Annotated in this window: 49 protein-coding genes (2 of these 49 running past the window's edge); 22 read left to right on the top strand and 27 right to left on the bottom strand. The window is 60.6% G+C overall.

All coding sequences use genetic code 11. The features are described 5' to 3' along the window. The 3 genes from HB780_RS22005 to HB780_RS21995 form a co-directional block, all read left to right on the top strand. A protein-coding gene (locus tag HB780_RS22005; protein ID WP_183696537.1) for a 2-dehydro-3-deoxy-phosphogluconate aldolase crosses the window boundary here: on the top strand, positions 1 to 516 show its 3' portion. It extends 123 nt beyond the left edge of the window; the window shows 516 of its 639 coding nt (coding positions 124-639); its start codon lies beyond the left edge, outside the window; its stop codon occupies positions 514 to 516. Between the two features lie 129 nt (positions 517 to 645). Then, positions 646 to 1,350 (top strand): tellurite resistance TerB family protein, encoded by a 705-nt coding sequence (locus HB780_RS22000; protein WP_183696535.1) that lies wholly within the window; start codon positions 646 to 648, stop codon positions 1,348 to 1,350. Between the two features lie 67 nt (positions 1,351 to 1,417). After that, a complete protein-coding gene (locus HB780_RS21995) occupies positions 1,418 to 1,660 on the top strand; it encodes a hypothetical protein (RefSeq protein WP_183696533.1) in 243 nt (80 codons plus the stop codon). 4 nt (positions 1,661 to 1,664) lie between these two features. Here the strand turns inward: HB780_RS21995 and HB780_RS21990 are convergent, their stop codons facing one another. The 3 genes from HB780_RS21990 to HB780_RS21980 form a co-directional block, all read right to left on the bottom strand. Further along, positions 1,665 to 2,768 carry a nickel/cobalt transporter gene (locus HB780_RS21990; RefSeq protein ID WP_183696530.1) on the bottom strand — a complete coding sequence of 368 codons (1,104 nt, stop codon included), beginning with the start codon at positions 2,766 to 2,768 and terminating at the stop codon, positions 1,665 to 1,667. Continuing rightward, the gene (locus tag HB780_RS21985) at positions 2,762 to 3,418 is read right to left on the bottom strand and encodes a DUF1007 family protein (protein WP_183696528.1); all 657 of its coding nucleotides are present in this window, start codon (positions 3,416 to 3,418) and stop codon (positions 2,762 to 2,764) included. Before HB780_RS21985 ends, HB780_RS21990 begins: the two co-directional genes overlap by 7 nt. A gap of 90 nt (positions 3,419 to 3,508) precedes the next feature. Next, the gene (locus HB780_RS21980) at positions 3,509 to 4,402 is read right to left on the bottom strand and encodes a LysR family transcriptional regulator (protein WP_183696525.1); all 894 of its coding nucleotides are present in this window, start codon (positions 4,400 to 4,402) and stop codon (positions 3,509 to 3,511) included. Positions 4,403 to 4,932: 530 nt separating this feature from the next. On the opposite strand from HB780_RS21980, the gene odc2 reads away from it, so the two are divergent. Together odc2 and HB780_RS21970 are read left to right on the top strand one after the other, a co-directional pair. Beyond that, entirely contained in the window at positions 4,933 to 6,066 is a 1,134-nt protein-coding gene (gene odc2 / locus HB780_RS21975) for an ornithine/lysine decarboxylase (RefSeq protein ID WP_183696522.1), read from the top strand. A gap of 96 nt (positions 6,067 to 6,162) precedes the next feature. Then, positions 6,163 to 6,753 (top strand): GNAT family N-acetyltransferase, encoded by a 591-nt coding sequence (locus HB780_RS21970; RefSeq protein WP_183696519.1) that lies wholly within the window; start codon positions 6,163 to 6,165, stop codon positions 6,751 to 6,753. A gap of 40 nt (positions 6,754 to 6,793) precedes the next feature. Here HB780_RS21970 and HB780_RS21965 read toward each other — a convergent pair whose 3' ends face one another. The 6 genes from HB780_RS21965 to HB780_RS21940 form a co-directional block, all read right to left on the bottom strand. Then, positions 6,794 to 8,179 (bottom strand): cytochrome c peroxidase, encoded by a 1,386-nt coding sequence (locus HB780_RS21965; protein ID WP_183696516.1) that lies wholly within the window; start codon positions 8,177 to 8,179, stop codon positions 6,794 to 6,796. Positions 8,180 to 8,199: 20 nt separating this feature from the next. Continuing rightward, on the bottom strand, positions 8,200 to 9,828 hold the full coding sequence (locus HB780_RS21960) for a phospholipase C (protein ID WP_183696512.1): 1,629 nt from the start codon (positions 9,826 to 9,828) through the stop codon (positions 8,200 to 8,202). 467 nt (positions 9,829 to 10,295) lie between these two features. After that, entirely contained in the window at positions 10,296 to 11,111 is an 816-nt protein-coding gene (gene cysE / locus HB780_RS21955) for a serine O-acetyltransferase (RefSeq protein ID WP_183696511.1), read from the bottom strand. Between the two features lie 16 nt (positions 11,112 to 11,127). Further along, positions 11,128 to 12,117, bottom strand: a complete 990-nt coding sequence (locus tag HB780_RS21950) for a WD40 repeat domain-containing protein (RefSeq protein WP_183696507.1) — start codon at positions 12,115 to 12,117, stop codon at positions 11,128 to 11,130. After that, positions 12,117 to 13,229: a CobW family GTP-binding protein gene (locus HB780_RS21945; RefSeq protein WP_183696504.1), complete on the bottom strand. Its 1,113-nt coding sequence runs from the start codon at positions 13,227 to 13,229 to the stop codon at positions 12,117 to 12,119. Before HB780_RS21945 ends, HB780_RS21950 begins: the two co-directional genes overlap by 1 nt. A 138-nt stretch (positions 13,230 to 13,367) precedes the next feature. Beyond that, positions 13,368 to 14,159, bottom strand: a complete 792-nt coding sequence (locus tag HB780_RS21940) for a creatininase family protein (RefSeq protein ID WP_183696502.1) — start codon at positions 14,157 to 14,159, stop codon at positions 13,368 to 13,370. Between the two features lie 86 nt (positions 14,160 to 14,245). Here HB780_RS21940 and HB780_RS21935 point away from each other — a divergent pair, with 86 nt between their 5' ends. The 3 genes from HB780_RS21935 to HB780_RS21925 all read left to right on the top strand — a co-directional run bounded on the left by HB780_RS21935 (position 14,246) and on the right by HB780_RS21925 (position 16,902). After that, positions 14,246 to 14,758: a MarR family winged helix-turn-helix transcriptional regulator gene (locus HB780_RS21935; protein ID WP_183696499.1), complete on the top strand. Its 513-nt coding sequence runs from the start codon at positions 14,246 to 14,248 to the stop codon at positions 14,756 to 14,758. 121 nt (positions 14,759 to 14,879) lie between these two features. Beyond that, a complete protein-coding gene (locus HB780_RS21930; protein ID WP_183696496.1) occupies positions 14,880 to 15,902 on the top strand; it encodes a LacI family DNA-binding transcriptional regulator in 1,023 nt (340 codons plus the stop codon). A 31-nt stretch (positions 15,903 to 15,933) separates the two neighbouring features. Beyond that, positions 15,934 to 16,902: a 2-hydroxyacid dehydrogenase gene (locus HB780_RS21925; RefSeq protein WP_183696493.1), complete on the top strand. Its 969-nt coding sequence runs from the start codon at positions 15,934 to 15,936 to the stop codon at positions 16,900 to 16,902. Here the strand turns inward: HB780_RS21925 and HB780_RS21920 are convergent, their stop codons facing one another. Beyond that, positions 16,903 to 17,691 (bottom strand): gamma-glutamyl-gamma-aminobutyrate hydrolase family protein, encoded by a 789-nt coding sequence (locus HB780_RS21920; RefSeq protein WP_183696490.1) that lies wholly within the window; start codon positions 17,689 to 17,691, stop codon positions 16,903 to 16,905. 296 nt (positions 17,692 to 17,987) lie between these two features. Here HB780_RS21920 and HB780_RS21915 point away from each other — a divergent pair, with 296 nt between their 5' ends. From HB780_RS21915 to HB780_RS21880, 8 genes are all read left to right on the top strand, one after another. Next, positions 17,988 to 19,094: a TRAP transporter substrate-binding protein gene (locus HB780_RS21915; protein WP_183696487.1), complete on the top strand. Its 1,107-nt coding sequence runs from the start codon at positions 17,988 to 17,990 to the stop codon at positions 19,092 to 19,094. Positions 19,095 to 19,323: 229 nt separating this feature from the next. Then, positions 19,324 to 21,627: a putative bifunctional diguanylate cyclase/phosphodiesterase gene (locus HB780_RS21910; protein ID WP_183696484.1), complete on the top strand. Its 2,304-nt coding sequence runs from the start codon at positions 19,324 to 19,326 to the stop codon at positions 21,625 to 21,627. Positions 21,628 to 21,860: 233 nt separating this feature from the next. After that, positions 21,861 to 22,085 (top strand): aa3-type cytochrome c oxidase subunit IV, encoded by a 225-nt coding sequence (locus HB780_RS21905; protein ID WP_183696481.1) that lies wholly within the window; start codon positions 21,861 to 21,863, stop codon positions 22,083 to 22,085. A gap of 110 nt (positions 22,086 to 22,195) precedes the next feature. Continuing rightward, complete coding sequence (locus HB780_RS21900) at positions 22,196 to 23,359, top strand: Re/Si-specific NAD(P)(+) transhydrogenase subunit alpha (RefSeq protein ID WP_183696478.1); 1,164 nt, start codon at positions 22,196 to 22,198, stop codon at positions 23,357 to 23,359. Continuing rightward, complete coding sequence (locus tag HB780_RS21895; RefSeq protein WP_183696475.1) at positions 23,360 to 23,758, top strand: NAD(P) transhydrogenase subunit alpha part 2; 399 nt, start codon at positions 23,360 to 23,362, stop codon at positions 23,756 to 23,758. It abuts the gene before it with no gap. A 10-nt stretch (positions 23,759 to 23,768) separates the two neighbouring features. Continuing rightward, the gene (locus tag HB780_RS21890; protein WP_183697358.1) at positions 23,769 to 25,163 is read left to right on the top strand and encodes an NAD(P)(+) transhydrogenase (Re/Si-specific) subunit beta; all 1,395 of its coding nucleotides are present in this window, start codon (positions 23,769 to 23,771) and stop codon (positions 25,161 to 25,163) included. Positions 25,164 to 25,236: 73 nt separating this feature from the next. After that, positions 25,237 to 25,491 (top strand): hypothetical protein, encoded by a 255-nt coding sequence (locus tag HB780_RS21885; protein ID WP_183696472.1) that lies wholly within the window; start codon positions 25,237 to 25,239, stop codon positions 25,489 to 25,491. After that, positions 25,488 to 25,931 (top strand): hypothetical protein, encoded by a 444-nt coding sequence (locus HB780_RS21880; protein WP_183696470.1) that lies wholly within the window; start codon positions 25,488 to 25,490, stop codon positions 25,929 to 25,931. The genes HB780_RS21885 and HB780_RS21880 overlap by 4 nt, the downstream gene beginning before the upstream one ends. 9 nt (positions 25,932 to 25,940) lie before the next feature. Here HB780_RS21880 and HB780_RS21875 read toward each other — a convergent pair whose 3' ends face one another. From HB780_RS21875 to rpsU, 5 genes are all read right to left on the bottom strand, one after another. Beyond that, positions 25,941 to 27,602 (bottom strand): sensor histidine kinase, encoded by a 1,662-nt coding sequence (locus HB780_RS21875; protein ID WP_183696468.1) that lies wholly within the window; start codon positions 27,600 to 27,602, stop codon positions 25,941 to 25,943. Between the two features lie 7 nt (positions 27,603 to 27,609). Then, positions 27,610 to 27,849 carry a hypothetical protein gene (locus tag HB780_RS21870; RefSeq protein ID WP_183696465.1) on the bottom strand — a complete coding sequence of 80 codons (240 nt, stop codon included), beginning with the start codon at positions 27,847 to 27,849 and terminating at the stop codon, positions 27,610 to 27,612. Then, positions 27,846 to 28,928 (bottom strand): NAD(P)/FAD-dependent oxidoreductase, encoded by a 1,083-nt coding sequence (locus HB780_RS21865; protein ID WP_183696462.1) that lies wholly within the window; start codon positions 28,926 to 28,928, stop codon positions 27,846 to 27,848. The genes HB780_RS21870 and HB780_RS21865 overlap by 4 nt, the downstream gene beginning before the upstream one ends. A 118-nt stretch (positions 28,929 to 29,046) precedes the next feature. Beyond that, positions 29,047 to 29,922: a tetratricopeptide repeat protein gene (locus HB780_RS21860; RefSeq protein ID WP_183696459.1), complete on the bottom strand. Its 876-nt coding sequence runs from the start codon at positions 29,920 to 29,922 to the stop codon at positions 29,047 to 29,049. A gap of 137 nt (positions 29,923 to 30,059) precedes the next feature. Beyond that, a complete protein-coding gene (gene rpsU, locus HB780_RS21855; protein ID WP_077500520.1) occupies positions 30,060 to 30,272 on the bottom strand; it encodes a 30S ribosomal protein S21 in 213 nt (70 codons plus the stop codon). Between the two features lie 336 nt (positions 30,273 to 30,608). Between rpsU and HB780_RS21850 the strand changes: the two genes are divergently transcribed. From HB780_RS21850 to HB780_RS21825, 6 genes are all read left to right on the top strand, one after another. Then, on the top strand, positions 30,609 to 30,884 hold the full coding sequence (locus HB780_RS21850) for a hypothetical protein (protein WP_183696456.1): 276 nt from the start codon (positions 30,609 to 30,611) through the stop codon (positions 30,882 to 30,884). A 162-nt stretch (positions 30,885 to 31,046) separates the two neighbouring features. After that, positions 31,047 to 32,300 carry a sarcosine oxidase subunit beta family protein gene (locus HB780_RS21845; protein WP_047457069.1) on the top strand — a complete coding sequence of 418 codons (1,254 nt, stop codon included), beginning with the start codon at positions 31,047 to 31,049 and terminating at the stop codon, positions 32,298 to 32,300. Continuing rightward, positions 32,300 to 32,719 carry a hypothetical protein gene (locus HB780_RS21840; protein ID WP_435693916.1) on the top strand — a complete coding sequence of 140 codons (420 nt, stop codon included), beginning with the start codon at positions 32,300 to 32,302 and terminating at the stop codon, positions 32,717 to 32,719. Before HB780_RS21845 ends, HB780_RS21840 begins: the two co-directional genes overlap by 1 nt. A gap of 16 nt (positions 32,720 to 32,735) precedes the next feature. Then, positions 32,736 to 33,101, top strand: a complete 366-nt coding sequence (locus tag HB780_RS21835) for a sarcosine oxidase subunit delta (RefSeq protein WP_183696454.1) — start codon at positions 32,736 to 32,738, stop codon at positions 33,099 to 33,101. Next, complete coding sequence (locus tag HB780_RS21830) at positions 33,098 to 36,091, top strand: sarcosine oxidase subunit alpha (RefSeq protein ID WP_183696451.1); 2,994 nt, start codon at positions 33,098 to 33,100, stop codon at positions 36,089 to 36,091. The genes HB780_RS21835 and HB780_RS21830 overlap by 4 nt, the downstream gene beginning before the upstream one ends. Then, a complete protein-coding gene (locus tag HB780_RS21825; RefSeq protein ID WP_183696448.1) occupies positions 36,084 to 36,632 on the top strand; it encodes a sarcosine oxidase subunit gamma in 549 nt (182 codons plus the stop codon). The genes HB780_RS21830 and HB780_RS21825 overlap by 8 nt, the downstream gene beginning before the upstream one ends. A 489-nt stretch (positions 36,633 to 37,121) precedes the next feature. Here the strand turns inward: HB780_RS21825 and HB780_RS21820 are convergent, their stop codons facing one another. The 12 genes from HB780_RS21820 to HB780_RS21765 form a co-directional block, all read right to left on the bottom strand. Next, positions 37,122 to 37,610, bottom strand: coding sequence for a MaoC family dehydratase (locus tag HB780_RS21820; RefSeq protein ID WP_183696446.1), 489 nt, complete (start codon positions 37,608 to 37,610; stop codon positions 37,122 to 37,124). A gap of 68 nt (positions 37,611 to 37,678) precedes the next feature. Continuing rightward, positions 37,679 to 39,652 (bottom strand): glycogen debranching protein GlgX, encoded by a 1,974-nt coding sequence (gene glgX / locus HB780_RS21815; protein ID WP_183696443.1) that lies wholly within the window; start codon positions 39,650 to 39,652, stop codon positions 37,679 to 37,681. A gap of 83 nt (positions 39,653 to 39,735) precedes the next feature. Then, complete coding sequence (locus HB780_RS21810; protein ID WP_183696440.1) at positions 39,736 to 41,364, bottom strand: alpha-D-glucose phosphate-specific phosphoglucomutase; 1,629 nt, start codon at positions 41,362 to 41,364, stop codon at positions 39,736 to 39,738. Between the two features lie 4 nt (positions 41,365 to 41,368). Further along, positions 41,369 to 42,811: a glycogen synthase GlgA gene (gene glgA / locus HB780_RS21805; RefSeq protein WP_183696437.1), complete on the bottom strand. Its 1,443-nt coding sequence runs from the start codon at positions 42,809 to 42,811 to the stop codon at positions 41,369 to 41,371. 3 nt (positions 42,812 to 42,814) lie between these two features. Continuing rightward, positions 42,815 to 44,077, bottom strand: coding sequence for a glucose-1-phosphate adenylyltransferase (gene glgC, locus HB780_RS21800; protein WP_183696434.1), 1,263 nt, complete (start codon positions 44,075 to 44,077; stop codon positions 42,815 to 42,817). Between the two features lie 26 nt (positions 44,078 to 44,103). Then, positions 44,104 to 46,311 carry a 1,4-alpha-glucan branching protein GlgB gene (gene glgB, locus HB780_RS21795; protein WP_183696431.1) on the bottom strand — a complete coding sequence of 736 codons (2,208 nt, stop codon included), beginning with the start codon at positions 46,309 to 46,311 and terminating at the stop codon, positions 44,104 to 44,106. Beyond that, the gene (locus HB780_RS21790; RefSeq protein WP_183696428.1) at positions 46,308 to 48,770 is read right to left on the bottom strand and encodes a glycogen/starch/alpha-glucan phosphorylase; all 2,463 of its coding nucleotides are present in this window, start codon (positions 48,768 to 48,770) and stop codon (positions 46,308 to 46,310) included. The genes glgB and HB780_RS21790 overlap by 4 nt, the downstream gene beginning before the upstream one ends. A 299-nt stretch (positions 48,771 to 49,069) precedes the next feature. Next, a complete protein-coding gene (locus tag HB780_RS21785) occupies positions 49,070 to 50,320 on the bottom strand; it encodes a vWA domain-containing protein (protein WP_183696425.1) in 1,251 nt (416 codons plus the stop codon). Between the two features lie 105 nt (positions 50,321 to 50,425). Beyond that, entirely contained in the window at positions 50,426 to 51,310 is an 885-nt protein-coding gene (locus tag HB780_RS21780; RefSeq protein WP_183696422.1) for a transglutaminase family protein, read from the bottom strand. A 4-nt stretch (positions 51,311 to 51,314) separates the two neighbouring features. Continuing rightward, positions 51,315 to 53,732 (bottom strand): circularly permuted type 2 ATP-grasp protein, encoded by a 2,418-nt coding sequence (locus tag HB780_RS21775; protein ID WP_183696419.1) that lies wholly within the window; start codon positions 53,730 to 53,732, stop codon positions 51,315 to 51,317. A 13-nt stretch (positions 53,733 to 53,745) separates the two neighbouring features. Beyond that, complete coding sequence (locus HB780_RS21770) at positions 53,746 to 57,069, bottom strand: transglutaminase family protein (RefSeq protein WP_183696416.1); 3,324 nt, start codon at positions 57,067 to 57,069, stop codon at positions 53,746 to 53,748. A gap of 179 nt (positions 57,070 to 57,248) precedes the next feature. Next, a protein-coding gene (locus HB780_RS21765; RefSeq protein ID WP_183696413.1) for a mannose-1-phosphate guanylyltransferase/mannose-6-phosphate isomerase crosses the window boundary here: on the bottom strand, positions 57,249 to 57,671 show its final stretch. The gene runs 1,005 nt beyond the window's last position; the window shows 423 of its 1,428 coding nt (coding positions 1,006-1,428); its start codon lies off the right edge, out of view; it ends in the stop codon at positions 57,249 to 57,251.

Here is a 57,671-nt window from a genome sequence, read left to right as displayed (position 1 = left end):
AAGGCTATCGAGATCACGCTGCGCACGGCCGGCGCGCTCGATGCCATCCGCGCCGTTGCCGAGGAAGTCGAAGGCGCCGAGGTCGGTGCCGGCACGATCCTGAACGCTGCCCAGTGGGATGCCGCCATCGAGGCCGGCTCCAAATTCATCGTCAGCCCCGGTACGACACAGGAATTGCTGGACATTGCCCGCACCTCCGACGTGCCGCTGCTGCCGGGTGCGGCAACCGCGAGCGAGGTCATGGCGCTGCGCGAGGAGGGCTATAAGGTCCTGAAGTTCTTCCCGGCTGAGCAGGCCGGCGGTGCCGCCTATCTCAAGTCGCTGTCCTCGCCGCTCGCCGGCACGCTGTTCTGCCCGACCGGCGGGATTTCGCTGAAGAACGCCCTTGATTACCTGTCGCTGCCGAACGTCATCTGCGTCGGCGGCTCCTGGGTCGCGCCGAAAGAGCTGGTCGCTGCCGGCGATTGGGCCGGGATCACCAAGCTCGCCGCCGAGGCGGCCGCGCTGAAGGGCTGAGCTCCCAAAAAGTTTGATCGAAGGGCGTGCATGGGTTCCATGCGCGCCCTTTTTGCATCCGATGGATTTGTATTTGCGGCCGCACTTCCTATCTCACTCTGGCTATAACAAGGACGGAGGACCACCCATATGATCGACGCCCGCAAGCTTTTGGACCAATTTCTGGGATCGCAGGTTCCGGGACTGCAAGGAAGCGTGAAAGACAAGGCGACGCAGGCCATCAATATCGCCAGGGACAACCCGATGGCGACCAGCGCGATCGCCGGTGTGCTGCTCGGAACCAAGACCGGGCGCCAGGTTGCCGGTAATACGCTGGTTCTCGGCGGGCTCGCCGCCATCGCCGGGCTCGGCTACCAGGCCTACAAGAATTATCAGGCCGGCAATGCGCCGGCGCCACAGCCCACGCAGCAGCAGGCGGAGCCGCAATTTCTGCCGCCGCCGTCGAATTCCGGCTTCAGCACCGCTCCGGCGGTTGCCAGCAATGATTTTGCCCTTTCTCTCGTCAGCGCCATGATCGCGGCGGCGCGCGCCGATGGGCATGTCGACGATGCGGAGCGGCAGCATATCCTCGGCAAGGTGCAGCAGGCGGGTGTCGGCTCGGAGGCGGAAGCCTTTTTCGAGCGCGAGCTTGCCAACCCCGTCGATCTCGACACCATCGTCGCCTCGGCTCAGACCGAGGAGCAGCGCGTACAGATCTATACCGCATCGCGCCTGGCGATCGAGCCGGATTCGCGTGCCGAGCGTGGCTATCTCGATCTTCTCGCCGGCAGGCTCGGTCTTGCCGATGCGCTGGTCGATCATATCGAGGCGACAGTCTCGAGCGCCAAGGTCTGATCGTAGGCGTGAAACAGGGCCGGTTGCCTTTCGTGGGCGGCTGGCCTAAGCCTTCGCCCGACAATAAATGGCGATGCGCGAGGGATTGGTCATCTTGACGGATAAGAACAGCGAAACCCGCTCAACGGCCATCGCCGCCGCGATCATCCTGCTGGTGGCCATGGCGCTCTTGTACTTCATGCCGGATGTCATCGTTCGGCTCGGCGATATCTCGCCCTGGCTCGGCACCGGCTTCGGTGTCCTGGTGATCCTCGCCTTCTTCCTGGTCTTCTGGCTGAGAGCCCGTTACCAGCGGCGCAGGGACCTGTAATCGATCAGGTTTGCAGCGAGGCGCCGAGCAGCACGACGCCGGTGCAGATCACCAGCAGCGCACCACAAATCTCTATGCCATTGCCGACCCATGCCGAGAGCTTCGAACCACGTCCGGTGAAGTGCACCGCCGCGCCCTTGGCGAAGACAGCGATGATGGCGAGCAGCGAGACGGTTAGCGCTGTGCCGATCGACATGGCAAGGACGGACAAAAGGCCGCCGAGATAAAGCCCGTTCAGCATTGAGAAGGTCATGACCAGCAGCGCGCCGGAGCAGGGGCGCAGGCCAACGGTGATGATTGCCGACCAGGCTTCGCGGGCGCTGAACTTTTCGTTCGACAGCATTTTCGGATCGGGCAGGTGCGAGTGGCCGCAAGTCTCGCAGACCATGCCGTTGTCGAGTTCATGGGCCGGATCGTAGCACTGATACTGGCTGCTCGTTTGCGGCGCGGCGCGGAGACGGGAGAGTTTTTTCGCAGGCCCCGGTTCGTCCGCGAAGAGCGACATGCTGATCGGGCCTGCCGATGTCGCGAGTTCTACCTCCTGGCGCTGCGGTCGGCTCTGGATCATCGAGCGCAGCTTGCGGAACAGCAGCCAGCCGCCGAACAGGATCACCATGACGAAGCTGGTGATCTCCATGGCGTTGGTGGCCATGGTCATGGTGATGCCCGAGCCGCGCAGGACGAAATAGGCCACACCGACGAGGAGAACGGCGACGAGGCCCTGGATGAGGGCCGAGATGAAGGAAATGACGATGCCGCGCTTCAGCTCGATCTCGTTGGCGACCATGTAGGAGGAGATGACCGCCTTGCCATGGCCGGGACCGGCTGCGTGGAAGATGCCGTAGGCGAAGGAAAGGCCGATCAGCGTCCAGAGCTGCCAGGGATCCTCGCGCATGGCTTCTATCGACTTGGTGAGCGCTCGGTAGAAGGCCTGCTGTTCGTAATTCACATAGAGGAAGATCGGCGCCAGCGGTCCGCCGATCGGCTGGAAGCTTGGTTCCGCCGTGCCGATGCCGAGCGGCGATCCGGTGGCATGGGCAAGGCTCGCCGCTGCCAGAAAGGCGAGCACTGCAGCCGGAACCAGCCTCCATATCCGCGCTATCAGCATTGAACGTCTATCCGCGTTGCAAAGAGTTTCGACATGGTCGTTCCGGTCGGGTCATTGAAGAAGGCGTCCGTCAAGGTCGTCTTATTCTCGGCAATGACTTCGTCCGGATTGGGGCGCACGACCTGCTGCTTGCAGTCTTTGAAAGCGGCACCCTCGGTCACCAGCTCATTGTCCGTGGGGAAGTCGATCGAGGTGTAAAGCGTCGGATCGTAGATACCGAAGCTGAGCTTGTTGCCCTTCAGCGGCATGGTCTCGGACGGCTTGACGGCGAAGAACATCAGCAGCTGCCCGTCCTGATAGTCGACATTGATGACATCCGGCTTGTTGACCTTGATGGATTTGCCGTTGAGCGAAAGGTTTGTGTAATAATCGTAGTCGGCCAGTGAATCGCGCACCGTCTTGCCGACTTCCTTAAGCTCGTCCGGGTCGAGTTTCAGATTGGTGTTCTTGTCGAAATCCATCAGCACCGAGGAGGAGAAGACCTCGTCGAAGCGCCAGACATTGCGCAGCTCCTGCACGTTGCCGTCGGCGCCGGCCAGCACTTCGAGGCGAGCTTCGACGAAAATATGCGGATGCGCCGATGCCGCGACAGGCGCAAGCAGCAGGCCTCCAGCCAGGACGGCGGCTTTGACAGGGATGGATTTTTTCATGCGTCCGATGTGCTTCGCGAGCATTGATTCACTTAGACTTCTGGTCAGGAAATAAGACGGAATTGGGACCGCCCGGCGGAACTGGAAGGCTCAGCCGTGCTTGCGGAACCAGTTATGGAGGTAGTCGACAAAGACGCGCACCTTGGCCGGGAGATAGCGGCGGTGCGGATAGACGGCGTAGATGCCGCGGTCCGTCGGAAGATAATCATTGAACAGGGTCAATAATTGCCCGCTCTCGATCGCCTTGCGGCCGATGAAATCCGGGACAACGGCGACGCCGAGACCGGCCAGCGCGGCGCGCAGCGTCGCATGTGGGCTGTTGACTTCAAGCGTGCCGCTGATCGCGACATTGAAAGTGCTGCTGTCGGCATCGACGAAGCGGATATTCCCTTGCGAGCGGGTGTTGCTGTCTATGATGAATGGCACGCGCGCGAGATCGCTCGGATGCTCCAGTGCCGGATAGCGATCGAGAAATTCCTGGGTCGCGCAGAGATGGATGCGGAAATCCGAGATCTTGCGGGCGATCATGCCGGAATCCTCGAGCTTGGTGACGCGCACAGCGACGTCGAAGCCCTCTTCGATCAGATCGACGAAGCGGTCGTCGGCGGCGATGTCTAGCGAGAGGTCCGGATTTTCCTTGGCGAAGTCGATCAATGACTGCCCGACATCGGCATCGACGAAGGTGCGCGGCACGGAGACACGCAGCCGGCCCTTGAGCTGCTGGTTGTTCTCGCGCACGAGGTCGGCAAGGTTGTCGATTTCCTTCAATATGTCGGAAGCGGTGCGATAATAGGTATGGCCCGCCTCGGTCATCGAGAATTGCCGGGTGGTGCGGTTGAGCAGCAGCGCGCCGAGATCGTCTTCCAGCTCCCGGACGTATTTGGACAGCAGCGCCTTGGAGCGGCCCGTCTTGCGGGTGGCCGCTGAAAACCCTTCCGCTTCGACCACGTCGATGAAGGCGCGAATCCGGGTCAAGGTGTCCATGGTGATGCCTCTCATTAACTGTTGAAGGATGTTGAACAAAACACGCTGATTTGTTCAATTATTTTTTTAGGCCGGCAGCGAAAAAAATTCTTGATTATGACGGCAAATATTCTTATCTCCCCCTCAGCCCAAAGTCGCACGTGCCCGTGGGTGTCCGCCGATCCTCGATGTGGTGAGAAAATCGGTAAGGTACCTGGAACTAACCCCTCCAGTCGCTATTTCGGCCAACCGAAAAATGCGAGGACATCTGAAGCAACGACGGTGCGGGCCTTTTTGTTCTCTCCCGGCTTTCCATCAGCCGGGGTTACTGAAGAGGCACACCTTCATTGCCGGAAGTGCGGTTGGGATATTCCCTCCAATCCATGGCAGACAAAGCCGAATTAGCGCCGCTTGCGGCACTGGTTCATCATCTGCGCTTCGCGCGTTTGCTCGGTTCCGGGGTCTCCACCGGCTGGTACCTGAGTGAATGAGCGTCGCCCTTTGTCCTCTGGGTCTTTCCCGGAGCTATTGGAATTGAGAAGGGAATTGACATGACCACGCAACGTATCCGCGACTTTCTCGCTACCCGACGTCCTGATGGTCCCTGCCTGGTGGTTGACCTCGACGTCGTCCGCGACAATTTCCGTGCCTTCCGTCACGCCATGCCGGACAGCGCCATCTATTATGCTGTCAAGGCCAACCCGGCTCCGGAAGTGCTGCGCCTGCTCGCAAGCCTCGGCTCCAACTTCGATTGCGCGTCCGTCGCTGAAATCGAAATGGCGCTCGACGCCGGTGCGACGCCTGCCCGCATCTCCTTCGGTAACACGATCAAGAAGGAGCGCGATGTCGCCCGTGCGCATGCACACGGCATCAGCCTCTTCGCCGTCGACAGCCACGAAGAAGTCGAGAAGATTTCCCGTGCGGCTCCCGGCGCTCGTGTGTTCTGCCGCGTGCTGACGGATGGCGAAGGCGCCGAATGGCCGCTGTCGCGCAAGTTCGGCTGCGTCCCGCAGATGGCTGTCGACGTTCTCGTCTACGCCCATCAGCTGGGCCTGGAATCCTACGGCGTGTCTTTCCACGTTGGCTCGCAGATGACCAAGGTCGATGCCTGGGACGCTGCTCTTGCCGATGCCAAGCGCGTCTTCGTCTCGCTGGCAAAGCAGGGTATCCACCTGCAGATGGTCAACATGGGCGGTGGTTTCCCGACCAAGTATCTGCGCGACGTTCCGTCCGCTGAGGCCTATGGCAAGGCGATCTTTGCGTCTCTGCGCGCCCATTTCGGCAACCAGATCCCGCACACGATCATAGAGCCGGGCCGTGGCATGGTCGGCAATGCCGGCGTGATCAAGGCTGAAGTCGTCCTGATTTCCAAGAAGTCGGACAACGATGCCGCTCGCTGGGTCTTCCTCGACATCGGCAAGTTCGGCGGTCTCGCTGAAACCATGGACGAAGCGATCCGTTATCCGATCCGCACGGAGCGCGACGGCGACGAGATGGAACCCTGCATCATCGCCGGCCCGACCTGCGATTCGGCCGACGTGCTGTATGAAAAGAACCTCTATCCGCTGCCGGTGACGCTCACCATTGGCGACGAGGTCCTGATCGAAGGCACCGGTGCCTATACGACGACCTATTCGGCTGTAGCCTTTAACGGGTTCGACCCGCTGAAGTCCTACATCATCTAAGGTCTGATAAAGCTGCCCCCGTAGCCAGCCGGGGCGGCACCTTCACAATCATCTGTCACCACCGCTGATAACGGTATTGGGCAACGGGAGGCCGAGATGGCCGCTGTTCTTGATTCTGTACGCGCATTCTTTGCGCCGTCTACCTTCACACTCGACCTGGAAAACGCAGGCGATGTCGTCGCTCGCGAAAATCTGCTCGATCAGGCCATGGGCGCCGATCGCCGCAAGAAGTCGTCCGAAAAGATCCGCCGGGGCCGCGTTCCGGCCGAGGGTCTGGCGCTTGTCGCCCGCGATCGCTCCGGCCATGTCATCGGCACGGTTCGCCTGTGGAACGTCGAAGCCGGCGTCGATCGCGAAACCCGTCCGGTCGAGGCACTGCTCCTCGGTCCGCTGGCTGTCGATGCCGCCCATGAAGGCAAGGGTATCGGCTCGGCGCTGATGCGCGCCGCCATTCTGGAAGCCAAGAAGCGCGGTCATGGCGCCATCCTGCTCGTCGGCGATGCGGCTTACTACGAGCGTTTCGGCTTCTTTGCCGAAAAGGCCCGTCATCTCGTTATGCCGGGACCGTTCCAGCGCGAGCGTTTCCTGGGGCTCGAGCTGAAGGAAGGCTGGCTTGCCGGCGCTGCCGGCATGATCATCGCCAACGGCCGCAAACTGGCCCAGCTGCCGATCGCAAAGGCCGCTTGAGGTTGATTTGCCTTCGCCCTGACGGGGCGAGGGCGTGATCTCACTTTGCCGCCTTCATCCCATCCTTTGCCAGGTCATATCCATCCGTTAGCGTTTTCAGAAACGCCACGACATCGGCAGTCTCTGCGTCGTTCAGCGCGGGGGTATCACCACGCTTGCGGTTCATCGGCGCGTCGATGATGTCGATGTTGGCCTGATATTGCTGCGGCAGATCGTTGAATTTTTGTACAATCCCGCTGGCATCCTTCGGGTAGATCTCCTCCGGATTGGTGTCGCGCTTGACGTAGAAGCGGGTGACGTCTTCCAGCGAGTGGTAGACGCCATTGTGGAAGAAGACGCTGCGGCTGGCGACATTGCGCAGCGTCGGCGTCTTGAATAGCCCGCAATTCTGGGGCTGGGCGGAATAGGTGTCGTTGCGCAGCGGGCCGCAGATGCCGGTGTCGTAATAATGCGGATCGGCATTGGCCGGAATGTCGGGATTGCGTGGCGCGCCCAACGCTTCGAATTCGAAATCGGTGAAGTTCGGCATCTGTCCGTCGCCAATTATCTTGTCGAGATGGCAGGAGGCGCAATTGCCCTTGTTGGCGTCGTCGAACAGTTTCAGCCCGCGCGCCTCCGCCTCGGAGAGTGTTGTCTTGCCGCGCAGATAATAGTCGTACTTGCTCGAATAGGGATGGAAGGAGGGCTCCTCGATCTGGTAGCGGGCAAGCGCAAAGCCGACTTCGGCAATCGCCATGTCCTGATCGCTGAGGACGTTGCTGCCGAAGAGGGCGGCGATATCCTTGCCGTAGCCCTGTTTCAGCTTGGCATAGACGGTGGCTGCGTCGGCATTGGCCATTTCGAAGGGCGAGATCATCGGTTGCAGCGCTTGCTCTTCCAGCGAATCGACACGTCCATCCCAGAACATGCCGCCCTGCGGCACTAGGTCCGGCGCAGTCGAATCCGCCTTGATGACGGCCTGCGCTGTTAGTGGTCCGGCAACAGTCGCCGGCGTATTGGCGAGCGCCACGCCAGAGGCCTCTGTCATGGGCGCTGCTTCCGCAGCTTCGTCGGCGGCACTTTCCGCGCCGACGGAGAAGGAAGGCGTTGACATCTTGTAGGCGAGGCTTGGCACGGTGCGGATGCCCGGCTGGTCGAGATGCGCACCGCCGAGCTGCACGGAAAGGCCATTGGCCGGTGCATAGTGATTGTTCGGATCGTGGCAGGTGGAGCAGGACATCTGACCGCCGCCGGACAGCGAGGGATCGTAGAACAGCTTCTTGCCGAGTTGGGCAACGGCGCTCAGTGGCGCCGTATCCTCATAGGTATTCGTGGCTGAAGGGGCGTCAGAGGCAGGTTGGCTCGCCATGCCGATGCTCGCCCCCGCGAGCGAGACGCCCGCGAGTGTAATGAGCGGCAGGAGACGGTGATTGATTTTCAGAGACATCGCCGTCTCCCTTCTTCCGCTTAGGATGCGCTGTTGCCGGTCTTCGGGTCGAGGATCAGCTTCGGCGTATCGCCCTTCGACCAGTCGAACATGGCGTTCAGCGAGCCGGAGATGGCGTCGAACGAGCCGCCGCCGAGACGCGCGCCGCCCATCCAGTTGTCTTCGATAAAGCGCATGACGGAGGTCTGGTCGGTCAGCGTATGGTCGATGAAGTTGGTCTTGGAATAGGGCGAGATGACCAGCAACGGCTGGCGCGTGCCATAGCCGCAGCGGCCCTGGGCCGGCTGGCCATTGAGGCCCGGCAGCGGCGTGCCGGTGGAGCAGCTGTCGCCGCTGAGCACGTCGTAACCCTTGACGCCGAGCTTCGACGGATTGACGACTGCGTGTGCGTGATCATACCAGCCGTCGGAATCGTCATAGAGGAGGATGATGGCCGTATCTTTCCAGTCCGGCGAATTCTGGACGGTGTTGATCACCTGGGTCACGAATTCCTGCTCGTCGAGCGGATCGGAATAGCCGGCATGGCCGTCCTGATAGGCGGGTGCTTTCAGGAAGCTGACGGTCGGCATGCTGCCGTTCTTCAGCGCGGCGTAGAAGTCGGTCACGTCGTACTGGTGATTGGCGGCGTCGGTGGTGCCGATCGCTGCGACCGAGGATGGACGCGCATGTGTTGGGTTGGCGGTCGAGGCGTAGTACTGGAACGGCTGGTGATGCGGGATGTAGTCGGTATAGTTGACCTGGGTGACGGTCGAGGTCGTGGCGCGCTTGCAGCCGGTCGTGCCGTCGGGGTTGGTCAGCGTCAGGTCGAAGCCGCCTTCGAAGAAGCCCCAGGTGATCTTATGCTCGTTCAGCATGTCGCCGATGTTCTTGCTGTACATCAGCGCGGTCTGGCCGACGGAACAGACGTCGCCGGTCGGGTCGAAGTCGCTGATGGCCGTCCAGCCGCCATTGCCGTCAGGCACGATGCGACCCTTGGAATAGGTGCCGTCCTTCTCCAGCGTATAGCCAGGCGGCAGGATGGCGCCGTTGGTCTGGCCGGAGATCAGGTTCAGCGCGCCGGGGGTCGATGGGCCGAAATTGGTGGAGAAGGAATTGTCGCTCAGCGCGTAGTGCTGGGCATAGTTCCACATGGCGGTGACGGTGTTGCCGTCATAATAGCCCATGACCTGGCCCTTGGTGCCGAATGCGCCGGCGGCACCCTTGGTGCCCTTGCCGGTGTTGGCGGGGAAAAGGTCCATGGCGAAATTGTTGTAGGCCGCCTGCTCGGCGGTATAGCCGTGGTTCTGCGATTGCGTAGCCGCCTGCGTGCGGTCGAGGCGGAAGGGGGCAGCGGCGTCGGCGCCGTTGGCTGCGTTGGTCTTGTTCGGATTGGTGTCGATAAGACCGGCATTGGCGAGCGTATTGATGTCGGCCGGCGTGTTGTCAGCGGCCTTGAATTCCGGCTCGCCGGCGACGTTTGCGGCCTTGGGGTAGGTCGCGAAATAATGGTCGAAGGAGACGTTTTCCTGGAAGATGACGACCAGGTGCTTGATCGGCGTGGCGGTATTCGTTGCCGGCGCCACGTCGGCGGCGCCAGCGGCGGAACAGAGCGAAACGAGGGTAAGCGCGCTGCCGGCAGCAAGGGCGGCGCGACGCGAAAGACGGGTCATGGGGATATCCTCTCGAGTGGGGGCATTGCCTCGGCGCTTGGTTGCGCCGCGCCGGGGCAGAGGGAGCCATGCCGGGCTATCAAGCGTACATGACACTTCCGTGACGGTGTGTCGTGGGAGAGACTGTCGCGGCGACAGAGAGTATAACCAAGCGATTGATTTTGCTGGAATGAAAGAGGGGATCGAGTGCCGTTGAGGCATGGGGGTGCGACGATGCTACCTTATGTCACGGCCGACATTGGTGCCCTCCATCCGCCCCCGCCCTTCGAGGGTCGCTTTGCTCCCACCTCAGGGTGAGGGCTAACCTTTGGCGCCCAGCCGCAGCAAGGGCTCGATCGTTCGGTCTCTGCTTGGCTGTGACGAGGAGCACACTCCACCTCATCCTGAGGTGCGCAGCGCCCTGAGCCTGTCGAAGGGGGCGGAGCCTCGAAGGACGAGGTGGCCACAGTATTCCCATCGATGGGAAGCTAAATATTCTGATCCATCGTCTCGGCCGGGATCTCGTCGGCGGGATGGATGCGGACGACCATGGCCGGGACACCAGCGACGGTGCAGTGGGGTGGCACAGCCTTGACGACGACGCTGCCCGCCGCCACCTTGCTGAACGCGCCGACTTCGATATTGCCGAGAATCTTTGCGCCGGCGCCGATCATCACGCCATGGCGGATCTTCGGATGCCGGTCGCCGGTTTCCTTACCGGTGCCGCCGAGGGTGACGTTCTGCAGGATCGAAACTTCATCCTCGATGACGGCGGTCTCGCCGATGACGATGCCGGAGCCGTGGTCGAGCATGATGGACGCGCCGATCTTAGCCGCCGGATGGATGTCCGGGCCGAAAACCAGCGAAGCGAGATTGGACAGCCAGCTGGCGATTTCCGGCCGGCCTTCCGTCCAGAGCGCATGGGCGATGCGATGGGTTTGCAGGGCGTGGAAGCCTTTGAGATTGAGCAGCGCATGCAGATAGGTCGTGCAGGCAGGATCGCGGGTCCGCACGGCAATGAGGTCGGCCTCTGTCGCCGGCAGGATCTCGGAGTGGCGTGTCAGCACATCATGAAACAGCGTGAACAGATCACCGGTTTCGATCGTGGCGACGGAAAGTCTGGCGACCAGGACATTGGCGAGGCTTTCGGCATCCGTTCGCGTGGCGATGATCTGCGTTGCGAGCAGCGGCTTCAGTGTCGGTTCACGGCCGGCGAGATCGGTGGCCTCATGGTGGATCACATCCCAGACGCTGCCGGGTGTGGCAGTGGAATGTCCGGCAATTGCCGTACCTGTCTGGGACATGGTCCTGTCTTTCTCGTCAGGCGGAAATATCGACAACGCCGCAATCGCCGGCCTCGGAGGCAAAGGCGAGCAGCTTGCCGGATTTGCTCCAGCTCATCGAGGTGATCGCACCTTTGCCCGGACGGCGCAAGAGCGCCTCCTTAGCGTCGCCGATGCGCACCGCCAGGATCATGCCGTCGATGAAGCCGATCGCCAAGATGTCTTCCACCGGATGGAACTTGACTGAGGTCGCCATGATGTTGGCGCGGGTGCCGAGTTCCTGCGGCGCCTTGCCCATCGGGCCGTCCTTGCTCTGGAAAGGCCAGACGATCGCCGCTGGTGCACCGGACGAGGCGAGCCACTTGCCCTTGGCGGACCAGGAGAGCGACTTCACCTTGGCGGGATAGCCGGTCATGCGCATGTGTCGTGCTTCGCCACCCGGCTTGCTGTCCAGCTTCCAGCCGTGCAGGGCGTTTTCCTGCATGGTGGTGACGACGAACTGGCCGTCCGGCGAGAAGGTGACGCCGGTATGGGCGCCCTTCCATTCCAGATTGACCGGTTGCGCGCTCATGCCGACCCAATGCAGCGACACGCCATTGTAGCGGGCAGCGGCGATACGCAGGCCCTTGGGCGCGAAGGCGAGGCCCTCGACAGTGCGCTCCTCGGTGAATTCCTTGGTCGAGCCGTCGGCAAGCCGCACGAAGCTGCTTTTCCCATAGGCATAGGCGACCGCGCCTTGCGGGCCGGCGGCAAGCTGTGTGATCCATTTGCGCGGCGCTTCGGCAAGCACGGTCACGCCGCCATCGGCAGCAATCCGCAGGACCTTGCCGTCTTCACCACCGGAAATCAGGCTGTCACTATGGGGATCGCGGATACAGGTGAGCATGCCCTGATGGGCTTCGGTCACCTTTTCCCCGCCTTCCAGGCGATGGATCATCCCGGCGGCGCTGGCGAAGACGGGGGTGTCCTTCAAAAACTCGACGGCCAGAACGTGGCCGTCGATATCAAGCGGAGCGACAGTCGGCATCAGGCAGTCGCCTCGCAGGCCTTGAAGCTATTTTCCAGCTTTTCGCGATCGAGCTCGCGGCCGATGAAGACCAGGCGGCTCTCATGCTTTTCGCCGTCTTTCCAGGCGCGCTGATGGTCGCCTTCGATGATCATGTGGACACCCTGCACGACATAGCGCTCGGGATCGTCCTTGAAGGCGATAATGCCCTTCAGGCGAAGGATCTTCGGGCCGTCGGTTTGGGTGACCTTCTGGATCCACGGGAAGAAGCGATCCGGGTTCATTTCGCCACCGCGCAGCGACACCGACTGCACCGTCACGTCATGGATCGGCGAGGGGCCGTGGTTGTGGTGGCTATGATCGTGGTGGTCATGATCATGGTGATGATGGTCGTGATCGTGTCCATGATGATGGTGGTCATGGTCATGATGGTCATGACCGCAATCCGGGCCGCAGACATGATCGTCATGGCCCTGATCGAGGAAATGCGGATCGTTTTCCAGCGCGCGCTCGAGGTTGAAGGCGCCCTGGTTCAGGACGTGGGCAAGATCGATGCCGGAGCGGGTGGTCTTGTAGACGCGGGCGGCCGGGTTGATAGCGCGGACGATGTCTTCGATCTGCGCCAGTTCTTCCGTAGAGACGAGATCGGACTTGTTGATGACGATGACGTCGGCAAAGGCGATCTGGTCCTCGGCCTCGCGGCTGTCCTTCAGGCGCAGCGGCAGGTGCTTGGCATCGACCAGCGCAACAACGGCATCAAGCTCGGTCTTGGCGCGGACGTCGTCATCCATGAAGAAAGTCTGGGCAACGGGAACCGGATCGGCAAGGCCTGTAGTCTCTATGATAATACCGTCGAAACGGCCCGGACGGCGCATCAGTCCCTCGACGACACGGATCAGGTCGCCGCGCACGGTGCAGCAGACGCAGCCATTGTTCATCTCGTAGATTTCTTCGTCCGACTCGACGATCAGGTCATTGTCGATGCCGATCTCGCCGAACTCATTGACGATGACGGCGTATTTCTTGCCGTGGTTTTCGGTAAGAATGCGGTTCAGCAGCGTCGTCTTGCCGGCACCGAGATAGCCGGTGAGAACGGTGACGGGGATGGGCTTTTGCGTGGCTGTTTCGGTCATGGGAGCCTCGAAATATGGGATTTCCCCCAAGGGGGCGGAAAATGATCGGGTTCCATATAAGGAGTTGAAGGCGGCAGTTCAAAGGCTTTTGTATGTTATAAGATCACATTAGGTTTGGGACCTGCGATCGATCGGGCTTTACCTCAGCGTTGTCACATCAAACGCATCGACATCCTGCAAAAGCTCCACCAGCCCCTCTACTGCGTGAGCAATCAACTGTTCGCCCTTTTCCACCGTTGCAGCGCCTGCATTGCCTGCCACGCCTTCTGCGCTTAGATCCGACATTTTCCAGCCGAATGCATGCGGTCCATAGGCCCGCAGGTGCTTGAAGCGCTGTACGAAGTCGGACTGCCGCGAGGGAAAGTCCGCCGCCTTGGTCATGTCGGCCTTTTCCGGATAGAGCGCCAGCATCACCGATGTTTCGATGTCGCCGCCGTGGATGTCGATGGCCTTGGCCTCCGGCGCAATCAGGCCGTCAGGCACGCCGAAGCGTGTCCAGCTGGTTGCCACCGCCAGCATGTTGAAGCGAACACGCGCCTCGGTCGCGACAATGGTCATCAGGGGCGAGTTGCCGCCATGGGCGTTCAGCATGACGAATTTACGGATGCCGAGACGGTGCATATTTTCGGCTATGCCGAGCCAGCGGCTGACGGCCTCATAGAAGCCGAGCGTCCTGGTGCCGGCGACATCCATATGCTCGACGGAATAGCCGACGGGTTCCGGGCCTAAGAAAGTGATGGGCAAATCGGTGGGGACAGCGGCTTTCAAACGCGAAACGATGCCTTCGGCGATCAGCGTATCGGTGTCGAACGGCAGATGGGGGCCGTGTTGCTCGTGGGCGCCAAGTGGCAGCACGGCGATCCAGTTTGCCCTCTCCGCAGGTGCCAACGTCCTATCATTGTCATCGAAACGTGGCAAAGGCTGTGCCATCTGCGGGTGTGCCCCTTGTTTATGTCAATAACCTAGGCAATGTCATAACGTGATGATGCAGTGGCGGAAAGAGCAACGGAATCACAATGGGTAAGAAGCACAAGGACGGCAAGAAAAGTAAGTCGGGTAAAAAGAAGGACCACAGCGAGTACACGCTCGCCGATTTGTCGCCGGCGTTGACGCAGGCGGCGCGGTCCATGCGCACGGTTCTGACGCGCAACATGACGGCCAGCGGCCTTTATGCGGGGCAGGATGGTGTCATCCTGGCGCTTTCGGCCAGCGACGGTCTACCGGCGGGAACGCTGGCGCAGAAGCTCGGCGTCAAGGCGCCGACGATGACCCGGACGATCGGTCGCATGGAGGCGCAAGGCTTTGTCGAGCGCCGGCCGGATGCCGAAGATGCGCGGTTGACCAAGGTCTATCTCACCGAGCACGGGCGCAACAGCGTCAGCGAGATCGAAAGTTCCGCTGCTGCCTGCGACGAACTTGCCACGCGCGGCTTTTCGGATAAGGACGTCCGTTCGCTGGTGCGGCTGCTGAAGGCGATCGAAAGCAACCTTCATACAGGCGACGACGACGAGGATGATGGGGAATTTTAAGAATTCCCGAGGATTCGAGTTGCGTGGGCCGATTAAAGCTTTTAATTAAAGTTTTTAAAATTCCGGAATCGTAAAACGACGGAATGGATATTCGGCTGCGTTTCACGGGGGAGGGGAGCGCATGGCGCAAAAGATAAAACTGTCTACCATTGCGGAATCGCTGGGTATTTCAACGGCAACCGTATCTCTTGCCTTACGCGATAGTCCGCTGGTGGCGGTGACCACGCGCGAGAAGATCAAGGATCAGGCGCGGGCGCTCGGCTATATCTACAACCGCCGCGCGGCAAGCCTCAGGACATCGCGATCCGGGATCATCGGCGTCGTCGTCCACGACATCATGAACCCGTTCTATGGCGAGATCCTCAAGGCGATCGAAAGCGAGCTCGACCGTAGCCGCCATACGTTCATTCTTTCCAACCATTACGATTCAGTCGAGAAGCAGCGAACCTTCGTCGAAACCCTGCTGCAGCTTGGCGGTGATGGCATCATCATGTCACCGGCGATCGGCACGCCAGCAGAGGATTTCGACCTGGCGGAGGAGAACGGCATGCCGGCCATCCTCGTCGCTCGTTCGATGGAGGGGCTGGATCTGCCGACCTTTCGTGGTGACGACAGCTACGGTATTTCGCTCGCGACGAATCACCTGATCAGCCTCGGTCACCGCACCATCGCGATGATCGGCGGCACAGACCAGACCTCGACCGGACGCGATCGTTATCAAGGCTATGTGAACGCCCTGCGCAAGGCGGGCATCGAGGTCGATCCCGATCTGCGTATTCCCGGCGCTCGTTCCAAGCAAGGTGGTTTCGAGGCGGCGGTGCATCTCCTGTCATTGCCGCAGAAGCCGACGGCGGCCGTCTGCTGGAACGATCTTGTCGCCATCGGCCTGATGAACGGTATTTCCCGCGCCGGCCTTGTGCCGGGTAAGGATATCTCGGTCACCGGCTATGACGATCTGGAGGAGGCGGCGATCGCCACGCCGGCGCTGACGACGGTATGGAACGGCCAGGCGGAAGTCGGAAGGCTTGCAGCACGCGCGCTTTTGGATAGGCTGGCGGGCAGTCATGAGCCGGATGGTATCCATCTTATCAAGCCGGAAATGCGCATCCGCCAGTCGACATCTCCCTATCAGGCCCGCCAATAGCGCCGCGCTACATCTTCAAGAGGAAAGATCCATGTCCGATAACCGCATCGCCGTCCTCATTCCGGGGAAGATACATCCGCGTGTTCTTGAGAGGCTCGGCGGGCATTTCGATGTCATCGCCGCCGATCGCAGCGAAAGCCCACAGATCGATGCCGGGACTGCGGCACGCGTGCGCGGTATTGCCGTGGCCGGCGGTTTCAACGCCGCCTGGATCGATGCCTTTCCGAATATCGAGGTCATTGCCAATTTCGGCGTCGGCTATGACGGTATCGACGTCAGTCATGCCGCATCCAAGGGCATTGTCGTCACCAATACGCCTGATGTGCTGAACGACGAAGTGGCCGATACGGCGATTGCGCTGCTTTTGAACACGCTGCGCCTGTTTCCGCAGGCGGAAAGCTGGCTGCGGGAGGGACGCTGGGCGAACGAGGGGCCTTTTCCGCTTTCGCCTTTTTCGTTGAAGGGGCGGCGCGTCGGTATTTATGGCCTTGGCCGCATCGGCCAGGAGATCGCCAAGCGCCTGGAGCCGTTCAAAGTGAAGATCGGCTATCATACCCGCACGCCCCGCAAGGAACTGGCCTATGACTATTATCCGTCGCTGAAGGCGATGGCCGAGGCGGTAGATACGCTGATCAGCATCGTGCCGAAGACGGCGGAGACGCATAAGGTCATCGACGCCGAGATCCTCTCCGCGCTTGGGCCGCAGGGCGTGTTCATCAATGTCGGGCGCGGCTGGTCCGTGGATGATGATGCGTTGATTGCTGCCCTTGGAAACGGCACGCTCGGGGCGGCCGGCCTCGATGTCTTCTATGACGAGCCGAATGTTCCGGCGGGCTATCTGTCCCTGCCGAACGTTTCGCTGCTGCCGCATGTGGCGTCCGCCTCAGTGCCGACGCGCAATGCCATGGCCGATCTAGTGGCGGACAACCTCATCGAATGGTTCGGCAAGGGTGCGGCGCTGACGCCGGTGCCGGAAACCCCGGTCAAGCCAAAGGGCTGATCACACAGCCGATTGGCGGCGGGGAACGGCTAACGGCTGTTCCTTGGCCGCCGCATAATCGCGCACGGCATCGCCGAAGGCGACAAACAGCTTGCGCGACGGGGAATCCGTTTCCGCCCAATATTCCGGATGCCATTGCACGCCGACGGCGAAGGCCTTGGCGTCGATGACGGACACGGCTTCGATCGTGCCGTCCTCGGCGATGGCTTCCACTTGCAGCCGGGGCGCGGTATCGGCGATTGCCTGCCGATGCAGCGAGTTGACCAGCACCTCGCCGGGGCCGACGACGCTTGCGATGCAGGAGCCTTCCTTGACGAAAACGCTCTGGCGGATCGAATACATCGTGTCGCGGTCGACATTCTGCGGCTTGCGGTGATCCCAGATACCCGGCTGTTCCTGGATTTCACTGGCAAGCGTGCCGCCGAGCGCGACATTCAGTTCCTGAATGCCGCGGCAGATGGCGAGCATCGGAATGGCGCGCTCGATGGCGCGGCGGATGAGGGGCAAGGATGTGGCGTCGCGGGCCGGATCGAAGGGGCCGTCGTTCTCGTCGGCTTGCTTGCCGTAGAGCGAAGGATGCACGTTGGTGGCGGAACCGGACACCAGCAGCCCGTCGACACGGTCGAGAATGGCGTCGATATCGTTGTCGTCCTCCATCGCCGGGACGATCAGAGCCATGAGGCCGGAGGCCTTGACGGCGGCGCGGACATATTGCTGCTGCACCGCATGCCAGGTCGCGCCGTCGAATTCGCGGATATCGGCGGGAATGGCGATGATCGGTCTGGACATGCGAGGCTCCGGAAACATGCGAAACTGCCGGGGCTGGTCGAGACCCCGAATGAATATGGTGTCGATGCCGCGATGGGCCAACTTGCCGGGAAATCTACGCGAAGAGCGAGCATTCGGCAACGCGGGACGGCCGTGGCCGAGCTTTGTTTCCCTTTGTCATGACGATGTACAGGAATCGCCATAATGCAGTGCAAAAGCAAACTTGAAAGACAATACGCGGCATGGTTAAGCTCCAACGCTTGCGCCATGATCGGGAGAATCTATTTCCCGCAACGCCATCCGTGTGAGAGGTTATAATGGATCGCCGTTCGTTCATCAGACGGGCTGGAGCAGTTGGCGCGGGCGCAGCCGCCTCAGCGCTTGCCAGTCCGGCCGTCGCCCAGGAATATCCGAAGATCACCTGGCGGATGACGTCGTCCTTCCCGAAGAGCCTGGATACGATCTATGGCGGCGCGGAGGATATTGCGACGCATGTTTCGGATGCGACCAACGGCAATTTCGTCATCCAGACCTATGAAGCCGGCGCGATCGTCCCCGGTGCACAGGCGGCCGATGCGGTGAGCGCCGGCACGGTCGAGGCGGCGCATACCTGTTCCTACTATTTCTGGAACAAGGACCCGACCTACGCCATCGGCACGGCGCTGCCCTTTGGTCTCAATGCCCGGCTTACCAATGCCTGGTTCTATCAGGGCGATGGCAACAAGCTGATGAACGAGTTTTACGCCACGCAAGGTATTCTCGGCCTGCCCGCGGGCAATACCGGCGTGCAGATGGGTGGGTGGTTCCGTAAGGAAATCAATACGCTGGATGATCTCAAGGGTCTGAAGATGCGTATCGCCGGCCTTGCCGGCAAGGTGATCGAGAAGATCGGCGTCGTGCCTAAGCAGGATATCCCCGCCAGCGACATCTACGACGCGCTCGACAAGGGCACGCTCGACGCCGCTGAGTGGGTCGGTCCCTATGACGACCTGAAGCTCGGCTTCCAGAAGATCGCCAAATATTACTACTATCCCGGCTGGTGGGAAGGCGGCGCCGTCGTGCACGCCTTCTTCAATCTGGAAAAGTGGAACGCGTTGCCGAAAAACTATCAGGCCATCCTTGCGGATGCCTGCGCCTTTGCCAACACCAACATGCTGGCCAAATATGACGTGAAAAACCCGCAGGCGCTGAAGGATATTGTTCAGCAGGGCGTGACGTTGCGCCCCTTCAGCCAGGAAATTCTCGAAGCCTGCTTCCAGGCGGCGACCGGCATTTATGCCGACCTTTCGAAATCGAATGATTATTTCAAGCGGATCTATGAGGATCAGGTTGCTTACAAGAAAGATGCTTATCTCTGGATGCAGCTTTCCGAATACACGTTCGATACGTTCATGATGATTCAGCAGCGAGCGGGCAAGATTTGACCGAGGATGCTTTGCTGACTGATGTTTTCTATTTTAGCATTTCGTGAGCAAGAAACTATAACTAAAGTAGAGCATAGTTTCATTGATTGCACGAATGTGGTGCAAAATATCACTAAAAATCGATGTAAATTATTGCATGGTTGGAAAATCCATCCAAATATATACTATTCGGGCAATCAAATTTTAAAACGTTTCGACTAGAGTTCGCGCCGCATCAGGGGAGCTCTGAATGAAGCCTCAAAACCCGAACATCGTACCGACGGATGTTTATCTGTCGTTCGTCGGTTCGCTTTTCGGAAACCGTAGCACCTTGCTTACGGGGGTATTGGTTCATATCCTCAGCTATACCATTGTCTTCCTGAGCACGGGCGCCGGCATTTATCTTGGTTTCTGCCTTGTACTAGCCATCGTCTTCGCTCTTCGCATCCATTCGTTCCGGCAATTTGACGCGCTCGATAAAAGCGCCCTTTCACGCGCCGATATCGCGCGCTGGGAAACGCGCTATGTGCTCGGCGCGACGGCGACGACGCTGATCCTCGGTGTTGCCAGCGGTTATGCCATCCTGATCGTCCAGAATCCGCTGGCGGAATTCATCTGCATCGCGGTGACCATGGGATCAATGGTATCGATCCTCGGTCGCAATTACGGTTCACGGAAGGCGATCGACCTGCAGACCATGGCGTGCTGCCTGCCGATCATCATTGCCTGCCTGATGTCGGGACAGCTTTACATGGCAATCGTTTCCGTCATGCTGGTGCCCTTCGGATTGACGACGCGCTCCATGGCCAACGGCCTGCGTGAGTTTCTCTACAAGAACGTTATAGCGTCGCGCGAGATATCGCTGATCGCTGATCGGTTCGATACGGCGCTCAACAATATGACACATGGCCTGTTCATGCTGGATGCCGACAACCGCATCCTGGTGGTCAATCGAAAGGCTTGCGAACTCCTGAATCTGACGAATCCCGAGCAGCTCAGGGATTGCGATTTCGATGTCGTGTTGCGCTATGGCGTACGTCATGCCTCCATCGACGGTTCTCTTCCGGGCCTGATCCAGCAGCAGATCGAGCAGCTCGTCGGCGGTTCGCTGTCGCGCACGTTGATCGAGCTCGGCGAAGACCTGTTTCTGGAGTTTTCGGCGAGCCGTCGTGCCGATGGCATCGTCATCCTGATTTTCGAGGACGTCACCGCGCGCATCCGGGCCGAGCGCAAGATTCTGCATATGGTGCGTTTCGATCCACTGACGGGCCTGCCGAACCGTGAATATTTCGCCGAATTGACGAAGGAGAAGCTGGCCGCGCGCGTCGGCGACGGCTGCATCGGCTTTCTGGTTCTCGATGTCGACGATTTCAAGCATGTCAATGATTTCAAAGGACATGTGACCGGCGATCGGTTGCTGGTCGCCATCGGCGCGCGGCTGAGAGAAAAGGCGGGCGACGTGGCGCTTTGCGCGCGTCTGGTCGGGGATCAGTTCGTATTGCTCTTCCCGAACGATGACTGTGCCGAGGATCTGGATAGGCGCATATCCGCGCTGCATGCGGCGATGGCGGGTACTTACGAGGTGGATGATCATAGTCTGCGCGTCTCTTTCAGCGGTGGCTACGTGACCATGTCGAGCGGCGAGTTCCGTCCGGAAGAGTGGCAGATCAAGGCCGATTTGGCACTCTTCGATGCCAAGTTGCGGACGAAGGGCGGTTGCTCCAGGTTCGAAGAGGAGATGGACGCCCGTTACATCGAGCGGCAGAAGTTGAAGAGCGATCTGCGCGAGGCGATCGAGACCGGCACGCTGCATGCCGTCTATCAGCCGATGTTCACGCCGGATGGCCATCGCATCGATTGCTGCGAAGCGCTGGCGCGTTGGGTGCATCCGGAAAAGGGTTCTATCCCGCCCGATGTCTTCGTGCAGATCGCCGAGGAGATGGGAATCGTTGGTGGTATCACCCGCTTCATGCTCAACCGCGCCTGCCGGGATTGCGCCACCTGGCCCCGGTCTCTTTCGGTCTCGGTCAATCTCTCGGCACAGGACCTGCGCAGCAATGACATTGTCGCGGTCGTCGCGGAAGCGCTGGAGGCATCGGGTCTGGAGCCATCACGCCTGCATCTGGAGGTAACCGAAAGCTGCCTCATGGACGAGATTGCCAGCGTGCGTTCCATTCTTGGTGATCTCAGGGCCAAGGGCATCACCATTGCCATCGACGATTTCGGGACCGGCTTTTCCAGTCTCAGCTATCTCGATTCACTGCCGGTGGATATCGTCAAGATCGACCGCTCCTTCGTGCACGACATCACCGGCGACAGCCGCCGCTTCAAGCTCCTGTGCGGCATTGTCGATCTTTCACGCGCTCTCGGCCTGGAGATCGTCATCGAAGGCGTGGAGACGCGGGAACAGTTGGCGCTCATCAACCAACGCGGCCTGGCCGATGTGATCCAGGGTTATGTGTTCTCGGTTCCCGTGGCGCCGGCGATGGTCGGCGAGATGATAGACAATCTCGACCGCAATCGACCGACCCTGCGTCAGGATATCCTGGCCTGAGACGGGCTGGAATTGGTTGTTTTATTTCCGAGCGCTCAGACGGCAATCGCATAGGGAGATTGAACCTCTGCGACGTTCTCGTGCATTGCATTTTTTCTCGCTTTATGTAACGCCTCGGTAGAGGAAATCTGGCTGCGGTGCCTTATTGGGAGATGCCGCAGCTTTTGAGGACGAACTCCAGCCGGCAGCAGTTGCAAGCTCTGTCGGGGAGCGGATTGAGGGGAGACTTTTGCATGGCCGAACATCATACCGGACCGATCGAAACCGGTGCTCCGATGGACTACAAGGAGCATGAGAAAACCTATAATGGGTTCATTGCTAGCGCCAAGGTCGGATCGGCGCTCATCGTCGCGCTGTTGATCGCGATGACGGCGGGTTTCTTCGGTCACGCCGGCCTGGTCGGCGGGTTTCTTATTTTCCTGGTTCTTGCATTCGTTGGCGTTTTTCTCGCACGATGATCGACACGGGGCTCTCCAGCCCGCGCTTTCCCTGAGATTCATGGCCTGATTTCACAGGCTCCTGCGCTGCTGTCTCCAGCAGGGCTGTCGTTTGATGCGAGGTGGTGTCGTTGGGCAATCTGGTTTTCGTCGCCAAGGAGACCGTGGGGGATGAAACGCGCGTCGCGGCATCCGTCGAAACGGTGAAGAAAATGAAAGGCCTCGGCTTCGATGTCGTGGTGGAAGCGGGTGCTGGCGCCTTGTCGCGCATTCCGGATGGCGAATACGAAGCCATCGGCGCGCGCATCGGTGCCGTCAAGGATGCCAAGCGGGCCGATGTCGTCCTCAAGGTGCGGCGGCCGACACCCAAGGAAATTACCGGCTACAAGCGCGGCGCCATCGTCATCGCCATCATGGATCCCTATGGCAACGAAGCAGCCTTGGTCGAAATGGCGAAGGCCGGGCTGACCAGCTTCGCCATGGAGTTGATGCCGCGCATTACCCGCGCGCAGTCGATGGATGTTCTATCGTCGCAGGCCAATCTTGCCGGCTATCAGGCGGTGATCGAGGCGGCTGCCGTTTATGACAGGGCGCTGCCGATGATGATGACGGCGGCGGGCACTGTGCCGGCGGCAAGGGTTTTCGTCATGGGCGCGGGTGTTGCCGGCCTGCAGGCGATTGCGACGGCACGACGACTTGGCGCGCAAGTGTCGGCGACGGATGTTCGTCCGGCCGCCAAGGAGCAGGTCGCCTCGCTCGGCGCGAAATTCATTGCCGTCGAGGATGAAGAGTTCAAGGCGGCGGAAACAGCCGGTGGCTACGCCAAGGAAATGTCGCGGGATTATCAGGCCAGGCAGGCCGCTCTCGTGGCCGAGCATATCTCCAAGCAGGATATCGTCATTACCACGGCTCTGATCCCCGGCCGCCCGGCGCCGCGGCTCGTCAGCCGCGAGATGCTGAAGGCGATGCGGCCCGGTGCCGTTGCCGTCGATCTCGCCGTCGAGCGCGGCGGCAATATCGAGGGCGCCAAATTCGGTGAGGTAGCCGATGTCGAAGGCGTCAAGGTGGTCGGCTATGCCAATATGGCCGGTCGCGTTGCTGCGAGCGCCTCTGCTCTCTACGCGAAGAACCTCGTCACCTTCCTGGAGACGATGGTGGACAAGGATAGCAAGAGCCTTGGGCTCAACCGCGCTGACGAGTTGATTAAGGCGACGATGCTGACCGATGGCGGCGAAGTCGTGCATCCGAATTTTGTCGACCCGGATCAGCCGACGGTCAACAAGGGAGATGTCTAAATGGCCAGCCAGGCAATAGATCAAGCGCTCCAACAATTGAATGACGCCGTGACTGCGGTGAGGACCGCCGCAGCGCAGGCCCCCGAGACCGTCAGTGCAGTCTCCGGCGGCGCGATCGATCCCTTCGTTTTCCAGCTGGCCATCTTCGTGCTGGCGATCTTCGTGGGCTATTATGTCGTCTGGTCGGTAACGCCGGCCCTGCATACGCCGCTGATGGCGGTGACGAACGCGATCTCCTCGGTCATCGTCGTCGGCGCGCTCCTGGCGGTCGGCATTTCCGCGAGTGGGCTTGCCACGGGCTTTGGCTTCGTGGCGCTGGTGCTTGTCTCGGTCAATATCGTCGGCGGCTTCCTTGTCACCCAGCGCATGCTGGCGATGTACAAGAAGAAAGAGAAGTGAGAGCGGCATGCTGAGCAATATCGCGGCCTTCCTCTATCTCGTTTCCGGCGTGCTGTTCATTCTGGCGCTGCGCGGCCTGTCGCATCCGGCCACCAGCCGCCGCGGCAATCTCTACGGCATGATCGGTATGGGCATCGCCATCGCCACGACGCTGGTATTGGCGACGCCGTCCTTCGGCGGACTGGTGCTGATCGTCCTTGGCCTTGCCATCGGCGGCGGAGCAGGGGCCTATATTGCCCGTGTCATCCCGATGACCTCGATGCCGCAGCTCGTGGCCGGCTTCCACTCGCTGGTCGGTCTGGCGGCCGTGCTGGTTGCGGCTTCGGCGCTTTACACACCGTCTTCCTTCGGCATTGGCAATATCGGCTCGATCCATACCGAGGCGCGCATCGAAATGGCGATCGGTGTCGCCATCGGCGCGCTGACCTTCACCGGCTCGATCATCGCCTTCCTGAAACTCGATGGTCGCATGTCCGGCAAGCCGATCCTGCTGCCCTATCGTCATCTCATCAATGCGGCGCTGCTGGCGCTGATCCTGTTCTTCATGGTGGGCCTGGCGATCAGCGAGAGCCATTTCGATTTCTGGGCGATCGTCGTCCTGGCGCTGGCGCTCGGCGTGCTTCTGATCGTGCCGATCGGCGGCGCCGACATGCCGGTCGTGGTCTCGATGCTGAATTCCTATTCCGGCTGGGCCGCGGCGGGCATCGGCTTCACGCTCGGCAATCTGGCGCTGATCATCACCGGCGCGCTGGTCGGCTCCTCCGGCGCGATCCTGTCCTACATCATGTGCAAGGGCATGAATCGCTCCTTCGTCTCCGTCATTCTCGGCGGCTTCGGCGGTGAGGCTTCTACCGGCGGCACTGACAACAGCGACAAGACGGTCAAGCTCGGCTCGGCCGAAGATGCCGCCTATCTGATGGCGAATGCCTCAAAGGTTATCATCGTGCCGGGCTATGGCATGGCGGTGGCGCAGGCGCAGCATGCGCTGCGCGAGATGGCCGATCGCCTGAAGGCCCATGGTGTCGACGTGAAATATGCCATCCATCCGGTCGCCGGCCGCATGCCCGGCCACATGAACGTGCTGCTCGCCGAGGCCAACGTGCCCTATGACGAGGTGTTCGAGCTTGAGGACATCAATTCGGAACTGGCCCAGGCCGATGTCGCCTATGTCATTGGCGCCAACGACGTCACCAATCCGGCCGCGCGTGACGACAAGACCTCACCGATCTACGGCATGCCGATCCTCGATGTCGACAAGGCCAAGACCTGCCTCTTCGTCAAGCGCTCCCTCGGCTCCGGCTATGCCGGCATCGACAATACGCTGTTCTACAAGGACGGCACGATGATGCTGCTCGGCGACGCCAAGAAGGTGACGGAAGCTATCGTCAAGGCGATGAACGAGTAAAACGCCAGCCGCAGCATTGTTTGACAAAATATGTAAAATACGTATTTTACATATTTAAGAAGGAGGCCGCGATATGACGGGGGTGTTAAAGGTTTCTGCGACCGAGTTTTCGCGCAGCTTTGCAAAATATCAGGATGAAGCGATCGCCGCCAAGGTGATCGAGATCACCAGTCATGGCCGCGTTGTTGGCGGCTATCTCTCTGCCAGCGAATTGGCTCACTACGAACTATTGAAGCGCAGGGAGCGCGAAGTTCTTATCGTCGGCGAACTCGATGATGAGACGATAGCCGATATCGAAAACGCTCAATACGGTGTTGTGCCTAGGTGAAGTATCCCGAGCCGGCGCCTGGCCTTGTTATCCGCTATGCGTTCCTTTGGGGTAGCGATCACGAGCGTGGCATCTACGAAGCTGCAAAGGATCGCCCCTGTGCAATCGTCTTGGCGACCAAGGTCCGCGATGCTGGCCTTTTTCAAGCCGTTGTTGTGCCGATAACGCATTCCGAGCCAACGCGTTCTGATCCGACCGCATCGGTGGAGATTCCGCGAGAGATTTGTAAGCGCCTCGGTCTCAATGATGAAAGGCATTGGGTTCGCATTACCGAGCTGAATCGTTTCATTTGGCCCGGCTACGATCTTCGGGAACGGCCGGAACAACCTGGTCGTATCGACTATGGTCTTCTACCGGAGCCATTCTTTGAAAAAATAAGATCGGCGATCGTGGAGAGAAACAAAATCCAGAAACTTCGGTTCACGCCGCGAGACAAATAGTTACTAGCTTCACGTCCGCTCTCGCTCGCGCTCCATGGTGCTGCGCAGGGCGTTCAGCACCCAGACGAGGCCCGTTGGCCGGAAGTCGACCTCGACATTGCCGCCGAAGGCTGCCGCCGCATGGGCCTTGGTGACGGTGGTGCCGAAGCCTGTGGCGGTCGGTGACTTGACCGGCGGGCCGCCGCTTTCCGTCCAGGTGAACTGGATCATCGGTCCGATATCGCCGTCGAGATTCGTCCACTCGATGGCGATCTTGCCCTCGGGCGCGGAAAGCGCGCCGTATTTCACCGAATTCGTCGCCAGTTCATGCAGCACCAGTCCGAGATTCTGCACGGCTTCCGGCTTCAAGACAAAATCCTGACCATCGATGTCGAGCTGCTGTGGTGCTTGCAGGAAGGTGGCCAGATGAATGTCGATCACCCGTCGCAAGGATACGCCCGACCATTGTTCGCTGGTCAGCACCTCGATCGACCGCGCCAGTCCCTCCAACCGGTCGGCGACGGCGCGTTGAAAGGTATCGACGCTGTCGGTTTGCCGGGCGAGCTGGCGGGTCATCGCCTGGGCGAGCGCCAGCAGGTTCTTGGTGCGGTGGACGAGCTCGTGCATGACGAAATGCAGCCGGTCCTCCGTTTCGCTACGATCGAAGGAGGCGTTGGACAGCGCTATGGCGACCTGATTGGCCTCGATGACGCTGGTTTCGACCGGTGAAACGATCTCACCGCGGCCCATGCGTTCGGCCATCTCGGCGACGCTCCGTATGGTGGTACGCACCTGGCGGGCCAGCGCATAGACGGCAATCAGCGCGACCAGGAGCAGAGTGACGCCACCATAGATCAGGAAGCGCCAGGTGCTCATCAGCGACGCCTGCGCGGAGGCGACAGGTCCCCATACGACGGCTTTCCAGGACCAGCCGGGAATCTGCGCATAGCCGAGCAAAGAGTGCGGCAGGATATTCTCATCCTGATAGACGCCGCTCGAGGCGATCAGTTTCGGCAGAATGTCCTTGTTGAACGGATCGCCGGGAGAGAGATTTGCGGGGCCGCTGGCGGCGACGATATGGCCGGAACTGTCGATGACCGCGGCCGACCAACCAGGGGCAAGGGCGTCTGTCGTGACGAGCTTGGCGAGATCGGCGGCATCCTGCGTCATGGCCAGGGCGGCGCCGGCCGGCGAATGGTCGAGTGGCAGGGTGACATTATAAACCCAGCGGTGGATTTTGGATCCGACGAAGACATCCGAAGCTTCGATGCGTCCCGAGTTGAGCGCCGATTGCAGCGCCGCCATATTGCCGGTCTTGCCAAGCGACGTACTGAGTGGCCATCGCGTATTCAGTCGCATCTGGCCGTCCTTTTCCAAGACCAGGACAAACAGCGAATCGGTACGCAGTACCGTCTCCGTCCGGTAGAAGAAGGTGGCTATATCGTTGTGTTCCAACTCCGGCGAGGAGGAGAGCAACCGCAGAGTTGTCGCCATATCCTGCAATTGCCGGTCAATGGTACGGCCCAGCGCCTGCGCGTCCTGAACCGCGTCGCGCTTCAATACGTCGCGCTCGTTGTTCTCGAGCTGGACCAGCAAGAGTGCCACGAAGGCAAGGATCGGCAAGGCAATCGCCAGCGCTATGGCGATCAGATAAGCTCCAATCGAAGCCCTTGGGAAATGCAGCTTTTTCATAACACGATCAACCGATCGGACCACCATAGGGTTCGAGCGCGTCTGCGAAGGTGGAAATAGCGGTTTCAGTTATCATGCCGAGCGCCCCCATGCTTTTGTCCGAGCAGCATGTTCTCGAAAGTGTCATGTTATTGCCCGGCAAAATTTGTTGCAACATACGAAAAGTCACCGCCGTTAAATCGTAAGTGACGCCGGACGCTTCGGGTGAACGCGGCATGGATTTGACGTCGATCGTCGTATGGATCATTCGCCGTCCTTCGTAAATCGCGACAGGCGGAATGGAGCGAGCTGCGCCTCCAAATGTCCACCGGAAATCTCTTCCGCTGCAAGCAGTCCGACGAGCGGCGCCAAGGTCACGCCGGAATGCAGGACGGCGAGATAGAGGCCCGGCGCGGCATCCACGCTGCCGATGATCGGGAAGCCACCCTTCGGGTTCGGGCGATAGCCGATCGTATAAAAATCGAGTTCGAGCTCTTCGCTGCCACGCAACATGGCCCGGACCCGGGCAAGAATTTCCTCGGCAGCCTTGCGCGGATCGTCGCTGGGATCGCCGCCGCCGAAATCGCTGCCGGCGATGATCCGGCCTTCTTGCGTCTGGCGCATATGCAGTTCCGGCGCCATGACGAGGCCATTCAGCAGCGGAGGGTGAGGGCGGGAATGCGCGATCAGTCCCGGCGGCGTTTCGATCGGCACATCGATGCCGATGGCGGCGGCGAGCGGAAGGATACCGGCGCCGGCGGCAAGGACGACATGATCGGCAAGCAGCGTGCCGTCGGTGGTCTCAACGCCGGCAATCCTGCCGTTCTCCTGCAAAAGTCGCGTCACTTCCGTGTCGAATGATAGCGTCGCGCCGTGCCGGGCGGCATCTTCCAGCAGAAGATTGGCGGCGGCGACGGGTTCGACGGCGCCTTCTTCTGCGACATGCACGGCAAAGGCGGGCGGATCAATAAGGCTTGGTTCGATGGTGGCGCTCGTCGCGCGGTTGACCGGCTGTATGTCATAGCCCCAGCCGTGATGCTGCGCGAGATAGGCCTCCAGCTCGGCCTCTGGCATGTCCCAGCAGAGCCCGCCGCACCAGGAGAGCGGCAGGCCGGGAATGTCGGTCGCCAGCCGCGACCATTCCGCCATCGAGCGGCGGCGGAAATGGTAATAGAATTCAGGGTTGCTCCAGCCCGCATTGATCCAGGCAAACGAACAGGGTGTCGCCTCGCCGCCCGCCTTTTTGGCGATCACGGTGACATCAGCGCCCTTGCGTGCCAAGTGCCAGGCGATGGATGCGCCGATGATGCCGGCGCCGACCACGATGATTTTCTGGGGAGAGGGCATGTCGTATGTCTCGTTCGGATTTGGGTCTAGCGCGAGACTATGCGCTCAACAGCGCAAAGAAAAGCCGCCGGGCGGATGATCGCCGGGCGGCCCACTGTTTCGATGCTATGCGGCGATCTCAGCTACCTGCGCTGACGCGCGCCAGGCCGTCCTTGCCCGGCTGGTAGCTCGGGTCGAGGTTGACGGCGTGCTGGTAGGAGCGGCGAGCCTTGGCCTTGTCGCCGCGCTGCTCGTAGACGAACGCCTGATTGGCCCAGGATTCGGCAACCTTGTTGTCGAGGTCGATCGCGTGGTTGAAATCGGCGAAGGCGTTGTCTTCGTCTTTCTGGGCGAGGTAGGAAATACCGCGGCTGTTGTAGGGCTCGGGCGAATTCGGCGACAGCGAGATCGCCTTGGAGAAGTCGTCGATCGCCTTATCCTGCTGATTGCGCTTCTGGAAGATCACGCCGCGGCCATTGTAGGCGCGGCCATCCGTCGTGCCGAGGCTGACCGCCTTGGAATAATCGTTGAAGGCATCATTGTCGCGTCCGGACTGGCGATAGAGGTTGCCACGGCCGATATAGGCGACATCGTAATTGCCATTGATTTGCAGCGCGGCGCTGTAGTCCGCGACGGCTTCCGGCAGCTTGCCCATGTTGCGGTAGATGAGCGCGCGGTTGGCGTAAGCCTGGTAGAACTTCGGATTAATCTGGATCGCCTGGTTGAAGTCCGCAAGGGCGCGGTTGAAGTCGCCGGCGCGGCCATAGGCGGTGCCACGAACGTTATAGCCTTCAGGATCCTGCGGATTAGCGTTGATGACCGACGTCAACGAGGCAATGTTTTCCGAGGAGCCTTGGGCCTTGTCGATGCGGATTACCGTATCGGTGGAGGCTGTCTGGCAGCCGGAAAGGCCGATCGCAGCAAGAAGTGCCAAAGCAGGCAGGGCAGCTGTGCGCTTCGAAACAAAGGAGATGAGGTTCGAAGTGTGGAACTGTTCGGACGTCGTAATTGCCATTATCGGGTTCGCTTTCCCATGCGTCATATCGGGCTGCTCTGATTTAATCCGATTTGCATGGAGAATAAATCAAAAAGGCGGCGGCGAACGATTCGCCCCCGCCAGACATGCATTTGAAAACGTCGAAAAAACGACGATTACCGTGCAACCACACCTTCGCGCTGTGCGCGCTTGCGGGCCAGCTTGCGAACGCGACGAACGGCTTCGGCTTTTTCGCGAGCACGCTTCTGCGACGGCTTTTCGTAAAAGTCGCGCATCTTCATTTCGCGGAAAATACCTTCGCGCTGCATCTTCTTCTTGAGAGCGCGGAGAGCCTGGTCGACATTGTTATCGCGGACAAGTACCTGCACGAGAATCACGTTCCTTTAGTTTGGTTGTTACCTGATGCGACGGAGGCGCCAAAAGGCAAAAATATAACGTTCGCGCGGCAGAAGCCTTGCGATTGGTTTGGCGCAATAACAGATCACTTTGTCAAAGTCTAGCCGGATCGTGCATTAGCAGAGGAAAAAGCAATTCGCAGGAGTCGAGACAGGCTTGCAATACCTTGATCGCGTTGCCATGGCTATCGAAGATGGATTGCCTCGCCATACTTTGCGAGACTGACATGCCTGTGCGAAGATCCAGCATCACGTTGTTACTCTATGCTATCGCGGTAGTCCCGGCGTGGGTCAAAGGAGAATCGCGGCATGACATTCACGAACGTCCTCTCCGCCGAAAGACTGTTTGCGGCGGCACTTGTCTTTGCTGTTCTGGCCGCGACGCTTGCGCCAGTCACCGCCGGCGAGGTCCGTTTCGGTAAGAATGTTCGCGTCGGCGGTCACGATTTTTCAAACCAGAGGTTCGACAGCAAGAATCGGGCTAGAATCTATATTTATGACCGCAAGCCACGGAAAGAGGGCTGCGTCTGGCGCAAAGACGGCCATGGTGGGCGGGTGAAGATCTGCCATTTACAGCGCAAATAGGGCTGCGAATGAACGAGATGTGGACTGTCTAGCTTTGCATTCTTTTTAACCGTGTCGAAAGCCGGTGCGGAATGCGTCGCAAAAGAGCCGTTGTGTCGGTTTTCGATTTGCGATTTGTATGGCCGATGAAACGGGCTTGTTGCCTGAAGGAGTTGAGGGCGAATGCGTAAATACTCGGTTTTTGCCGTGGCACGGGAAGCGATGCGGGCTCACAAGGGCTGGGAGGCCCAATGGTCCTCGCCAGAGCCGCGCAAGGAGTATGACGTCATCATCATCGGCGGTGGCGGCCATGGTCTGGGCGCTGCCTATTATCTCGCCAAGGAACATGGCATCACCAATATCGCCGTGCTCGAAAAGGGCTGGCTCGGCGGCGGCAATACCGGCCGCAACACGACCATCATCCGCTCGAACTATCTCTATGAAGAGAGCATGCACATTTACGAGCATTCGATGAAGCTCTGGGAAGGGCTGTCGCAGGATCTCAATTACAATGTCATGTACTCGCCGCGCGGCGTGATGATGCTGTCGCATAATGTGCATGACCAGCAATCCTTCAAACGGCATATTCATGCCAACCGTCTCTACGGCATCGACAATGAATGGCTGACGCCGGAGCAGGCCAAGGCTTTTTGTCCGCCGCTCGATATTTCCGGCAGCGCGCGCTACCCGATCAACGGCGCGGCTCTCCAGCGTCGTGGCGGCACGGCGCGTCATGATGCGGTTGCCTGGGGCTTTGCTCGCGCAGCGTCTGATCGCGGCGTGCATATCATCCAGAATTGCGAAGTGACTGGCATCCAGCGCGGGCCGGATGGACGCGTGACCGGCGTCGACACCAACCGTGGCTTCATCGGCGCCAAGAAGATCGGTGTTTCGGCGGCTGGCCACACGACGGTGGTCATGCAGATGGCCGGCGTGCGCGTGCCGCTGCAATCGAGCCCGCTGCAGGCGCTGGTTTCCGAACCGCTGAAGCCGATTTTCCCCTGCGTCGTCATGTCGAACACGGTGCATGCCTATATTTCGCAGTCGGACAAGGGCGAACTCGTCATCGGCGCCGGCACGGACCAGTATAATTCCTACAGCCAGACCGGCGGCCTGCAGATCATCACCCACACACTGGATGCGATCTGCGAGCTGTTCCCGATGTTCCGGCGCGTCAAGATGATGCGCTCCTGGGGCGGCATCGTCGACAACACGCCGGACCGCTCGGCGATCCAGTCGAAGACGCCAGTGCCGGGGCTCTATGTGAATTGTGGCTGGGGGACGGGCGGCTTCAAGGCGACGCCGGGCTCGGCTAATCTGTTTGCGCATCTGATCGCCCGCGACGAACCGCACAAGTTCAATGCCGGGCTCAATCTGGATCGCTTCCGCACAGGCCGCCTGATCGACGAAGCGGCGGCTGCCGCCGTGGCGCATTGATGCTGGCGCCGGTCGGGATCTTTCTTGCAGCAGGGCTTTCATTGCCGGCAGGAACGATCGTGACCGGAGTCAGCGATCTCTTTCCAGGGGCTGGGGATTTTCGCATGCAGGTGATCCACAAGGCGAAGGATGAAGCCGAATGGCCCTTTGTGGCCGAAAGCGGAACGCTGATCTGCGCCAAGGTGCTGAACAAGCCGGCGGTCTATTTCGTGCCGGAACAGAAACCTGAGGCGACGAGGGCTTTCGTGCTCGACATCGATCTGTTCGGCATGAGCCTGGTCAATATGGGGATGACCAACGTGCTGAAACCCTATGGATCGCTGGAGGCGCTCCTGAAGCGCATAACCCCTTTCGTCACCATGGGGCGCCAGCTCTGCGAGCAGCCTCCCGGCACCAATATCCCCGGTTCCGAGCTTTAACATTAGGTAGAAAACGATGCTGCTGATTTACTGCCCCTATTGCGAGGAAGAGCGTTCGGAACTGGAATTCCGCAATGCCGGCGACGCGCATATCGTGCGGCCGGAAAACATTGCCGGGATTTCTGACGAGGAATTCGAGCAATATTTCTTCCTGCGCGACAATCCGAAGGGTCTGATCTTCGAGCGCTGGCGGCATATTCACGGCTGCGGCCGCTTCTTCAATGCGGCGCGCGACACGATCAGCGACCGTTTCTACCTCACCTACAAGGCCGGCGAGCCGAAGCCGGATCTTTCGACATTGTTGCCGACGGCCAACGAGCCGGTGGCGCAGGATAAAAACGCACAAGAACAAACGGCAAAAAAAGAGGGATCTGCGGAATGAGCGGCGCCAATCGTATCGTGGGCAAGGGTCGTCTGACGCCGGCCAGAACCGCCCGCTTCACCTTTGACGGCAAAAGCTACACGGCGCTGGAGGGCGACACCGTCGCCTCGGCGCTGCTTGCCAATGGTGTCCACCTCGTCGGCCGTTCGTTCAAATATCACCGTCCGCGCGGCATCCTCTCGGCTGGTGCCGAAGAGCCGAACGCGCTGCTCGATATTTCCCGCGATGCCGCCCGCCGCCAGCCCAACGTGCGCGCCAGCGTGCAGGAGGTCTTCGACGGCATGAAGGCGCAGTCGCAGAACCGCTGGCCGTCGCTGGCCTTCGATGTCGGCGGCGCCAACAATCTGCTGTCGTCCTTCTTTGCCGCCGGTTTCTACTACAAGACCTTCATGTGGCCGAAGGCGGCCTGGAAGCATATTTACGAGCCGCTCATCCGTCGCGCCGCCGGTCTCGGCGTTGCGCCGACGGAAGAGGATCCCGATCACTATGCCAGCCGCTACGCCCATTGCGATGTGCTGGTGGTCGGCGCCGGTGTTGCCGGTCTTTCGGCGGCGCTCGCCGCAGCCGAAGCGGGTGCCAAGGTCATCCTCTGCGACGAACAGGCGGAAGCCGGTGGCGCGCTGCGTTTCGACGCCAGCGTGAAGATCGACGGTGCCGAAGGCTATTCATGGGCTCAGGGCGTCGTTGCCAAGCTCAAGTCGATGGACAACGTCGAGGTGCTGACCCGCACGACCGCGTTCGGCTATTACAACCATAACTTCGTCGGCCTCGCGGAACGCGTCACCGACCATCTCGCCAAGCCTGGCCGCGATCTGCCGCGCGAGCGTCTGTGGCAGGTGCGCGCCAAGCGCGTCGTCCTGGCGACTGGCGCGATCGAGCGCCATATGGTGTTCCCGAACAACGACCGTCCGGGCATCATGCTGGCATCGGCTGCCCGCACCTATCTCAACCACTATGGCGTCGCGGTCGGTGCCAAGATCGGCGTCTACACGGCGCATGACTCTGCCTATGAAGCGGCCTTCGACCTGAAGCGCGCCGGTGTCTCCATCGCTGTTATCGTCGACAGCCGCGTGCGGCCGAGCGAAGCGGTTGCCGCCGAGGCGAAGCGGCTCGGTATCGAAGTGCTGACCGACTACGCCGTCATCGACACGGCCGGCAAGCTGCGTGTTTCCTCGATGACGGTGGCGCGTAATGGCGGCTCTGGCTCGCGCAAGATCGCCATCGACGCCCTGCTCGTCTCTTCCGGCTGGACGCCTTCCGTGCATCTGTTCTCGCAGTCGCGCGGCAAGCTGAAATTCGACACCGAGAAGCAGCGTTTCCTGCCGGGCACCTATGTTCAGGATTGTCTCTCGGTCGGCGCCTGCAACGGCACCGACGGTTTGCAGGCGGCAATCGAGGAATCGCTTGCGGCAGGCGAGTTGATGGCGCGGGCGACCGGAGCTAATGGCAAGAGCAAGATATCGCTCCATGCCGAACAGGCTTTCGAATGGACCGGCGGCATGATCGGGGCTGCCGAAGGAGCAGGCCCCGACACCAATGCCAAGGCTTTCGTCGACTTCCAGCACGATGTCTGCGCCAAGGATATCCGCCTTGCCGTGCGCGAAGGCATGCATTCGATCGAGCACATCAAGCGCTTCACCACCAACGGCATGGCTTCCGATCAGGGCAAGCTTTCCAACATGCATGGCCTGGCGATCGCCGCCGAAATGCTTGGCAAGGACATCCCGCAGGTCGGTCTCACCACCTTCCGCGCGCCCTATACGCCGGTCACCTACGGCACACTGATCAGCCATTCGCGCGGAGCCTTCTTCGACCCCGCGCGCAAGACGCCGATGCATGCCTGGGAAGAGGCGCACGGCGCGATCTTCGAGGATGTCGGCAACTGGAAGCGCGCATGGTTCTATCCGCGTGCCGGCGAGACCATGCATCAGGCTGTCGATCGCGAATGCCGCACGGCGCGCGAAGTCGCCGGCGTGTTCGACGCTTCGACGCTCGGAAAGATCGAGGTGGTCGGACCGGATGCGGCGCAGTTCCTCAACCTGCTCTATACCAACGCTTGGGACACGCTGAAGCCTGGTCGTTGCCGCTACGGCATCATGACGCGCGAGGATGGCTTCGTCTATGACGACGGCGTCGTCGGGCGTCTGGCCGAGGACCGCTTCCATGTGACGACCACGACCGGCGGGGCGCCGCGTGTGCTGCATCATATGGAAGACTATCTCCAGACCGAATTCCCGCATCTGAAGGTGTGGCTGACATCGACCACCGAGCAATGGGCAGTCATTGCCGTGCAGGGACCGAAGGCACGCGAGATCATCGAGCCGCTGGTCGAGGGGCAGGACCTTTCCAATGAGGCTTTCCCGCATATGAGCGTTGCCGAGTGCAAGGTCTGCGGCGTGCCGGCCCGGCTGTTCCGCGTCTCGTTTACCGGTGAAGTCGGCTACGAAATCAACGTGCCGGCCGATTACGGCCAGTCGGTTCTGGAAGCCGTCTGGGCGCGGGCCGAGCCGCTGGGCGCTTGCGCCTACGGCACCGAGACCATGCACGTACTGCGCGCCGAGAAAGGCTACATCATCGTCGGCCAGGATACGGACGGTACCGTGACGCCTGACGATGCCGGGCTTTCCTGGGCCGTCTCCAAGAAGAAGACGGATTTCGTCGGCATTCGCGGCTTGAAGCGGCCTGATCTGGTGAAGGAAGGCCGCAAGCAGCTTGTCGGCCTTGTCACCCGCGACCCGAAGGTGGTGCTGGAGGAAGGCGCGCAGATCGTTGCCGATCCGAACGAGCCGAAGCCGATGACCATGCTTGGTCATGTCACCTCGGCCTACTGGTCGGAAAATCTCGGCCGCTCGATTGCCTTTGCGCTGGTTGCTGGTGGCCGCGAGCGCATGGGCAAGACGCTCTACGTGCCGATGCCCGACAAGACGATTGCCGTCGAGGTGACGGATCTGGTGTTCTTTGACAAGGAAGGAGGCCGGATCAATGGTTGATCTCGCAACCCGTAAAGTGCCGCTCACTGGCCGCCATGGCGGCTCCGGCACCGTTCGCCTGACCCCGGCTGCTGCCGCCAGCCGCATTGCGCTGCGCGCGCCTGATGATTCAATTGCCGGTCTTTCCAAGGCGCTCGGTGTGAAATTGCCGCGCAAGCCGAAGACGTCTGCTCACGGCCATGGGCGTTATGCTCTCTGGCTCGGCCCGGACGAATGGCTTGTGATCGACGATGGCGGCACCGAGCTTGTTGCTCTCGCGGCGTCTGCCGGCGTGCTGCATTCGGCAACCGATGTCTCCCATCGCAACACCGCGATCATCGTCTCCGGCCCAGGCGCGCAAGCGACGCTTGCCGGCGGCTGCTCGCAGGATCTGTCGCTTGTCGCGTTTCCTGTCGGCGCCTGCTCGCGCACGCTGTTCGGCAAGGTGGAGATCGTGCTGCTGCGGCTCGACGAGGAGACGTTCCGTGTCGAAGTCTGGCGGTCCTTCTCCGACTATGCGTTTGGTCTGCTTGCCGAAGCGGCGGAGGATGCGGGTCTTTAAGTTCGACAGGCCCTCGCGAGCAAAGCTGATATAAAGATCGGCCATTGCATGATGCCGATAGTTGATGGCAATCGATCTTGTTTGCCATCAATTTCGGTTGCATACTCGTTGTATCAGCGGGCTCGAAACACTCGCCGGCAATCAGTGCGCTGTGATGCGCGATACAAGGTTCGTGCTCATGGGCTCTGACAACGAAAGCCTTGAAGTTGATGCCAGGTCATGGACTGGAATAGGGACTCCGCCGAAAAGCTCAAAGCCCTCGGCGCGAAGTCAAAATTTCAGCATAGATTATATGTGCGGTCTCTGTTTATGGCTAAGCTTGGGGTGGATAGTTTTTCGTATAATAGAACAGATTGTATATGAGGAATTTTCTCTAAGTTTTCTGTACGTAAAGCCGGATTTAAGTTTTTATATAGTTCATGTATCATTCGCGGCGATCGCGTTTGTCATTTTGCTCTTCAGAAAGATGTCTCGCAATTCAAAGAAGCCCTAAGCCTCTTCCGGCCGATCCTTCGGGTCGAATTGCGACAGGGTTGTCCAGGTCGCGGTGAGCGCGGGTTTGCGCTCATTCTCTATCTCGACGCTGACGTCGTAGGTCAGCATAAGCATATTGGCGCCGCGCAGCCGGGTTTCGGCAAGCACGAAGCGACCGCGAATGCGGGTGCCGGATTTGACCGGCGACATGAAGCGGATCTTTTCGAAGCCGTAGTTGATGCCCATGATCTCCTCGCGGATCTTGGGCAGGGCGCTGTAGTTCATGGCCGAGAGCAGCGACAGCGTCAGGAAGCCGTGCGCGATCGTGCCGCCATAGGGCGTTTCGGCCTTGGCGCGTTCGGGATCGACATGGATGAACTGATGGTCGAGCGTCGCATCGGCAAACGTGTCGATCATGGTCTGGTCGACCGTGATCCAGTCGGAAGTGCCGAGTTCGGTTCCGACACGCTTCATGATCTCAACAAGCGAAATATCGCCGGGCATAGGATACTCTTCCGTTCTGGTGCTTCTTCGCCCTTTCTGGCGAAGAAGGCCGGAAAGATGCAAGGAAATCAGTTTTCGATGAGGAAGCTGACGGAGCGCGCCGATGCCGTGATTTCGCTCTGAACCGTCGACGTTCCCTGCGGGGTCAGCAACGACCAGCCGCCTTTAGTCGACGCAGGGAGTTTGAAGCGTTGTTCCCCGTGTCCGCGATTGAGCAGTATGGCCAGACATGTCTTCCCGCCACTGTCGCGGTCTGATGTCTCGATCGCCATGCCGAGGAGGCAGGCATCCGACCGCTCCCAATCGGATACCGTCATCGCCATGCCCTCGGCGGAGAACCAGAGCACGTCGCCGTCACCTTTGAAAAATCCCATGTCGCTGAAGGCTGAGAGGCGGCGGCGGAGGCTGGCGAGCCAGGCGGTGTGGCCGATCAACTCCTCGTCCAGCGCTGCCCAGTCCATCCAGGTGATGTCGTTGTCCTGGCAATAGGCATTGTTGTTGCCGCGCTGCGTGCGGCCGCCTTCGTCGCCGGCGGTTAGCATGATGGTGCCGCGCGTGGCAAAGAGCGTGGAGAGCATGGCCTCGATATCGGCGCGGCGCTTGCTGAGTGTGGCCAGATCGTCCGTCCTACCCTCGACACCATTATTCCAGGAGAGGTTTTCGTTGTGACCGTCGCGGTTGTTCTCGCCGTTCGCCTCGTTGTGCTTGTTCTCGTAGGAGACGATGTCCAACAGCGTGAAGCCGTCATGGGCGGCGAGGAAGTTGACGCTGCGCGTCTGGGTTCTGCCATCACGGCCGAAGATGGATGAGGAGCCGGCAAGGATGGTGGCGATGTCGCCGGTCTTGCCGCCGTCGCCGCGCCAGAAGCGGCGCAGGTCGTCGCGGGCACGGTCGTTCCATTCCAGGAAAGGGGCCGGAAAATTGCCGAGCTGATAGCCGCCAGGCCCTATATCCCAGGGCTCGGCAATCATGATGCGATCCTGAAGCACCTCGTCGGTAAACAGGGACCGCAGGGTCAGGCTTTCGGGATCGAAACCTGTGGGCGTACGACCGATGATGGTGGCGAGGTCGAAGCGGAAGCCGTCGATGCCGGCGTGAAGGACGAAATGACGCAGGCTGTCGACAATGAGCCGGCGGGTCGCCGACTGGTCGCAGGCGACGGTATTGCCGGTGCCAGTGTCGTTGACGAGCGTGCCCGGCTGATTTGGCTGATGGCGGAAATAGGTGGGGTTGTCGAGGCCGCGCAATGATAGCGTCGGGCCCTGCCGGTCGCTCTCGCCGGTATGGTTGAAAACCAGATCGAGGATGACGGCGATGCCCTCGGCGTGAAGGGCGGCGACGGTCTCGCGCAACTCCGTGATGCCGCCGGGCACGAGACGCGGGTCGAGCGCCATGAAGGCAACGGGATTGTAGCCCCAGCCATTGGTAAGGCCGAGCGGCGGCAGATGCCGTTCGTCGATCCATGCTGTGATCGGCATGAGTTCGACGGCGTCGACCTGCAGGCGCTTCAAATGGGCGATGACGGCGGGTTGGGCGAGGGCGGCCAGTGTGCCGCGTTTTTCCACCGGCACGTCCGGATGCAGCATGGTGAAAGGCTTGACGGCGATTTCATAGATCAGGCCGCCCGGCTGGAACAGCGGCTTGGCCGGCTTGACCGTGACGTCGCGCGAAACGATTGCCTTCGGCATCAGATCCTGCGTATCCTCGCCGATTGTGCCGAGGCGCGGGTCGTATTGGAAAGGCTGATCGAGCTCTTTGGCATAGGGATCGACCAGCAGCTTGGAAGGATCGAACCACAAGCCCTGGTCGGGATCATAAGTGCCGTGGGCGCGAAAGCCATAGCGTGCGCCGGCCTTGATGCCCTTCACGAACAGGCGATGTTCATCGCCTTCACGCGTCAGCGGCAGACGCGCAACCTCAATTTTGCCCTCGGCATCGAACAGGCAGAGCTCGATCCTGTCGGCATGTTTGGACCAGACTGCGAACTCCGCTCCCTTGTCGGTGAGGGTGGCGCCGAGGGATCGGGTGGCGGGCTCTTGCATGTCTCGCGGGCTTTCTGCTTCGTTCAGCAGCTCCTGGCCCCTTCTCCCCGCAAATGCGGGGAGAAGGGGTTTAGACTGTAGGCTCAGGTAATCACCGTCGGCGCGTCGCGGCCGGTGTGGCCCTTGATGTCGGCGATGGCCTGGGCGGCGTCGATGAGGTCGGCCAGCGCTTCCTGCGTCTCGATGTTGTGGCGGGTCGAATCGGGCTCATAACGCTCGATATAGACGCGCAGGGTGGCACCCGTCGTGCCGGTGCCGGAGAGACGGAAGACCACGCGGGAGCCGCCTTCGAAAAAGACGCGGATGCCCTGGTGTTGGCTAACGGACTTGTCGATCGGATCATGATAGGCAAAGTCGTCAGCGGCCGAAACCGTGAGGTCGCCGAATTTCGTGCCCGGCAAGGTCGGCAGCTTTTCGTGCAGCGCGTCGATCAGACCGTTGGCGGCATCGGTGTCGACGCCTTCATAGTCGTGACGCGAATAATAGTTGCGGCCGTAGGTCGCCCAATGCTGGGTGACGATATCGATGACGCTTTCGCCGCGCACTGCGAGGATATTGAGCCAGAGCAGCACGGCCCAAAGGCCATCCTTTTCACGGACATGGTTCGAGCCGGTGCCGGAGCTTTCCTCGCCGCAGATCGTCGCCATGCCGGCGTCGAGCAGGTTGCCGAAGAATTTCCAGCCGGTCGGGGTCTCATACATGCCGATGCCGCGCTTTTCGGCGACACGGTCGGCAGCGCCGCTGGTCGGCATGGAGCGGGCGATGCCGCTAAGCCCGCTCGAATAGCCGGGTGCGAGATTAGCGTTGGCGGCAAGGATCGCCAGGCTGTCCGAGGGTGTGACGTAAATGCCCTTGCCGATAATCAGGTTACGGTCGCCGTCGCCGTCCGATGCCGCGCCGAAATCGGGCGCATCCTCGCCCATCATCTCGTCATAGAGCTCTTTGCAATGGACGAGGTTCGGGTCAGGGTGATGGCCGCCGAAATCGGGCAGCGGCAGGAAGTTGCGCACCGAGCCATCCGGCGCGCCGAGACGGATTTCGAAGATTTCCTTGGCATAGGGGCCGGTCACGGCACTCATCGCGTCGAAGTTGAGGCGGAAGCCGAGGCTGATGAGGTTGCGGATGGCGCCGAAATCGAACAGCTCTTCCATCAGGGCCGCATAATCCTCGACCGGGTCGATGACCGAGACGATCATGCCGCCGACATCTTCGCGGGCGATGCGATCGAGATTGATGTCGGGGAAATTGGCGATCTTGTAGCTATCGATGACCTTGGAGCGCTCGTAGATCGCGTCGGTGATCTTTTCCGGCGCCGGGCCGCCATTGCTGATGTTGTACTTGATGCCGAAGTCTTCGGTCGGGCCGCCGGGATTGTGGCTGGCCGACAATATGATGCCGCCGAAAGCCTTGTATTTGCGGATGATGTGCGAGGCAGCGGGCGTCGAGAGGATGCCGCCCTTGCCGACCATTACCTTGCCGAAACCGTTGGCAGCGGCCATCTTGATGGCCTTCTGGATGGCTTCGCGATTGTAGTACCGGCCGTCACCGCCGATGACCAGGCACTTGCCCTGATAACCTTCGAGCGAATCGAAGATCGACTGGATGAAGTTCTCGGCATAGTTCGGTTGCTGGAATACCGGAACCTTCTTCCGAAGGCCTGACGTACCAGGCTTCTGATCGGCATAGGGGGTGGTGGTAACGGTTTTAATCATCGGGTTAAGCGCCTCTCGAGACAAGTCTGGAGTAGAGAGCCGCGTAGCGTTCTGCGCTCTTACCCCAGGATACGTCGGATTTCATGCCCTGCTTTTGCATCTGCGTCCAGACCTTTCGGTCCTGGAAAAGGTACATGGCGCGGCGGATGGCCTGCAGCAACCCTTCGGCGGTGACGGGTGAAAATTGAATACCGGTTGCGACCTTGGCCTGCAGCGCGGCATGGTTGGCGTCGATGACGGTGTCGTTGAGACCACCCGTACGCGCGACGATTGGCAGGCAGCCATATCTTAAGCCATAAAGTTGCGTGAGGCCACAGGGTTCGAAGCGGGAGGGAATGATGATGGCGTCGGAGCCGGCCTGCATCATATGCGACATCGCTTCGTTATAGCCGGCGGAAACGCTGACGCGGCCGCGATGGCGACCGGCGGCGGCAAAGAGCGCCCCTTCGAGAGCGGTGTCGCCTGCGCCGAGGATGGCGAGCTTGCCGCCCATGGCGACGATATCGCTGGAAATGCTGGCGAGCAGGTCCATGCCCTTCTGCCAGGTCAGCCGGCTGACGACGCAGAAAATCGGCCCGTTATCGTCGTCCAGGCCAAAATGTTCGACCACCTGCTTGCGATTGGCGGCGCGGTCCTTCAGCGTCGATGCTCCGTAGCTCTGGGCGATCATCGGGTCGGTTTCGGGATTCCAGACGCCATCGTCGATGCCATTCACGATCCCATGCAGGCTGGCGGCGCGGCTGGCGATGACACCTTCGAGCCCCATGCCGAATTCCGGCGTCAGGATCTCCCCGGCATAGGAAGGGCTGACGGTGGTCAGGGCATGGGCGGTATGCAGGCCGCCCTTCAGGAAGCCGATATCGCCGTAATATTCGATGCCTTGCATCGAGAAGGCATGTTGGGGCAGGCGCAGGCCGGGGAAGATGCTGGGGCCGAACTGGCCCTGGAAGGCGATGTTATGGATGGTAAGGACGCTCGGTAGTTCCGGCGTCGAAGAGTAGCGCATGTAGACAGGCACCAGAGCCGATTGCCAGTCGTGCACATGCACCAGATCCGGCTGCCAGCCGGGCATCAAGCCACTGGCGATTTCCGCGCCGGCAAGCGACAGGGCGGCAAAGCGCCGCCAGTTGTCGGGATAATCCTTGCCGGTGGCGTCGACATAGGGGCCGCCGGTGCGGTTGTAATAGGCCGGTGCGTCGAGCACGAGGAAGGAAATCCCGCTGTGCTCGACTTCGAAGACGGTCGCCTTTTCGCCGAGCAGGTCGGCGAATTCGAGGCGGGCCACCGGATTGCGGATGGCCTTCATGACCGCCGGATAGCCCGGAATCAGCGTCTTCATCTCGACGCCAAAAGGCTTCAGTGCGCCAGGCAGGGCGCCGGCCACATCGGCCAGGCCCCCTGTCTTGATCAAAGGGAAGACTTCGGATGCAACCGAAAGAACTTTCATCTGTCAGATATCCAGCTTGTCGATCATCGTCTGCGTGATCAGGCAGATACCACTTTCCGTGCGGCGGAAGCGCTTGGCATCCAGCTCCGGCTCCTCGCCGACCACCAGGCCTTCCGGGATGTTGACACCATGGTCGATGACGACGTTCTTCAACTGGGCGTGACGCCCGACCTTGACGCTTGGCAGCACCACGGCCCCTTCCAGCTTGGAATAGGAGTTGGCGCGCACGCCGGTAAACAGCAGGCTGTTCGACAGGCTCGCACCGGAGATGATGCAATCGCCGGCAACGACGGATGAGACGGCCGAACCACGGCGTTTTTCGTCGTCATGGACGAACTTGGCTGGCGGGCTAATTTCCGCATAGGTCCAGATCGGCCAGGACTTGTCGTAGATATCGAGTTCCGGCACCACGGCGGTCAGATCGATATTGGCCTGCCAATAGGCGTCGATCGTGCCGACGTCGCGCCAATAGGCATGCCGCTCGAAATCGGAGCGAACGCAGGACTGTGCGAAGCGGTGGGCGACGGCTTTGCCATTCTTGACGATGTAGGGAATGATGTCCTTGCCGAAGTCGCGGCTGGAGTTCGGGTCGGCGGCGTCCCGGCGCAGGCATTCGATCAGGAATTTCGTGTGGAAGACGTAGATGCCCATCGACGCCAGTGCGAATTCCGGATTGCCGGGAATGCCCGGTGGATCAGCTGGCTTCTCCACGAAGTCGATGACCTCGTCCTTTTCGTTGACATGCATGACGCCGAAGCCGACGGCTTCCATGCGTGGCACTTCCAGGCAGCCGATGGTGACCTGGGCACCGGAATCGACGTGCTGCTGCAGCATCCACTCGTAGTCCATCTTGTAAATATGGTCGCCGGCGAGGATGACCATATATTCCGGACCATAGGGCTCGATGATGTCGATGTTCTGGTAGACGGCGTCGGCCGTACCTTCATACCATTGCGTTTCGGAAACGCGCTGGGAGGCCGGCAGGATGTCGAAGCTCTCGTTTCGTTCCGGTCGGAAGAAGTTCCAGCCGCGCTGCATGTGGCGGATCAAGGAGTGCGCCTTGTACTGGGTTGCCACGCCGATGCGTCGGATACCGGAATTGAGTGCGTTCGAGAGTGCAAAATCGATGATGCGGGTTTTACCGCCAAAATAGACGGCCGGCTTGGCGCGGCGGTCGGTTAGTTCCTTCAGGCGGCTGCCACGGCCCCCGGCAAGAACATAGGCCATGGCGTCGCGCGCCAGCGGCTGAAAGCGTTTTTCTACCATTTCATTCCTCCCTGTCCGTAATGGTCTTAAAATTCCGGTTCGAGCATGATGGTTGCCAGCGGCGGCAGCGTTATCGTTGCCTGTATGCTGCCACCCGCATTGACGGCCTGGACACGCCCGCCATTCCCCTTGCCGCTGCCGCCATAAATGTCGGCATCGGTATTCAGTATTTCGCGCCACCGTCCCTCAGCCGGAAGGCGCAAACTATAATTCTCGCGGAAGACCGGCGTGAAATTGGTGATGATTGCCACCGGCTTCTCGCCCGGCGCCTTGCGCAGCCATGCGAAGACCGAATTTTCGAAATCATCGACGATCAGCCACTCGAAACCCTCGCCTTCACAGTCGCGGGCATGCAAGGCCGGCTTGCTGCGATAGGTGAAGTTGAGATCCCGCACCAGGCGCCGCATGCCCTCATGCATGCGATATTGCAGCAGGTTCCAGTCCAGCGCGCGCTCTTCGCTCCACTCGCTCCATTGCGCGAATTCCTGGCCCATGAACAGCAGCTTCTTGCCGGGATAACCCCACATGAAGGCATAGTAGGCACGCAGATTGGCGAATTTCTGCCAGTCGTCGCCCGCCATCTTGGCAATCAGCGATCCCTTGCCGTGCACCACTTCGTCATGGGAGAGCGGCAGGACGAAGTTTTCCGAGAAGGCGTAGATCAGGCCGAAGGTCAGCTCATTGTGATGATACTTGCGGTGAACATGCTCGCGGGCGAGATAGCTCAGCGTGTCGTGCATGAAGCCCATGTTCCACTTGAAGCCGAAGCCAAGGCCGCCTTCGTGGACCGGCTGCGATACCTTCGGCCAGGAGGTCGATTCCTCGGCGATGGTCATGACACCGGGATGCGCGCCATAGAGCCGGCTGTTCATCGATTGCAGGAAACGAACGGCCTCCAGGTTCTCGTTGCCGCCATACTCGTTTGGGATCCATTCGTCGTGCTTGCGCGAATAGTCGAGGTAGAGCATCGAAGCGACCGCGTCGACGCGCACGCCGTCGAGATGGAACTTCTCGGCCCAGTAGAGCGCGTTATTCTGCAGGTAGGCGAGAACTTCGGTGCGGCCGAAATTGTAGATCGCCGTGTTCCAGTCGGGATGAAAGCCCTTGCGTGGGTCTTCATGTTCATAAAGGGCAGTGCCATCGAACTGGCGCAGGCCGTGTTCGTCGGTTGGGAAATGCGCTGGCACCCAATCGAGAAGGACACCGATGCCGACTTTGTGACAGCCGTTGACGAAGCGCGCGAACCCTTCTGGCTCGCCGAAGCGGGCTGTTGGCGCATAGAGGCCGGTAGTCTGATAGCCCCAGGACGGATCGTAGGGGTGCTCGGTGATCGGCATGAGTTCGATATGGGTGAAGCCCATGTCGACGCAATAGGGGATGAGGCGCGAGGCGAGCTCGTCCCAGGACAGCATCGAGCCGTCCTCACGACGCTGCCAGGAGCCGGCATGCACCTCATAGATCGAGATCGGCTGGCGACGCTGATCGACGCTTGCCCAATGCTCGCGGTGGGCCGTGTCTTCCCAGACCTGGGTCATCTCGTTGGCGGTGACCGAGGCGGTCTTCGGGCGAAGTTCGCTGCGGCGGGCGAAGGGATCGGCCTTCAGCGGCAGCAGAACGCCGTCACGGCCGCGGATCTCGAACTTATAGGCGACGCCGGCGGGAACATCAGGCGCGAAAATTTCCCAGATGCCGGAGTCGGAGCGAAACCGCATGACATGCCGACGGCCGTCCCAACCGTTGAAATCGCCGACCACTGAGACGCGCTGCGCGTTCGGTGCCCAGACGGCGAAGTGAAAGCCCTGCACGCCCTCGTGTTTTATCGGGTGTGCGCCCATCTTGTCGAACAGGCGCAGATGCGTGCCTTCACGGAGGAAGTAGTCGTCCATCGGGCCAAGGACCGGCCCAAAGCTGTAGGGGTCGGTTACGGCCCATTCGACGTCGCCACGCCGGGCGCGATAGCGCACTGGCTGCAGCTTGGCGATCTTGACGCTGCCGGCAAAGAAACCGGCCGGGTCGAGGCAATCCAACTCGCCGATGACGGTGCCGTCGAGCGACATGGCGGTTACGGCTTCGGCGCCGAGAATGAAACAACGGGCAATAAAGCCGTCATCCGTCCGGTGCACGCCAAGGACGGCGAACGGATCGGAATGGCTGCCTGCGAGAATTGCAGCAATCTCGTCTGCCGAAATGTCCCTCAAGGCTATGCCGTCAACGGGTCTTTTCGGCTTTTTCATCCGGCTCTCCAAATTTCCTTGGCATATTGACGGATCGTCCGATCGGAGGAGAACCAGCCCATGCGAGCGGTGTTGTTGATCGTCTTGGCATACCATTCTGAGGGATTGGCCCAGATCGTGTCGACGTCGCGCTGTGCGGCGGCATAAGCATCGAAATCGGCCGCGACCATGAACCAGTCGTGGGTATAGATACCGTCGATCAGAGCGGCATAACGGGTGCGGTCGTCCGGCGAGAAGACACCCGAGGCGATGGCATCGAGCGCTTGCGCCAGTTCGCGCGAACGCGCGATGACGGCGCGCGGGTCGTGGCCGTCACTGCGCAAATTGGCGACTTCATCGGCCGTCAGGCCGAAGATGACGATATTGTCCTCGCCGACATTGTCGCGCATCTCGACATTGGCGCCATCCAGCGTGCCGATGGTCAGCGCGCCGTTGAGGCCGAATTTCATGTTGCCGGTGCCGGACGCTTCCATACCGGCCGTCGAGATCTGCTCGGACAGGTCGGCGGCCGGAACCATGATCTCAGCCAGCGAGACATTGTAGTTCGGCACGAAGACGACCTTCAGCAGGCCGCGCACCGACGGGTCATTGTTGATGACGCGGGCGACGTCGTTGATCAGCTTGATGATCAGCTTGGCGTTGTGATAGCTCGGCGCCGCCTTGCCGGCGAACAGCTTTACGCGTGGCTGCCAGTCCAGTTCCGGATGGGAACGGATCTGGTCGTAGAGTGCTACGGTCTCGATGATGTTCAGCAGCTGGCGTTTGTATTCATGGATGCGCTTGATCTGGATGTCGAACATCGCGTTGGGATCGAGCTTGATTCCCATACGGCTGGCGACCAGATTGGAGAGCTGCACCTTGTTGGCACGCTTGATGGCGGCGAATTTCTCCTGAAAGGCGCTGTCGCGAGCGAACTTGTCGAGTGGCTTCAGCTTTTCGGCATCGTCGAGGAAATCGTCGCCGATGGCCTCGCGGATGAGGCCTGTCAGGCCAGGATTGCATTGCATCAGCCAGCGGCGCGGCGTGATGCCGTTGGTCTTGTTGTTGATGCGATCCGGATAGAGCTTGTGCAGGTCGGCAAAGACAGTGACCTTCATCAGGTCGGTATGCAGCGCCGAGACGCCGTTGATCGAATGCGAGCCAACGAAGGCGAGGTTGCCCATGCGCAGGCGCCGGTCGCCGTTCTCGTCGATCAGCGAGATCGAGCGGATTTCCGCATCGCTGAAATTGCGGGTCTTGCGGGCCTCGAGCAGGATCTTGGCGTTGATCGTGTAGGCGATCTGCATGTGCCGCGGCAGCAGTCGTTCGAACAGCGGCACCGGCCAGCTTTCCAGCGCTTCGGGCAGAAGCGTATGGTTGGTGTAGGCGAAGGTATCGCGGGTAATATTCCAGGCATGCTCGAAATCCATGCCGTGAACATCGACCAAGAGACGCATCATTTCGGCAATGGAGACGGCCGGATGGGTGTCGTTGAGCTGGATCGCGACCTTGTCGGCCAGATTGTTCAGGTCGTCATACTGCTGCAGATGGCGGCGCAGGATGTCTTGCAGCGAGGCGGAGGAGAAGAAGAACTCCTGGCGCAGGCGCAGCTCCTGGCCGGCGGGGGTGCCATCGGCCGGATAGAGGACGCGGGTCAGGCTTTCGGCCTTGTTGCTTTCGCGCAGTGCGCCGATGTGATCGCCGGCGTTGAAGGCGTCGAGCAGGATCGGGTCGATCGGCTGGGCCGACCAGAGACGCAGCGTGTTGACGCGGTTGCCGCGCCAGCCGACGACGGGTGTATCGAAGGCGGCGGCGATGACGCGCTCGGCAGGTTTCCAGACGTAGCGGGGCTGGTCATCATGATCGCCAACGGTTTCGACGGCGCCGCCGAAGCCGATTTCATAGGCGCTTTCCCGGCGCTCGAATTCCCAGGGGTTGCCGTGGGCAAGCCAGGTTTCCGGCAGCTCCACCTGCCAGCCGTCGGCCATCTGCTGACGGAAGAGACCGTGGACATAGCGGATGCCGTAGCCATAGGCCGGGACCTCGACGGTGGCCATCGATTCCATGAAACAGGCAGCCAGACGACCAAGACCACCATTGCCGAGCGCCGCATCGGGCTCGAGACCGGCAATCACACGGATATCGACACCGAGCGAGGAGAGTGCGTGGGTGATCTCCTCCATCAGGCCGAGGTTGGAGACCGCATCACGCATCAGGCGGCCGATGAGGAATTCGAGGGAGAGATAATAGACGCGCTTGGCGTCGGTCTCGTAGGCCCGGCGGGTCGATTCCATCCACTTGTCGATGACGCGGTCGCGAATGACGAGGATGGTTGCGGTCAGCCAATCATGCGGCTTGGCGACTTTCGCGTCCTTGCCGATGCGATAGGTCAGGCGCTCGATGATTTCCTCTGCGAGGATTTCAGGGCGGGAACTGCGGGGAGCTGGGGCGGGGAGATTGGCCTTCGTCAAGCTATTCATACTATCAACTCTCGCCATTTGTGATTTATATTCAGAATGTTACGCCTGAGTAAACCAAATTGCCATCTCGTCTAACTAGCAGTTTACGCACCGATGTAAAGTTGTTGCAACAGGTGAATTCCGACGGAGGTGAAAATAGCCCACCAGCATTCCCGAGGCAGCGAAAAGACTTGATTTCGGTTGTTTTTCCGGCTCTTATCGGCGGATTGATTGACTAGAAAAAGCCGCCCCGGATTGCTCCGGAGCGGCTTTTGCATTTGTGGCCCCTCTTTGGTCGTCGGTATGCCCGGCATTGGACCTCATTTGGTCAGCAGGGTGATTTGTTTCGATGTTTGACTCGCGATCGATGAGAAGGCGCTGAACAGATCTGCGGCATTCTGCGGAGTGAAATAGTCAGAGGCCGTCGTCGCGCAGTACTTCAGCAATGCTTCACCGTTTTCCGGAGCCATGAAGGCGATGGTGTAGACACGGATGCCGGCATTGCGTGCTTTGTCGCACTGTTTTTTTGTTTCCGTATCAGCGTTTGCGACGTTGTTTTCGCCGTCTGTCATAAAGACGATGTATGTGGACGGGTTCGCTATTCCACTTTTGTTTTTGTGCTGCAGTTGTTCGTTTGTCAGTCCAGGTGTCGTGGATGCCAATGTCAGAGCCGTTACCGCAGCGGTGAAGGCTGGCGCCGAATTCGTCGTTCCGCTTGCCGTCAGATTGTTAACGTATTTGGTGACACCGGTCGTACCCCAGGCTAGCGCTGAAGGTGTCTGAGCGACGGAGTTATACGAGTCTGCACCGGTGCGAACATATTGGTTGTTCGGATCGGCTTTGTTGAGCTGTGTCGATAGGTTGGTGACCGCGATCTTCAGCGATTCAATCTTTGTGTAATAGTTGGCTTTCGTGCCCGTGCAGTTGCCGTTGACCGGCAAGCCCCATGAGTTCGTCGTCCTGCAGGAATAGGTATAAGTGGTCGTCGGCTTCTCGGCATTGACCGTGTTTGTCGCCTCGTCCATTGAGCCGGAGCGGTCGAGAACGAGATACATCGAAAGTGGGTTCTTTTGCGCTTCGGACGATGCGCCGACGCCACTAGTCGATGTGCTCGATGCGCCGACGTTCATCGAGGTTAAGCCGAGCATGCGCGTCATGCCATTCACCTGCATCGAATAGGACGCATCCACAACGACGGTGTAACCAGCGTTACCGGAGGAATCGGTGGTTTTTGTAATGCTCGCGCTCGTGCCGGTCTTGAGCGAGTTGATGGTATCCGTATCGCCTGCAAGATAGTTCGACATCTGCCCGGTCACGAATTGGGTCGCCAATTGCTGGGCGTTGCTTGTCGTCGCTGTGCCATTGCCAAGCGCTGTTGCTGTGGCAAGAGCGGCCGCATCGGTTGCTGCCTGTAACTGGCTGTTGGACACTGCCATGTTGGTGACATCGACGGCTACGCCTGCCGTTGCTGCCACGACCGGTAGGGCAATCGCGGTAAGGATGCCGAAATTTCCCGATCGATCTCGTATAAGTTGTAGTAGGCTGCGAAATTTACTCGAACCAATGATCATCACGTTCGCCCCAACGAAGTAATAGCCTCAGAATGGCCGCAAATATCGGCGGGAAATCTAAGCTCGGCGTTTAGATGATTGTTCGACTTTTAGCGACTGGTGTAATTAATGCTGCTTTAGTGGAATAACATCCACGGCCTGGACAGTCTTCTGGCTGCCATAGCTTTTCAGCACGCCGATGACGGGGGCGACGTCGGAATAATCGCGGCCATAGGCGACGACGATGTGGTCGGTGCCGGCGGGGATATTGTTGGTCGGATCGAGCTCGATCCAGCCGGCCGTTTCGCCACACCAGACGCGGACCCAGGCATGCATGGCGTCGGCGCCTTCCAGCCGCTCCTTGCCGGGTGGCGGGATGGTGCGCAGGAAGCCGCTGACATAGCCGGCGGGAATGCCGAGGCTGCGCAATGCGATGATCATCACATGCGTGAAATCCTGACAGACGCCACGCTTCAGGCGGAATGCCTCCTTCGGCGTAGTCTCCACCGTCGTCGCCTTGGCATCATAGGCGAAATCCTTGTAGATCTGGGTGCAGACGGCGTGGGCGATCTGCATCACGGTAAGTTTGGTCGTCGCCCATTGCCGAGCATAGTCGGCGATCTCGGCCGTTTCCGGCAGGCGGGGGCTGGTGCCGAGGAAATGATGCGGCGAGGACGAATCGACCGCCCAGCAGTCGCTGATCTCGTCCGGGAGCTCGGCAAGTACGGGCGAGAAGTCGGCGGTGATCGGCTGGCTCTCCACCTGCACGCGCGCCTGCATGCGGATATCCAGCTTTTCGTGGTGATTGCGCACCAGGATCGAGGTCGTGGGATGCTGGAAGAAATCGGTGAAGTTCGATTGCTCGTCGGGATGCGGCGAGACTTTCAGCGAGCCGGCAATCAGGCGCTGGCGGTTGTTAAGCGACAGCGGCAGCAGGCGCATGATGTGGCGCGCGCCGCTGGCCGGCACGTCGTAGATATAGCCCATGTGCAGTGACAGGTCATAAAGCATCACATCATCCGAGATAGGTCTGGGCCAGGAGATCGGAGAGCCGTTCCAGCTCCCGTTCCAGCCGTTGATAGACCTCGTCGTTCATCGTTTCCGGGGTCATGACGGCCAGGCCCGAATGCAACCGCATGGCTTCGCGGTAGAAGGGCGACATCTGGCCGTTGACGAAGGCGTTCGGCAATTGCTCCACCTCGCGGTGGATTTCGTTCATCTGGAACAGAACCGAACGCGGGTTGAGCGGATCGAGCGCCAGGAGATCGGTCACCGTCAGCCGCGCCGTATTGACGTTGTAGCGTCGGCGGTGGGTCATGACGCTGTCGCCGATTTCAAGCAGCATGTCGAGCGCGCCGTCGGGCGCCTCCGGGCCGGACATATGGCCGAGCAGGCGTGTCATGTGCATTCCGCGCTCGATATAGCGGCCGAGCGACAGAAAACGCCAGCCGGTGAAGCGATACATGTTTTCATGCACGAGACCGGCAAAGCCGGCGAGCTTGCGCAACAGGATGGTCATGGCATGGCTGGCGTCATCGCCGGGCTTGACCGTTTCGTGGAAGCGGCGGGCGGTCTTGGCGAGATCGTTCAGCGCCAGCCAGCCGTCCGGCGAAAAGCGGTCGCGGATATTGCTGGCGGAATAGACGGCGCTCTCGATGTTGCGCAGCAGGCTTTCCGGCACGGCTTCCTCGGTGTCGATATCGACTGCCCCGAGATAGGCACTGACATCGGCGAGCAGCGGCTGGGTGGGATCTGCCGATTCCGCAAAGCGTGCGTGCCAGGCACGCAGGATGCGCAATGCCCCTTCGGCGCGTTCGATATAGCGGCCGAGCCAGAAGAGATTGTCGGCGGCGCGGCTGGGCAGGCTGCCGGGCATGTTGCGGGTAAACGTCTCTTCGGCCGGCAGTAGCGTGTGGCGCTCGACCGGCTTGTCGGAGACGATCCAGACGTCGGCGGCCGAGCCGCCGGCCTGCATGGCGATGGCCGCGACATCGTCGCCGCTGCCGATACGGGCAAAGCCGCCGGGCATGATCTGCCAGCCCTTTTCGGTGCGGGCAGCAAAGACGCGCAGGCTCATCGGCCGTGGCAGCAGCTTGCCGTTGACCCAGGCGGGTGTCGTTGAGAGCGTGACGACCTCCTGGCCGACCAGCTTCTGGCCGTCCTTCGCCAGCCAGTCGGCAATCGATTCCTTGGCGGTGGTGCGCAGCGTCGAGCCGAGCACCGACTGGCCGCTGTCGTCGAAGAAGGGCATGCAGGAATAGGCCGGGCCGATCACCATCTTCTCGATGTGCTTGGCGACATGGGCACGCTCGGCCTTCTGTCCGCACCACCAGGTGGCAATCGACGGCAGTTTCAGCTCTTCGCCACGCAAATGCCGACAGATGGTGGGCATGAAGGCGAGAAGCGCACGGGTTTCGAGAATGCCGGAACCGAGCCCGTTGACGATGGTGACGGTTTGCGCCCGCAGCGCCTCGACCAGGCCTGGCGTGCCGATATGGGATTGCTGGTTGAGCTCCAGCGGGTCCGCATAGGAAGCGTCGAGGCGGCGCCAGAGCACGCTGATCGGCCTCAGTCCCGCGACGGTGCGGACCATGAGCTGGTCGTTAACGACGGTGATATCCTCGCCTTCAAGCAGCATGAAGCCGAGATAGCGGGCGATATAGGCGTGTTCGTAATAGGTCTCGTTGGCCGGCCCCGGTGTCAGCACGGCGATACGATCCGTGGCGCCGCGCTTTGCGCCCTGAAGCGTATCGCGGAAAGCACCGAAGAACGAGGCGAGGCGATGTACCCTGGTTTCGGCGTAGATGTCGGAAAAGGCGCGGGTGGTGGCGACGCGGGTTTCCAGCGCGAAGCCTGCACCCGACGGTGCCTGGGTGCGGTCAGCAAGCACCCACCAGTTGCCATCAGGACCACGACCGATCTCGAAGGCAAGGAAATGCAGATAGTGACCGCCGGCGGGCTTGATGCCGGCAAGCGGCCTCAGGAATTCCGGATTGCCACCGACCAGTGCCGGTGGCAGCAAGCCTTCCTGCACCAGCCGGTTCTCGCCATAAATATCGGCGATGACCTCTTCTAGCAGGTCGGCGCGCTGACAAAGACCTTCCGACAGCGTCTGCCATTCGCGCTCATCGATCAGCACTGGAATGTGTGAAATCGGCCAGTTGCGTTCGCTAAGGCCCTTCGCGCCATAGGCACGATAGAAGACACCGGCATCGCGCAGGTAGCGGTCGGCGCGGGCGAAGCGCTCCAGAAGCTCCTGTTCCGGCATGCGGCTGAGCGCTGCGAGCAGGTTCTGCCAGACCGGGCGCACGGCTCCGGTATTGTCCACCATCTCGTCGGCGACGCCAGGTAGGGCCGAATAGGCAAAGGCCGGATCGTTGCCGATGCCAGCCCTTACCGGATCACGCCGTTTCGTCGCTGTTTTTTTGCGCATGCTTATTCCTGTTTCAGACTCCTATCGGCCGCCTGAGATCGAGCGTCAGCGGAAATTCCGCCGACACCGTTTCCGCCCGCAGGGCATAATCGCCCGCCGTATGTCCCCAAGGCTCGAATCGCGCCAAGCGCCGCGCTTCGGCCTCGTTGCCATTGACGGGGAAAGTGTCATAGTTCCGGCCGCCCGGATGGGCAACATGGTAGATGCAGCCGCCGATCGAACGTTTCGACCATGTATCATAAATGTCGAAGGTCAGTGGTGTATTGATTGGCAAAACCGGATGCAGACCGGAAGCCGGATGCCAGGCCTTATAACGGACGCCGGCAACCGAAACCCCGGAGGTGCCCGTCGGCGTCAGCGGCATGGCGCGGCCGTTGCAGGCGACGGTGTAGCGCGCCGGATTGTTGGTTTCGAGCCGCACCTGCAACCGCTCCAGCGATGAGTCGACGTAACGGACAGTGCCACCGGGTGCGCCTTCCTCACCCATGACATGCCAGGGCTCGAGCGCCTGGCGCAGTTCCAGCTTGCTGCCCTCGTATTCGACTTCGCCGCAGAAGGGGAAGCGGAATTCGAGCTGGGCTTGAAACCATTCGGGACGAAGGTCGAAGCCGTTTTGGCGGAGGTCCGCCAGCACATCGAGAAAATCTTGCCAGATATAATGCGGCAGCATGAAACGGTCGTGCAGCGCCGTGCCCCAACGGACGAAATTGCCATCGATTGGATTGCGCCAGAAGCGGGCGATGAGGGCGCGGACCAGCAATTGCTGGGCAAGGCTCATGCGGGCATTCGGCGGCATTTCGAAGCCACGGAATTCCACCAGGCCCAGGCGGCCTGTCGGTCCATCCGGCGAGAACAGCTTGTCGATGCAGATTTCCGAGCGATGAGTGTTGCCGCTGACATCGGTCAGGAGGTTGCGGAACAGGCGGTCGACGAGCCAGGGCAGCGGTGGGATGCCGTGGCCGGGTGCCGGCACCTGAGCCATCGCGATTTCCAGCTCGTAGAGGCTGTCGTGGCGCGCTTCGTCAAAGCGCGGCGCCTGGCTGGTCGGGCCGATGAACAGGCCAGAGAAAAGGTAGGAGAGTGCCGGATGGCGCTGCCAATGCAGCACCAGGCTCTTCAGCAGGTCCGGCCGGCGCAGGAAGGGGCTGTCGCCCGGATTGGCGCCGCCGACGACAACATGGTTGCCGCCGCCGGTGCCGGTGTGGCGCCCGTCGATCAGGAACTTGTCGGTGCCGAGGCGTGTCAGCCGGGCCTCTTCATAGACTGCCGTGGTGATGTCGACGCAGTCCTGCCAGTTCGACGCCGGGTGAATATTGACCTCGATCACGCCGGGATCGGGGGCGACGCGGATCACGTTGATGCGTTCGTCCTGGGGCGGCGAATAGCCTTCGATGTGCACCGGCAGTCCGAGCTCCGCCGCAGCATTTTCGGCAGCAGTCAGCAATTCGAGATACTGCTCGATTCCTTCGGTCGGCGGCATGAAGACACAGAGCCGGCCGTCGCGAGGCTCGACCGAAATGGCCGTGCGGACCGCGCCTTTGATATCGCCAAGCGTCTGCTCGGTGCGCGATTGCGCGCCTTCGCCGGCCTGGAAGGACGCTTCCGGCATGGCACGGCCGGCCGGCACGATGACATCGGGCAAGGGCGTGCGCGGAATGGAAGGATCGACGGTATGGATATAGGGATAACGCGACGGCGGCACGTAGGGCAGGGTGCCGAGCGGTAGGCGGTAGCCGATCGGCGAGTCACCCGGCATCAGGTAGATCTTGCCGCGCCGCGTGCTCCACTTCTCGCTCATCCAGCGCGTGCCTGTCGCCTGTGCATTCCAGGCTTGCACGGGGAGGACGAAGCCTGTCGCCGTTGTCAGGCCGCGCTCGAAGACGCGAGCGATACGGCTGCGCTCCTCGGGGTCCTTGAGTTTTGAATTGGACGGGTCGACGTTTTCCGGCAGGCTGCCTTCCTTGATGATCCATTCGGCCGGATCTTCATAGGCCGGTACCACCATCTCGGGCTCGATCGCCAGCTCCTTGGCAATTGCACTCAGAAGCTTTCCGGCATCCTCCACGCTGGCGCCGGTCTTTGCGGTCTCTTCGGCGATCAGGGCGGGATTCTGCCAGACCGGCTTGCCGTCCTTGCGCCAGTAGAGCGAGAAGGTCCAGCGCGGCAGGCTCTCGCCCGGATACCATTTGCCCTGGCCGTAATGCAGGAAGCCGCCGGGCGCGAAGCGGTCACGCAGGCGGCGGATCAGCTGATCCGCTCGGTCGCGCTTGGTCGGGCCGACAGCGGTGGTGTTCCATTCTTCAGACTCGAAATCGTCGATCGAGATGAAGGTCGGCTCGCCGCCCATGGTCAGGCGCACGTCTTCAGCTTGCAGGACGCGATCGACCTCTTCGCCGAGCGCGTTCAGCGCATCCCAGCTGTCATCGGAGAAAGGCTTGGTGATGCGCGGATGCTCGGCGACGCGGGTGACCTTCATCGCAAAGTCGAATTCGGTGTTGGCTTGCCCGAAATAGCCGCCGGAGATCGGGGCGGCGTTGCGAAAATGCGGCGTAGCGGCGAGTGGAATGTGGCTCTCGCCGGTGAGCAAGCCGGACGTCGGGTCGAGGCCGACCCAGCCGGCGCCAGGAAGATAGACTTCCACCCAGGCATGCAGGTCGGTGAAGTCGACTTCCGTGCCCGAGGGGCCGTCGAGTGCCTTCAGGTCCGGCGTGAGCTGAATGAGGTAGCCGGAGACGAAGCGGGTGGCGAGGCCAAGGTGACGAAGGACCTGGACGAGCAGCCAGCTCGTGTCGCGACATGAGCCTTTGGCCGTCTCCAGCGTTTCCTCCGGCGTCTGCACGCCGGTTTCCAGGCGGATGACGTAGCCGATCTCCTGCTGCAGCCGCGCATTGATACCGACGATCATGTCGACGGTGGGCTGCTGCTCGGAGCGGTCGAGCGTGGCGAGGAAAGCTTCTAGCAGCGGTCCCGGCACCTCCGGCTTCATGTAGATCGACAGATCCTCGCGAAGCGTCTCCGGATAGTCGAAGGGCCATTTGGTGGCCTCTTCCTCGACGAAGAAATCGAAGGGATTGTAGACCGTCATGTCGGCAACGAGATCGACCTCGATCTTCAGCTCGGTCACCGGATCGGGGAAAACGAAACGGGCGAGATAGTTGCCGTAGGGATCCTGCTGCAGATTGACGAAATGATTGGAGGGCGTGACCTTCAAGGAGTGGCTGAGGACGCGGGTCTTGGAATGCGAGGCTGGTTTCAGGCGAATGACTTGGGGGCCAAGGCGGATCGGATTGTCGTATTTATAGTGGGTGAGATGATAGATGCTTGCTTTGATCGCCATATGTCTCTTTGCCTAGCCCCGCATCATTGTGCGGCAATTGCTGTTCCCATCGACAGTGTGTGCAATGCAGCGAGAGAATGCAAGGCGTCTTGGCGGTCAATCAGGGTCTGCGCATGGGATGCAAAAATAAAACGGCGGGCTTTTTGCCCGCCGCCTTGAAGTCATTGCCATTAAAGACCTTAGCTTCTGCCGAATTCATCGACCAGACGGATGATGTCGTCTTCGCCGAGATAAGAGCCCGTCTGCACCTCGATCAGCTCCAGCAGGATCTTGCCGGGGTTGGAGAGGCGGTGGACTTCGCCGAGCGGAATATAGACCGACTCGTTCTCGCGCAGCATCTGCACGTTTTCGCCGACCGTCACCTCGGCTGTGCCCTTGACGACGATCCAGTGCTCGGAACGGTGGTGATGCTTCTGCAGCGATAGCTTCTTGCCCGGAAGCACGAAGATGCGCTTCACCTGGAAGCGCTCGCCGTTCAGCACCGAGGTATAGCCGCCCCAGGGACGATAGGATGTCGGATGCGTCTCGGTGAGCTTGGCCGTCGTCTTGTGGCCCGCCAGCAGCTTGACCAGCTTGCCGACTTCCTGGCTGTCCTTGAGATG

Source organism: Rhizobium lusitanum, from assembly GCF_014189535.1.
Lineage (GTDB): Bacteria > Pseudomonadota > Alphaproteobacteria > Rhizobiales > Rhizobiaceae > Rhizobium > Rhizobium lusitanum_C.
This window is presented reverse-complemented; position numbering and strand designations above follow the sequence as displayed.

Bases quoted from the DNA above. Each gene is read 5' to 3' on its own strand.
- HB780_RS22000 (WP_183696535.1), top strand. From the start codon at position 646: ATGATCGACGCCCGCAAGCTTTTGGACCAATTTCTGGGATCGCAGGTT.
- HB780_RS21995 (WP_183696533.1), top strand. From the start codon at position 1,418: ATGGCGATGCGCGAGGGATTGGTCATCTTGACGGATAAGAACAGCGAA.
- HB780_RS21990 (WP_183696530.1), bottom strand. From the start codon at position 2,768: ATGCTGATAGCGCGGATATGGAGGCTGGTTCCGGCTGCAGTGCTCGCC.
- HB780_RS21985 (WP_183696528.1), bottom strand. From the start codon at position 3,418: ATGAAAAAATCCATCCCTGTCAAAGCCGCCGTCCTGGCTGGAGGCCTG.
- HB780_RS21980 (WP_183696525.1), bottom strand. From the start codon at position 4,402: ATGGACACCTTGACCCGGATTCGCGCCTTCATCGACGTGGTCGAAGCG.
- odc2 (WP_183696522.1), top strand. From the start codon at position 4,933: ATGACCACGCAACGTATCCGCGACTTTCTCGCTACCCGACGTCCTGAT.
- HB780_RS21970 (WP_183696519.1), top strand. From the start codon at position 6,163: ATGGCCGCTGTTCTTGATTCTGTACGCGCATTCTTTGCGCCGTCTACC.
- HB780_RS21965 (WP_183696516.1), bottom strand. From the start codon at position 8,179: ATGTCTCTGAAAATCAATCACCGTCTCCTGCCGCTCATTACACTCGCG.
- HB780_RS21960 (WP_183696512.1), bottom strand. From the start codon at position 9,828: ATGACCCGTCTTTCGCGTCGCGCCGCCCTTGCTGCCGGCAGCGCGCTT.
- cysE (WP_183696511.1), bottom strand. From the start codon at position 11,111: ATGTCCCAGACAGGTACGGCAATTGCCGGACATTCCACTGCCACACCC.
- HB780_RS21950 (WP_183696507.1), bottom strand. From the start codon at position 12,117: ATGCCGACTGTCGCTCCGCTTGATATCGACGGCCACGTTCTGGCCGTC.
- HB780_RS21945 (WP_183696504.1), bottom strand. From the start codon at position 13,229: ATGACCGAAACAGCCACGCAAAAGCCCATCCCCGTCACCGTTCTCACC.
- HB780_RS21940 (WP_183696502.1), bottom strand. From the start codon at position 14,159: ATGGCACAGCCTTTGCCACGTTTCGATGACAATGATAGGACGTTGGCA.
- HB780_RS21935 (WP_183696499.1), top strand. From the start codon at position 14,246: ATGGGTAAGAAGCACAAGGACGGCAAGAAAAGTAAGTCGGGTAAAAAG.
- HB780_RS21930 (WP_183696496.1), top strand. From the start codon at position 14,880: ATGGCGCAAAAGATAAAACTGTCTACCATTGCGGAATCGCTGGGTATT.
- HB780_RS21925 (WP_183696493.1), top strand. From the start codon at position 15,934: ATGTCCGATAACCGCATCGCCGTCCTCATTCCGGGGAAGATACATCCG.
- HB780_RS21920 (WP_183696490.1), bottom strand. From the start codon at position 17,691: ATGTCCAGACCGATCATCGCCATTCCCGCCGATATCCGCGAATTCGAC.
- HB780_RS21915 (WP_183696487.1), top strand. From the start codon at position 17,988: ATGGATCGCCGTTCGTTCATCAGACGGGCTGGAGCAGTTGGCGCGGGC.
- HB780_RS21910 (WP_183696484.1), top strand. From the start codon at position 19,324: ATGAAGCCTCAAAACCCGAACATCGTACCGACGGATGTTTATCTGTCG.
- HB780_RS21905 (WP_183696481.1), top strand. From the start codon at position 21,861: ATGGCCGAACATCATACCGGACCGATCGAAACCGGTGCTCCGATGGAC.
- HB780_RS21895 (WP_183696475.1), top strand. From the start codon at position 23,360: ATGGCCAGCCAGGCAATAGATCAAGCGCTCCAACAATTGAATGACGCC.
- HB780_RS21885 (WP_183696472.1), top strand. From the start codon at position 25,237: ATGACGGGGGTGTTAAAGGTTTCTGCGACCGAGTTTTCGCGCAGCTTT.
- HB780_RS21875 (WP_183696468.1), bottom strand. From the start codon at position 27,602: ATGAAAAAGCTGCATTTCCCAAGGGCTTCGATTGGAGCTTATCTGATC.
- HB780_RS21870 (WP_183696465.1), bottom strand. From the start codon at position 27,849: ATGATCCATACGACGATCGACGTCAAATCCATGCCGCGTTCACCCGAA.
- HB780_RS21865 (WP_183696462.1), bottom strand. From the start codon at position 28,928: ATGCCCTCTCCCCAGAAAATCATCGTGGTCGGCGCCGGCATCATCGGC.
- HB780_RS21860 (WP_183696459.1), bottom strand. From the start codon at position 29,922: ATGGCAATTACGACGTCCGAACAGTTCCACACTTCGAACCTCATCTCC.
- HB780_RS21850 (WP_183696456.1), top strand. From the start codon at position 30,609: ATGACATTCACGAACGTCCTCTCCGCCGAAAGACTGTTTGCGGCGGCA.
- HB780_RS21845 (WP_047457069.1), top strand. From the start codon at position 31,047: ATGCGTAAATACTCGGTTTTTGCCGTGGCACGGGAAGCGATGCGGGCT.
- HB780_RS21840 (WP_435693916.1), top strand. From the start codon at position 32,300: ATGCTGGCGCCGGTCGGGATCTTTCTTGCAGCAGGGCTTTCATTGCCG.
- HB780_RS21835 (WP_183696454.1), top strand. From the start codon at position 32,736: ATGCTGCTGATTTACTGCCCCTATTGCGAGGAAGAGCGTTCGGAACTG.
- HB780_RS21830 (WP_183696451.1), top strand. From the start codon at position 33,098: ATGAGCGGCGCCAATCGTATCGTGGGCAAGGGTCGTCTGACGCCGGCC.
- HB780_RS21825 (WP_183696448.1), top strand. From the start codon at position 36,084: ATGGTTGATCTCGCAACCCGTAAAGTGCCGCTCACTGGCCGCCATGGC.
- HB780_RS21820 (WP_183696446.1), bottom strand. From the start codon at position 37,610: ATGCCCGGCGATATTTCGCTTGTTGAGATCATGAAGCGTGTCGGAACC.
- glgX (WP_183696443.1), bottom strand. From the start codon at position 39,652: ATGCAAGAGCCCGCCACCCGATCCCTCGGCGCCACCCTCACCGACAAG.
- HB780_RS21810 (WP_183696440.1), bottom strand. From the start codon at position 41,364: ATGATTAAAACCGTTACCACCACCCCCTATGCCGATCAGAAGCCTGGT.
- glgA (WP_183696437.1), bottom strand. From the start codon at position 42,811: ATGAAAGTTCTTTCGGTTGCATCCGAAGTCTTCCCTTTGATCAAGACA.
- glgC (WP_183696434.1), bottom strand. From the start codon at position 44,077: ATGGTAGAAAAACGCTTTCAGCCGCTGGCGCGCGACGCCATGGCCTAT.
- glgB (WP_183696431.1), bottom strand. From the start codon at position 46,311: ATGAAAAAGCCGAAAAGACCCGTTGACGGCATAGCCTTGAGGGACATT.
- HB780_RS21790 (WP_183696428.1), bottom strand. From the start codon at position 48,770: ATGAATAGCTTGACGAAGGCCAATCTCCCCGCCCCAGCTCCCCGCAGT.
- HB780_RS21785 (WP_183696425.1), bottom strand. From the start codon at position 50,320: ATGATCATTGGTTCGAGTAAATTTCGCAGCCTACTACAACTTATACGA.
- HB780_RS21780 (WP_183696422.1), bottom strand. From the start codon at position 51,310: ATGCTTTATGACCTGTCACTGCACATGGGCTATATCTACGACGTGCCG.
- HB780_RS21775 (WP_183696419.1), bottom strand. From the start codon at position 53,732: ATGCGCAAAAAAACAGCGACGAAACGGCGTGATCCGGTAAGGGCTGGC.
- HB780_RS21770 (WP_183696416.1), bottom strand. From the start codon at position 57,069: ATGGCGATCAAAGCAAGCATCTATCATCTCACCCACTATAAATACGAC.